41 protein-coding genes (1 of these 41 only partly in view) are annotated in these 43,244 nt (G+C 66.8%); 19 read left to right on the top strand and 22 right to left on the bottom strand.

Annotated elements, in window-relative coordinates; all coding sequences use genetic code 11:
- Positions 1–126 precede the first annotated feature (126 nt).
- From ACYVHH_RS04540 to ACYVHH_RS04530, 3 genes are all read right to left on the bottom strand, one after another.
- The gene (locus ACYVHH_RS04540) at positions 127–1,407 is read right to left on the bottom strand and encodes a TRAP transporter large permease subunit (protein WP_460563894.1); all 1,281 of its coding nucleotides are present in this window, start codon (positions 1,405–1,407) and stop codon (positions 127–129) included.
- A 19-nt stretch (positions 1,408–1,426) separates the two neighbouring features.
- Entirely contained in the window at positions 1,427–1,972 is a 546-nt protein-coding gene (locus ACYVHH_RS04535; protein ID WP_460563893.1) for a TRAP transporter small permease, read from the bottom strand.
- Positions 1,973–2,080: 108 nt separating this feature from the next.
- The gene (locus ACYVHH_RS04530; RefSeq protein ID WP_460563892.1) at positions 2,081–2,764 is read right to left on the bottom strand and encodes a TetR/AcrR family transcriptional regulator; all 684 of its coding nucleotides are present in this window, start codon (positions 2,762–2,764) and stop codon (positions 2,081–2,083) included.
- A 106-nt stretch (positions 2,765–2,870) separates the two neighbouring features.
- Here ACYVHH_RS04530 and ACYVHH_RS04525 point away from each other — a divergent pair, with 106 nt between their 5' ends.
- Complete coding sequence (locus tag ACYVHH_RS04525; protein ID WP_460563891.1) at positions 2,871–3,575, top strand: hypothetical protein; 705 nt, start codon at positions 2,871–2,873, stop codon at positions 3,573–3,575.
- A gap of 22 nt (positions 3,576–3,597) precedes the next feature.
- Here the strand turns inward: ACYVHH_RS04525 and ACYVHH_RS04520 are convergent, their stop codons facing one another.
- From ACYVHH_RS04520 to ACYVHH_RS04490, 7 genes are all read right to left on the bottom strand, one after another.
- The gene (locus ACYVHH_RS04520) at positions 3,598–5,205 is read right to left on the bottom strand and encodes an acyl CoA:acetate/3-ketoacid CoA transferase (RefSeq protein ID WP_460563890.1); all 1,608 of its coding nucleotides are present in this window, start codon (positions 5,203–5,205) and stop codon (positions 3,598–3,600) included.
- 12 nt (positions 5,206–5,217) lie between these two features.
- Positions 5,218–6,378, bottom strand: coding sequence for an acyl-CoA dehydrogenase family protein (locus ACYVHH_RS04515; RefSeq protein WP_460563889.1), 1,161 nt, complete (start codon positions 6,376–6,378; stop codon positions 5,218–5,220).
- Between the two features lie 197 nt (positions 6,379–6,575).
- The gene (locus ACYVHH_RS04510) at positions 6,576–7,400 is read right to left on the bottom strand and encodes a sugar phosphate isomerase/epimerase family protein (RefSeq protein ID WP_460563888.1); all 825 of its coding nucleotides are present in this window, start codon (positions 7,398–7,400) and stop codon (positions 6,576–6,578) included.
- Between the two features lie 412 nt (positions 7,401–7,812).
- Entirely contained in the window at positions 7,813–8,439 is a 627-nt protein-coding gene (locus tag ACYVHH_RS04505; RefSeq protein ID WP_460563887.1) for an NIPSNAP family protein, read from the bottom strand.
- A gap of 4 nt (positions 8,440–8,443) precedes the next feature.
- Complete coding sequence (locus ACYVHH_RS04500) at positions 8,444–10,234, bottom strand: FAD-dependent oxidoreductase (RefSeq protein WP_460563886.1); 1,791 nt, start codon at positions 10,232–10,234, stop codon at positions 8,444–8,446.
- A gap of 18 nt (positions 10,235–10,252) precedes the next feature.
- A complete protein-coding gene (locus tag ACYVHH_RS04495; protein ID WP_460563884.1) occupies positions 10,253–11,086 on the bottom strand; it encodes an IclR family transcriptional regulator in 834 nt (277 codons plus the stop codon).
- Between the two features lie 98 nt (positions 11,087–11,184).
- A complete protein-coding gene (locus ACYVHH_RS04490; protein WP_460563883.1) occupies positions 11,185–12,228 on the bottom strand; it encodes a Gfo/Idh/MocA family protein in 1,044 nt (347 codons plus the stop codon).
- Positions 12,229–12,358: 130 nt separating this feature from the next.
- Here ACYVHH_RS04490 and ACYVHH_RS04485 point away from each other — a divergent pair, with 130 nt between their 5' ends.
- The 6 genes from ACYVHH_RS04485 (at position 12,359) to ACYVHH_RS04460 (ending at position 22,052) form a co-directional block, all read left to right on the top strand.
- A complete protein-coding gene (locus tag ACYVHH_RS04485; protein WP_460563882.1) occupies positions 12,359–13,159 on the top strand; it encodes a shikimate dehydrogenase family protein in 801 nt (266 codons plus the stop codon).
- Complete coding sequence (locus tag ACYVHH_RS04480; RefSeq protein WP_460563881.1) at positions 13,156–14,886, top strand: FAD-dependent oxidoreductase; 1,731 nt, start codon at positions 13,156–13,158, stop codon at positions 14,884–14,886. Before ACYVHH_RS04485 ends, ACYVHH_RS04480 begins: the two co-directional genes overlap by 4 nt.
- Before the next feature lie 339 nt (positions 14,887–15,225).
- Positions 15,226–16,236: a Bug family tripartite tricarboxylate transporter substrate binding protein gene (locus tag ACYVHH_RS04475; protein ID WP_460563880.1), complete on the top strand. Its 1,011-nt coding sequence runs from the start codon at positions 15,226–15,228 to the stop codon at positions 16,234–16,236.
- 93 nt (positions 16,237–16,329) lie between these two features.
- The gene (locus ACYVHH_RS04470) at positions 16,330–16,839 is read left to right on the top strand and encodes a tripartite tricarboxylate transporter TctB family protein (protein ID WP_460563879.1); all 510 of its coding nucleotides are present in this window, start codon (positions 16,330–16,332) and stop codon (positions 16,837–16,839) included.
- A 23-nt stretch (positions 16,840–16,862) separates the two neighbouring features.
- Positions 16,863–18,329, top strand: coding sequence for a tripartite tricarboxylate transporter permease (locus ACYVHH_RS04465; protein ID WP_460563878.1), 1,467 nt, complete (start codon positions 16,863–16,865; stop codon positions 18,327–18,329).
- Positions 18,330–18,440: 111 nt separating this feature from the next.
- Positions 18,441–22,052, top strand: a complete 3,612-nt coding sequence (locus tag ACYVHH_RS04460; protein ID WP_460563877.1) for an LAGLIDADG family homing endonuclease — start codon at positions 18,441–18,443, stop codon at positions 22,050–22,052.
- A gap of 12 nt (positions 22,053–22,064) precedes the next feature.
- Here ACYVHH_RS04460 and ACYVHH_RS04455 read toward each other — a convergent pair whose 3' ends face one another.
- Positions 22,065–22,517, bottom strand: coding sequence for an RrF2 family transcriptional regulator (locus tag ACYVHH_RS04455; protein ID WP_460563876.1), 453 nt, complete (start codon positions 22,515–22,517; stop codon positions 22,065–22,067).
- Between the two features lie 92 nt (positions 22,518–22,609).
- On the opposite strand from ACYVHH_RS04455, the gene ytfE reads away from it, so the two are divergent.
- On the top strand, positions 22,610–23,299 hold the full coding sequence (ytfE, locus tag ACYVHH_RS04450) for an iron-sulfur cluster repair protein YtfE (protein WP_460563875.1): 690 nt from the start codon (positions 22,610–22,612) through the stop codon (positions 23,297–23,299).
- Positions 23,300–23,339: 40 nt separating this feature from the next.
- Here ytfE and ACYVHH_RS04445 read toward each other — a convergent pair whose 3' ends face one another.
- From ACYVHH_RS04445 to ACYVHH_RS04415, 7 genes are all read right to left on the bottom strand, one after another.
- The gene (locus ACYVHH_RS04445; RefSeq protein WP_460563874.1) at positions 23,340–23,765 is read right to left on the bottom strand and encodes a hypothetical protein; all 426 of its coding nucleotides are present in this window, start codon (positions 23,763–23,765) and stop codon (positions 23,340–23,342) included.
- A 118-nt stretch (positions 23,766–23,883) separates the two neighbouring features.
- On the bottom strand, positions 23,884–24,033 hold the full coding sequence (locus ACYVHH_RS04440) for a SlyX family protein (protein ID WP_460563897.1): 150 nt from the start codon (positions 24,031–24,033) through the stop codon (positions 23,884–23,886).
- A complete protein-coding gene (locus ACYVHH_RS04435) occupies positions 23,987–24,736 on the bottom strand; it encodes a glutathione S-transferase (RefSeq protein ID WP_460563873.1) in 750 nt (249 codons plus the stop codon). The genes ACYVHH_RS04440 and ACYVHH_RS04435 overlap by 47 nt, the downstream gene beginning before the upstream one ends.
- Before the next feature lie 97 nt (positions 24,737–24,833).
- The gene (locus tag ACYVHH_RS04430) at positions 24,834–26,012 is read right to left on the bottom strand and encodes a CaiB/BaiF CoA transferase family protein (protein ID WP_460563872.1); all 1,179 of its coding nucleotides are present in this window, start codon (positions 26,010–26,012) and stop codon (positions 24,834–24,836) included.
- Between the two features lie 16 nt (positions 26,013–26,028).
- Positions 26,029–27,276 (bottom strand): pyridoxal-phosphate-dependent aminotransferase family protein, encoded by a 1,248-nt coding sequence (locus ACYVHH_RS04425; protein ID WP_460563871.1) that lies wholly within the window; start codon positions 27,274–27,276, stop codon positions 26,029–26,031.
- Between the two features lie 108 nt (positions 27,277–27,384).
- Positions 27,385–28,230, bottom strand: coding sequence for a GntR family transcriptional regulator (locus ACYVHH_RS04420; protein WP_460563870.1), 846 nt, complete (start codon positions 28,228–28,230; stop codon positions 27,385–27,387).
- Positions 28,217–28,942: a maleate cis-trans isomerase family protein gene (locus tag ACYVHH_RS04415; RefSeq protein ID WP_460563869.1), complete on the bottom strand. Its 726-nt coding sequence runs from the start codon at positions 28,940–28,942 to the stop codon at positions 28,217–28,219. Before ACYVHH_RS04415 ends, ACYVHH_RS04420 begins: the two co-directional genes overlap by 14 nt.
- A 279-nt stretch (positions 28,943–29,221) precedes the next feature.
- Between ACYVHH_RS04415 and hydA the strand changes: the two genes are divergently transcribed.
- The 9 genes from hydA (at position 29,222) to ACYVHH_RS04370 (ending at position 38,784) form a co-directional block, all read left to right on the top strand.
- Positions 29,222–30,652: a dihydropyrimidinase gene (gene hydA / locus ACYVHH_RS04410; protein ID WP_460563868.1), complete on the top strand. Its 1,431-nt coding sequence runs from the start codon at positions 29,222–29,224 to the stop codon at positions 30,650–30,652.
- On the top strand, positions 30,649–31,401 hold the full coding sequence (locus ACYVHH_RS04405; protein ID WP_460563866.1) for an aspartate/glutamate racemase family protein: 753 nt from the start codon (positions 30,649–30,651) through the stop codon (positions 31,399–31,401). The genes hydA and ACYVHH_RS04405 overlap by 4 nt, the downstream gene beginning before the upstream one ends.
- A 29-nt stretch (positions 31,402–31,430) precedes the next feature.
- On the top strand, positions 31,431–32,435 hold the full coding sequence (locus tag ACYVHH_RS04400) for a TRAP transporter substrate-binding protein (RefSeq protein ID WP_460563865.1): 1,005 nt from the start codon (positions 31,431–31,433) through the stop codon (positions 32,433–32,435).
- 25 nt (positions 32,436–32,460) lie between these two features.
- The gene (locus tag ACYVHH_RS04395; RefSeq protein ID WP_460563863.1) at positions 32,461–32,988 is read left to right on the top strand and encodes a TRAP transporter small permease; all 528 of its coding nucleotides are present in this window, start codon (positions 32,461–32,463) and stop codon (positions 32,986–32,988) included.
- On the top strand, positions 32,985–34,265 hold the full coding sequence (locus tag ACYVHH_RS04390) for a TRAP transporter large permease (protein ID WP_460563862.1): 1,281 nt from the start codon (positions 32,985–32,987) through the stop codon (positions 34,263–34,265). Before ACYVHH_RS04395 ends, ACYVHH_RS04390 begins: the two co-directional genes overlap by 4 nt.
- An 80-nt stretch (positions 34,266–34,345) precedes the next feature.
- Entirely contained in the window at positions 34,346–35,410 is a 1,065-nt protein-coding gene (locus ACYVHH_RS04385; RefSeq protein WP_460563861.1) for a TRAP transporter substrate-binding protein, read from the top strand.
- Positions 35,411–35,496: 86 nt separating this feature from the next.
- A complete protein-coding gene (locus tag ACYVHH_RS04380) occupies positions 35,497–36,081 on the top strand; it encodes a TRAP transporter small permease subunit (protein WP_460563860.1) in 585 nt (194 codons plus the stop codon).
- The gene (locus ACYVHH_RS04375; protein WP_460563859.1) at positions 36,078–37,370 is read left to right on the top strand and encodes a TRAP transporter large permease; all 1,293 of its coding nucleotides are present in this window, start codon (positions 36,078–36,080) and stop codon (positions 37,368–37,370) included. The genes ACYVHH_RS04380 and ACYVHH_RS04375 overlap by 4 nt, the downstream gene beginning before the upstream one ends.
- Positions 37,371–37,380: 10 nt before the next feature.
- Positions 37,381–38,784, top strand: a complete 1,404-nt coding sequence (locus tag ACYVHH_RS04370; RefSeq protein ID WP_460563858.1) for an amidase — start codon at positions 37,381–37,383, stop codon at positions 38,782–38,784.
- A 4-nt stretch (positions 38,785–38,788) separates the two neighbouring features.
- On the opposite strand, the gene ACYVHH_RS04365 is transcribed toward ACYVHH_RS04370, so the two are convergent.
- Together ACYVHH_RS04365 and ACYVHH_RS04360 are read right to left on the bottom strand one after the other, a co-directional pair.
- Positions 38,789–39,559 (bottom strand): fumarylacetoacetate hydrolase family protein, encoded by a 771-nt coding sequence (locus tag ACYVHH_RS04365; protein ID WP_460563857.1) that lies wholly within the window; start codon positions 39,557–39,559, stop codon positions 38,789–38,791.
- Between the two features lie 111 nt (positions 39,560–39,670).
- Positions 39,671–40,165: a low molecular weight protein-tyrosine-phosphatase gene (locus ACYVHH_RS04360; protein WP_460563856.1), complete on the bottom strand. Its 495-nt coding sequence runs from the start codon at positions 40,163–40,165 to the stop codon at positions 39,671–39,673.
- 45 nt (positions 40,166–40,210) lie between these two features.
- Here ACYVHH_RS04360 and ACYVHH_RS04355 point away from each other — a divergent pair, with 45 nt between their 5' ends.
- Entirely contained in the window at positions 40,211–40,540 is a 330-nt protein-coding gene (locus ACYVHH_RS04355; protein ID WP_460563855.1) for a hypothetical protein, read from the top strand.
- Positions 40,541–40,542: 2 nt separating this feature from the next.
- Here the strand turns inward: ACYVHH_RS04355 and ACYVHH_RS04350 are convergent, their stop codons facing one another.
- Complete coding sequence (locus ACYVHH_RS04350) at positions 40,543–42,171, bottom strand: MFS transporter (RefSeq protein ID WP_460563854.1); 1,629 nt, start codon at positions 42,169–42,171, stop codon at positions 40,543–40,545.
- Positions 42,172–42,316: 145 nt separating this feature from the next.
- Between ACYVHH_RS04350 and ACYVHH_RS04345 the strand changes: the two genes are divergently transcribed.
- Positions 42,317–42,775, top strand: coding sequence for a universal stress protein (locus ACYVHH_RS04345; protein ID WP_460563853.1), 459 nt, complete (start codon positions 42,317–42,319; stop codon positions 42,773–42,775).
- A gap of 21 nt (positions 42,776–42,796) precedes the next feature.
- Here ACYVHH_RS04345 and ACYVHH_RS04340 read toward each other — a convergent pair whose 3' ends face one another.
- Positions 42,797–43,244 carry the 3' portion of a MarC family protein gene (locus ACYVHH_RS04340; protein ID WP_460563852.1) on the bottom strand. Its footprint extends 173 nt past the window's final position, so the window shows 448 of its 621 coding nt (coding positions 174–621); its start codon lies off the right edge, out of view; its stop codon occupies positions 42,797–42,799.

The following is a 43,244-nucleotide window of genomic DNA, read 5'->3' as shown; positions in this document are numbered from 1 at the left end:
ACGGTGGCCAGCAGGGTCTTGATGAAGATGCGTTTCATGGGTTTGTCTCCGAGCAGGGGTGGGACGCCTGGAATCGATGTCCGTTGCGAGGGCGTGCCCATCACACCGCAACGGACGGGTAAGCCATCAGGAATAGAACCAGCGCAGCGGGGTCAGCACGATCTGCGGGAACAGCACCAGCAGGAACAGCACGATGATCTGGGCGAACATGAAGGGCAGCACGCCCTTGGCCACGTGGTCGATCTTCATGCGGCCCACGCCTGCCACCACGTTGAGCACCGTGCCCACCGGGGGGGTGACCAGACCGATCGCGCCGTTCATCACGAACAGCACGCCGAAGTACACCGGGTCGATGCCAGCGGCCTTGATCACGGGCATCAGCACCGGGGCCAGGATCAGGATGGTCGGCGTCAGGTCCATGGCCATGCCGATGACCAGGATCAGCAGCATGATGATCACCAGCAGCAGCGTGGGCCTGTCAAGGAAGGGCTGCAGCAGTTCGATGAGCTGTTGCGGCAGTTGCGCCACGGTGATAAGCCAGGCGCTGACTGCGGCAGCGGCCACCAGGAACATGATGATCGCGGTGGTCTTGCTCGCGCCCACGAACACGTCGTAGAGTTGGTGCAGCTTGAGTTCGCGGTAGATGACCGTGGCGACGAAAAGGGCGTACACGGCGGCGACGACGGCCGCTTCGGTGGGGGTGAACACGCCCATCTTCAGGCCGACGAGCACGATCACCGGCAGGAACAGCGCCCAGGTGGAGTCCCGCAGTGCCTTGAGCTGCTCCGCGCGGGTGGCCTTGGGCGGCGTCGTGGCGCCTTCGCGGCGCGCCACCAGCCACCAGGTGATGGCGATGGACAAGCCCATCAGAATGCCGGGCACGATGCCCGCCATGAACAGCTTGCCGATGGAGACGTTGGCGGCCACGCCGAAGATCACGAAGGGAATGGACGGCGGGATGATGGGTGCGATGATCCCGGAGGTGGCGATCAGGCCGCCGGAGCGCCCCTTGTCGTGACCGGCCTTGACCATCATCGGCAGCAGCAGGGCAGCCAGCGCGGCGGTGTCTGCCACGGCGGAGCCGGACAGCGAGGCCATCAGCACGGCTGCCAGGATGGTGACGAAGCCCAGGCCACCCTGCACGTGACCCACCAGCGACAGCGCCAGGTTGACGATGCGCTTGGACAGGCCGCCCACGTTCATGATCTCGCCTGCGAGCATGAAGAAGGGCACGGCCAGCAAGGGGAAGCTGTTGGCGCCTTCGAGCACGTTCTGCGCCAGGATCTGGGCGTCGAACATGTCCAGGTGCCACATCAGGGCCATGCCCGACAGCAGCAGCGAATAGGCGATGGGGATACCCAGTGCGATGGCACCGATCAGGGCGCCCAGGAAGATGGCGATGGTCATGGGGAGTCTCGGTCGGGGCTCAGTTCTTGTTGGGGTGAGCGGCCAGGTCCGCTTTCGTGGGCTCCAGCCCGGCGGGCAGGTGGGTTTGCGCCAGGGTCAGCCGGCCGGTGGCCACTTTCCACAGGTCCAGCAGCAGCAGCAGGCCGCTCGACACCGAGAACAAGACCCCTGAGGAGTACAGCCAGGCCTGGGACAGGCCGGTGACCGGCGCTTCGGAGTCCCAGTTGAGCTGGGTCTGGACCAGGCTGCCTTTGAACATCAGCCAGGTGGCGAACAGCATGAGCACGTAGCCAATGAACAGGCTGGCCTGTTGCAACGGCTTGGGCAGCTTGGCCACCAGCATGTCGGTGCCCATGTGGGCGCGTTCCCGCACTGCGACGGTGGCCCCCATGAAGATCACCCAGACGAAGAGCCAGCGGGACAGCTCCTCGGATTCGGTGATGCCGGAGTTGAAGCCATAGCGGAGCACGACGTTGCCAAACACCATGATCACCATCAGCGCCAGGCAGATGATCATGAGGATGGACAACAGCTTGCAGTAACGGTCGATGAGGCGGTCGAGCATGGAGGTCTCCTGTCGCCGCAATTTTGTACGAACTGGTTAGTTTTTTTACTAGGGTAAACCACTAGACAGGCAAAACCGGTGTTGCCGTCTCAGGAAGACAGGGGGAAATCAGGCGCGCAGGTAGCCTGCGACCATGTCGACGATGGCCGCACGGCGGTGCGTGGCCACGGCCGGGTCGGCGAAGTCGCGCTTGAAGATCAGGCCGAAGGTGTGCCTGTTGGAGACGTTGAAGAACGTCAGCGCCGAGATGGAGGCGTGGATGTCTATGGGGTCCAGCCCCGCCCGGAACACGCCGCTGGCCACGCCGCGCTCGTAGAGCTTCTGGATGGACGAGATGGCCGGCACGTTGAGCTGCTGGATGCTCTTGCTTTGTGCCAGGTACTGGCCCCTGTTCATGTTTTCGGCCATGACCAGCCGGATGTAAGGCTCGTTGCCGGAGTGGTGGTCGAAGGTGAATTCCACCAGGCGGCGCAGCGCGGCCTCGGGTTCCAGGTCGTCCAGCTGCAGCCGGCCTTCAATGTCGCGCATGCGCCGGTACGACTCTTCCAGCACTGCGAGGTACAAGCCCTCCTTGCTTCCGAAGTAGTAGTAGATCATGCGCTTGCTGGTGTGCGTGGCTTCGGCGATCTCGTCGATGCGCGCGCCCGCCAGGCCCTTCTCGCCGAACTCCGCCGTGGCCACTTCCAGGATGTTGGCCATGGTGCGCTCCGGGTCGTTGGTGCGCGAGGTCTCCTTCGCGGCCCGGGCTTTGCGGGCTGCCGGGGCGGGCCTGGAATGTACGGTTTCGTTCATTCCAGAAGTATAGGCGCCATCCCCGGATGTCAAAGGGTATGCACTTGATGCTAATGTGAAGCAGTCAGGACAAAACCAATGGGCGAACGCCCGAGGAGATAAAGGTATGGCGTTACAAGGCAAGGCCGCACTGGCCATGTGGTGGGACATGGCGCTGGAGCAGCGTGAGGAGTTTGAACACTGGCACAGCCACGAGCATTTCCCCGAGCGCTTGGGCGTGGAAGGGTTCATGCGCGCGTCGCGCTGGCTGGTGGAGGACGGCGGTGAACGTGTGTTCGTGCTGTACGAGCTGCGCGACCATGCGGTGCTGTCTTCACCGGCCTACCAGGCGCGGCTGAATGCGCCCACGCCCTGGTCGACGAAGATGATGCCGCACCACCGCAACATGAACCGCGCACAGTGCCGCGTGCTGGCGTCTGCAGGCGGGGTGGTGACGGGCCATGTGTTGACGCTGCGCTTCAGCCCTGGCGATGTGCCCGAGGCAGCGCTGGCGCAGGCCTGGGCTGAGCTGGCCAAAGAGGTGGCGGGCTCGCCAGGCATGGCGGGCCTGCACCTGTTGCGTCACGATGCGCCGCAGATGGCGCAGACCACGGAGCAGCGCATTCGCGGCGGCGACCAGGCACCGGACTGCATCGCCGTGGTCAGCGCCTTTGCATCAAGCGGGCTGGACCGCTTCGAGGCGCGCGTGAAGGACCCGGCGCAGGCCGCTGCGCTGGGCCTGGGCGGTGTGGTGACAGGCGTAGCCGGGGAGCGCTACCGCCTGTCGTACTCGGCCATTGCCAAGGACATGGCGGGCGTCACCCCGGTTTGAGGCCCCCTCGCGTGAGGGCGCCTCAGGCGCTGGCTGGCGCCGTGATCGTGGCGGTGGCCATGAAGTGCTCCGCCGCCATCACCCGCAGGTCGGCCGCCACCAGCGGGCGGAAGTCCATCTGGTCAAGCACGTCGCGCTGCAGGTCAATGCCGGGGGCGATCTCGAACAGTTCCACCCCCTGCGGCGTCAGCCGGAAGCTGGCGCGCTCGGTCAGGTAGAGCACCTGCTGCCCGCGCACCAGGCCCTGCGGGCCGCTGAAGGTGATCTGGTCCACCTTCTTCACGAGCTTGCGAACGCCGCCTTGCTGCAGCACGCGCATCTGGCCGTCGCCGGTTTGCAGCTTCACGCCCTTGGCGGCCAGCGTGCCGCAGAACACCACTTTGCGAGCGTTCTGCGCGATGTCGATGAAGCCGCCGGGGCCCACGGTCACACCGCCCAGGCGTGAAACGTTGACGCTGCCTTCTTCGTCGAACTCGCCGAAGCCGAGGAAGGCGATGTCCAGCCCGCCACCGCCGTAGAAGTCGAACTGCGTGGCGGCGTCCAGCATGGCCGTGGCGTTGCGCGCATAGCCGAAGAGCACGCCGTCCATCAGCGTGCCGCCGTAGGTGCCGTGTTCAATGGTCTGGTAAATGCGGTGCTGCTCGTTGCGCGCGGCAATCAGCTTGGCGACGGCGTCGGGCACGCCCACGCCGTAGTTGATGACCGGGCGCGCCTTGCCGGTGTTGAACAGCTCCACGGCGGCGCGGCGGGCCACGGCCTGGCGTTCGCTGAAGGCTTCCTGCGACGCTGCCAGTTCACGCGCGTGGTCTTCGGCCTCGCTGGCGTGTCGAGCTTCGCCGGTGAGTTCGCCGCTGAAGGCCGGGTCGAACGGGATGGCGTAGCTGGTCTGCTGGTACGGGTCCACCACGATGGCATCTACCCAGGCCGAGGGAATGCGTACCTCGCGCGCCTTAAGTGCGCCCTTGGGCAGGCGTTCCTTGACCTGCACGATCACCTTGCCGCCGCTGTTGCGTGCGGCCAGCGCGAGCGATTGGGCGTCCAGGTTGGCGGCCTCGTGCTCGAAGCTGATGTTGCCGTCTTCATCGGCGGCGCTGGCACGCACGATGGCCACGTGGATGGGGAAGGGTTTGTAGCGCAGGTATTCGTGCCCGTCGATGTGGATGACCTCGGCCAGGTCGTCCTTGGCGGCGTCGTTCATGCGGCCGCCGCCAAAGCGCGGGTCGCACACGGTGCCCAGGCCAACGTGGCTGATGAGGCCGGGCCGGCCCGCGCCGATCTCGCGCATCAACTGGCTGCTCACCCCGCCGGGAAGGATGTAGGCCTCGATCTTGTTGTCCAGCGCCAGCTGCTGCATGGCGGGTGACCACACCCAGTGCCCGCCGATGACGCGTTTGACCAGCCCTTCATGGGCGAAGCAGTTCATGCCCTTGGTCATCTTGTCGCCAATGCCCAGTGCGTGCATGACCGTGAGGTTGCGCGGCTGTTGCGTGGCCAGGTAGCGGGCCTGCACGGCCTCGAACAGGCAGGTGGCTTCCATCAGGCCGCCACCGCCGCCCATCAGGCCCACGGTGTCACCGTCCTGAATGAGTTGCGCCGCCTCGGCGGCGGTCATGAATTTGCTGTCGCTCATGGCAGGCTCCGTTCAGCGGTGCACGTCGAAGAGGGCTGCGCCCTTCTTCATTGCGCTCTTGGCGATCACGCCACGGTGGATCTCGCTGGTGCCGTCGAAGATGCGGTAGATGCGCGAGTCGCGGTAGTAGCGCTCGATGGGCAGTTCCTTGCAGAAGCCCATGCCGCCGAACACCTGCACGGCGCGGTCCACCACGCGGCCCAGCGTCTCGGCTGCGTGCACCTTGACCATGGCGATCTGCTCGCGCGCATCCAGCCCCTGGTCCAGCATCCACGCGGCGTGATAGACCATCCAGCGTGCGGCGTTGATCTCGATCACGCTGTCGGCCAGCATCTGCTGCACCATCTGGAAGTCGCCAATGCGCTGGCCGAACTGCTTGCGGTCGTTGGCGTAGGCCACCATCATTTCGCACACGTGGCTGGCCTTGCCCACGGCGCGTGCGCCCACCTGCGCCAGGCGCACCACGTTGAGCGCGCCCATGGCCAGCTTGAAGCCCTGGCCCTGTTCGCCCAGCAGGGCGGCGTCTTCCAGTTCCACGTTGTCGAAGAACAGTTCCAGGTGGGGCGTGCCGCGCAGGCCCATCATCTTCTGGTCCTTGCCCACGGTGAAGCCGGGCAGGCCCTTGTCCACCATGAACATGCTGATTTCCTTCTCGCCCGTGCGTGCCGAGACAAGGAAGAAATCGCTCCACTCGCCGTCGCTGATGAAGTGCTTGCTGCCGTTGAGCACCCAACCGTTGGCGGTCTTGCGCGCGGTGGTCTTGATGCCCGCGGCGTCGGAGCCCGCGCCGGATTCGGTGATGGTGATGGCGCAGGTGCGCTTGCCTTCCACGGCGGGCAGAAGCCAGCGTTCGACCTGCTCGCCCTTGCAGTGCAGCAGGGGCTCGTAGACGTTGCCGAAGGCGCGGCGGATGAGGATGTCGGTGGTGTGGCCGAACTGTTCTTCACACAGGATGCGGTCGAGGTTGGACAGGCCGCCGCCGCCCAGCTCGGCGGGCATGTTCATGGCGTACAGGCCGAGCGACTTGGCCTTGTCGTGGATGGCCTGGGCCTTGGCGGGGTCGAGGAAGCCTTTGTCCTCGATCTCGTCTTCCAGTGGCTTGAGTTCTTCGGCAATGAAACGGCGCACCGTCTCGATCATCATCTTCTGTTCGTCGTTCAGGGAAAAGTCCATGGTGTTCTCGCTAGGCAAATGGGGTTGAATGGGCGCGCGGCCGCATGCCGCCCGCGCTGCTGCAGGGTGCTTGTGTTGTGGAGGCGGCGCCGCCCGGGCAAGGGTGGCGCGCGTTGGGCGCTAGGCGCTGCTGAACCAGCGCGCGCCGAAGAAGAAGGGCAGGCGCGAAAGGGTGTCGAAGCGCACGAGCATGTTGGTCACCCTTGCAGGTACGGGCGGCTAGCGGCCAGGCAGGTGGCGGCCCACTCGTCCACGCTCTGGGTTTTTTCGCGTTCCAGGTGCACCACCTCCACGCTGATGGGCAGGTCGGCGGGCAGGGCCTGAAACAGGCCGTGCAGGTCGACGTTGCCTTCGCCCGGCAGCAGCCGTTCGCAGCGCGCGGTGTGGATCATCTGCTCGGTGGTGAAGTGTGTGCCCGCCTCGGCATCGCAGATCTGGGCGTAGTGCAGCAGTTCGCGCGGGATGGCGCGGATGTCGTCGAGCGTGGTGTGCGAGCGGCCGAAGTGCAGCGCATCCACCAGGATGCCTGCGTTGGCGGGGGTGCCTGCATTGCGCACGATGCGCAGGGCGGACTGGGCGTTGGGCACGGCGGTCCAGGGCATGAATTCCAGGTCGGCTGTCATGCCGTAGGGCGCCATCACTTCGCACAGGCGGGCGTAGTTGGCGGTGAGGCGGGCTTCGTCGGTGTCGTCACCGGCCACGAGGATGGCTTTGGCCTTGAGCGCGGCGCCTGCGTCGTAGAGTGCGTCCCAGGTGTGGGGGTTGAAGTCCGCGCCAATCCGGATGATTTCCAGGTCGAACACGCCCACGCCGGTGTCGCGTTGCACTGCCAGGGTTTCGCGCAGCACGTCGGGCTGGCCCAGCAGGTGTTGCTGCGGTGCGCCGGGCGCGTTGGGCCACAGGCGCAGTCCCACAAAGCCGTAGCCTTGGCGTGCGGCCACGGCGATGGCTTCTGCTGGGGTGCAGCGATGGGAGGTCAGGTAGGCCAGGGACAGGGCTCGGGTGTTGTTCTGCTTTGTCATGGTTGTCCTTCTTGTCCTTGTTTTATGCTGATTGGCAGAAGCACTGTTGGCACACCAGCGTTTGCACTCCAACATTCTTGGTGGCTGCGGCAGGCCTGGCCCTGTGGGGGTGATTTCTGTGGCGGCTGTGGCCGCCTGTCTGGGGCTGGGCGCGCGTTAGCGCGCTTCGTAAACTGACTTGCGGCGGCTGTCTGAGCGGAGCGCTGCAAGCGCGCAGCGAGTTCCGCCGCACCGGCCCCAGACAGGCGGACGCAGCGGAGTCGGCGCCCTGGCGCCGACCGCCACAGCATGAGCCCCTGCAGGGCCAGGCCTGCCGCAGCAAGCGAGGTCCACGCAACCGGCGCACGACCAGTAGCTCCTGCGAGGTTCAACTCACGGGCAGGCAAACGCCAGTCAACGAGTCGGTCGTGTTTCACTTCAGCAGCGAAATGGCGGTGGGCAGAGCGATGGTGGAGACCATGTTTGTGGTCAGGTGCGCCGGGCCACCCTTCGGCGGCCAGATGCCCTGTGCCACCGCGTCTGCGCGAATCTGGCTGCGGGCATTCAGGCTCTCGTATGCCCAGATGTTGGTGAAGCGCAGCGGTCCGTCCAGCGCCACCATCGCCACCACACAGGGCGAAAGCTTTTCGCGTGGCGGCACGTACTGTTCCCACAAGTCGATGGTGGGCTGCACGCCGCCCGGCTTGATGCCGTAGGTGCGGATCTCGTACACCGGGCCGCTGATGCCCGATTCGGCGCTGGGGCGCACCGGCTTCATCCACGGGAAGCCCTGGTAGCTGTGCTGCTCCAGGCTCTGGAAAATCTCACCGCAGCCAAACGGGCTGGCACTTTGCTGCGTGCGTTCGCGTTCGGCGCGCAGCGCGTCCAGCGTGTCAAAGCCGCGCAGCACGATCATCTGGTTGAGCACACCAATGTCGGTGAACCAGCAGCCCAGCAGTTCGCCGCGTGCGTCGGGGGCGGTGCAGAAAGCCTGGACGTTCTGCGACGCCTGGGCGGCGGTGCCGAAAGGCAGGGTCATGGTGGCGAGTTCGTAATACATGGGTTCAGGCTCCGTGGGGTGCCGCGCTGGCCGGAATGGCAGCTGTGGCGGCAGGGGAAAAGTTGGTCAAGGGGGTGCGGGCCGGGTCCACGCCAGCGGCGTGGTGCGCGGCCAGGTAGCCGAAGGTCATGGCCGGCCCCAGCGTGATGCCGCCGCTGGGGTAGTTGCCACCCATCATGCTGCTCATGTCGTTGCCGCCCGCGTACAGGCCTGCAATGGCCGCACCCTGCGAATCCAGAGCCTGTGCGTGGTCGTTCACGCGCAGCCCGGCGAAGGTGCCCAGGCTGCCCATCACCACCTTCACGGCATAGAAGGGGCCCTGTTCCAGCGGTGCCATGCAGGCGTTGGCATGGCCCGCCGCCGCGTCGCCCTGGATACGGTTGTATGGGGTTTCGCCTTTGGCAAAGTCGTCGTCGCGGCCAACGCGGGCCATGGTGTTGTAACGCTGCACCGTGGCTTGCAGCGCGTTGGCGTCTATGCCGCAGGCCTGCGCCAGTCCGGCCAGGGTGCTGCCACGCTGCAGGTAGCCATTGCGCAGCCATGGGCCCAACGGCATGGGCGCGGGCTTGACGGCGCCCAGCCCATACCGGCGGATGAAGCGGTGGTCGCACACCAGCCAGGCTTCGGGCGTGTCGTTGGAGGGGGTGGCGCGCAGCAGCGCCTGCATCACGTCGTGGTAGGAATCGGCCTCGTTGCCAAAGCGCTGGCCTTGCCGGGTTACCGCGATCAGGCCGGGCTTGGCCCGTTCGATCAGGTGCGGGAAGTGGGCGAAGCTGCCGTCGCTGCGCGGCACCAGCGACACGGGTGCCAGCGCCGCCGCCTGCACCAGGTCGCGGGCCACCACGCCACCGGCAGACTCGCCCAGGCGCAGGCCGTCGCCAGTGTTGCCCCACGAGGCGGCAGACCAGTGCTCACGGCCCGTGGGCGCGTGCGGCAACAGGGCGCGCTTGCGCTCCACGTCGTGCGGGAAGCCGCCGCAGGCCAGCACCACCCCCCGGCGTGCACGGATGGTCACCTCGCCCTCGGGCGTGGCAGCCACCGCGCCACAAACGCGTTCATCGTCGCGCAGCAGCCGTTTGACCGGGCTTTTCACGCGAATGTCCACACCCCGCTCCAGGGCAGACTTGGCCAGCGCCGCCACCAGGGCGTTGCCGTTGACCAGCCGCATGCCGCGCCCATGCAGCAGCAGGTCTTTCCAGTGGCGCAACACCAGCCGCGTCACGTACAGGAAGGACGGCCAGGCCCGCAACGCATTGAGGAAGTGGCGCAGCTCTGCGCCCGATGCAATGCCCATGCCCCACAACGTGGTCTCGGGCAGGGGCGGTTTCAGCTCGCGTATGCGTGGGCCCAGCGAGCGGCCGTCGAAGGCGGCGGCGCACAGCGAGCGGCCGCCCTTGGATGCGTGCGGCGAACGTCCGTGGAAATCCGGGATGACGTTGCCATCCATGAAGTGCAGCGCAGTTTTCGTGGCGAAAAAGTCCGCCATGCGGGGCGCGTGTTCCAGGAAGGTGCGCGCGCGGGTTTCGTCAAAGCGTTCACCCAGTTCGTGGCGCAGGTAGCCCAGCGGCTCGTCGATGTTCTCGACAATGCCTGCGGCCTGTGCCAGCGGGTTGCGGGGCACCCACATCCAGCCGCCCGACCAGGCCGTGGTGCCGCCAAACTGCGGCTCCTTTTCCAGAATGATGACCTTGAGCCCCAGGTGTGCAGCGGTCACTGCCGCCGACAGGCCGCCCGCGCCAGAACCGATGACCAGCAGGTCGCAATCAAGGGAGGACGCGGTATCGGCAGCGGGCATGGCGGGGTTGAACGCGGGTCAGACCGCGTAGATGGGCTTGCGGCCGTCAGCGGCGGGGGTGCCGCCGGTTTCGGCCGTGAGGTTGAAGAAGGGCGAGGCGCCGCTGGCCGCTGCCAGTTGGGAGGCCGTGGACAGCAGCTCGGGCGCCAGAGCGAGCATGCGCTCTTGCGTGAAACGCACGGTGGGGCCTGCGATGGTGATGACACCGATGGCAGGCTGACCTTGAAAGCGCACCGGTGCCGACATGGCCGACAGGCCGAGGCTGTAGGTGTCGGTGGTCATGCTGTAGCCGCGTTCGCGCGTAGCGTGCACGGCCTCCAGCACGGCCTGCAGGGTGGTGGGGGCGGCGGGGCCGAACTGCTCGGGCATGCCAATGCCTTGTTTGGCCACCAGCGCCAGGGCAGCGTCGTCGCTCATGGTGGACATCCACGCCCAGCCGGACGATGAGCACGACAGGCGCGCGTCGCTGCCCATGTCGGGGTCGTAGCGCAGGCCTTGGCGCGCGCCTTGGGCGCGGGCCACCCAGGTGAGGCGTTCGCCGTCCACCACCGACAGGCGCACCAGCTCGCCCGACACTTCGGCCAAACGGTTCAGCAGCGGCTGCGCAATGTCCACGATACCGCTGTTGCTCAGGTAGCTCAGCCCCATGGACACGAGCTTGGTGGTCAGCAGGTAGTCGCCATGGCCGCGTGCCTGGCGCACATAGCCCAGGCGTACCAAGTCGGCCAGCAGGCGGTGCACCGCGCTGCGCGGTATGTTGAGCTGGTCGGCAATGGCGGCCAGTTCCATGCCCTCGCCATGTTGCGAGAGCAGCTCCAGGATGCCGAGGGTGCGTTCGAGTACGCCGTTCATAACTGGCCTCCGCAGAGCCGCCTCAAGGAGGCCAGGGCCCCCTTGGGGGGCAGCGAATGGAATGAGCGTGGGGGCATGGTTGCTTCTCCGGTTCCGAATTACCCGGGCAGGGTACAGGAAACGGCCTGTCCGCTGACGGCTGCCTCGTGCACGGCCAGCGTGGCCTGGAGGGTGCGCAAGCCGTCCAGTGCGCTGCACAGCGGCGCTTCGCGGCCGTCGATCACGGCGGCAAAGTGCTGCAGCTGGCGTTCGTACGGGTCGGCGGCGTGCACCATGGTCTGCTCGCGCGTCATCTCGGCATGCCACTGGCGTTCGCCCCGGTAGCCCCACAGGGCCAGGTCGGGCAACGACAGCGAGCCATGTGTGCCCGCGATGAAATGCGACTGCACCTCCTGGCGCGGGTACTGACCTTGTTCGCCCGCGCAGAAGTCCCAGCACCAGGGCGATGCCACCGTGTCGGACACCACCACCGTGCCCAGCGCGCCGTTGTCAAAGCGCAGCACGGCGGCTGCAGTGTCTTCCACCTCGAAGCCGCGCACGGCATGGCTGTCCACGGCCTGCACCGAGGTGATCTCGCCCACCAGGAAGCGCAGCATGTCGATGTCGTGGATCAGGTTGATCAGCACTGGGCCGCCACCGGCCTGGCGGCGCCAGGCCATGTCGAAGTAGCTGTCGGGCTTGAGGAACATGGCAAACACCATGGCCGACACGAGGCGGCCCAGCCGCCCTTGCTCGATCAGCTCGCGGGCGCGCCGGTTGATGGGGTTGTGGCGCCGGTGGTGCCCCACCAGCACGGGGGTCTTGTGGGCGGCCACGGCATCCACCAGGCGCTGCGCGTCGGCCACGGTATCGGCAATGGGCTTTTCCACCAGCGCGGGAATGCCGCGCGCCAGGCAGTCGCTGGCCACGGCCACGTGGGTGGCGTTGGGCGTGGCCACGATGGCGCCTTGCGGGCGTGCCTGGTCCAGCAGGCTCAGATGGTCGGCAAACCAGGGGGCGCCCACGCTGCGTGCCAGGGCCTCGCCAGCGGGTGTCGGGTCGGCAATGCCCGCCAGTTCCAGGTTGGGCGCGCGCAGGATGCGGTCGACGTGCGTGCGGCCGATGGCGCCGGCGCCGATCACTGCAAGGCGGGTGGTGTTCATGGGGCTTGTCTCGTTTTGTGGGTCTGCTTGGGTGCGAGTGTATTAAAAAACAGAACGAGATTCAATAGTTGAACTGTATTCCACTTTTATGTATGATCCGCTCCACACCCTGACAACAAGGCTGAGAGACATGACCGACACACTCAACGGCGCCACGCGGGTCCACTTCATCGTGGGTGACCCCATCGCCCAGGTGAAATCGCCCGCTGGCGTGACCCAGGCGTTCGCCGACCACGGCCGCAATGCCATCTGCATTCCCGCTCACGTTTCTCCGGCCGATCTGGCAGGGTGGACGGCAGGCATCTCCAAGGCCCAGAACGTGGACGGCATCATCGTCACGGTGCCGCACAAGTTCGCCTGCCGCGAGCTGTGTGCCACGGTGTCGGAGCGGGCGGCCTTTCTGGGTGGCGTGAACACCATGCGCCGCAACGCCGACGGCACCTGGCATGGCGACATGTTCGACGGCCTGGGCTATGTGGAAGCCATGCGCGCCAAGGGCTGCGAGCCCAAGGGCCAGCGGGCGCTGCTCGTGGGTGCTGGTGGCGCGGGTTCTGCCATTGCCCATGCCTTGGTGGTGGCGGGCGTGTCTGAACTGGCTATTCACGACGCAGACGTTGCCCGCCGCGATTCGCTGGTGCAACGCCTGGCCGGTCTGGGCCTGGGGCAGGTGCGTGCCGGGTCGTCAGACCCCTCGGGTTTCAACATTGCCATCAATGCCACGCCCATCGGCATGAAGGAAGGCGACCCCCATCCCATCGACTCCAGCAAGTTCACCCCTGCGCAGTTCGTGGGTTGCGTGATCACCGCCCCGGCGGTGCCGCCCATGATTCAAGCGGCGCGAGACGCAGGCTGCCACACCATGACCGGTGCAGACATGTTCGCCCGCGTGCGTGACCTGATGGTGACCTTCCTGCTGGAGGCCGCAGCATGAAAGTCGTGCGCCAAGGGTTGCAAGGCATCGCCGATGGCGAAAGCTTTGATGTGGTCGTGGTGGGGGCGGGTGGTGCAGGCCTGTCGGCCGCGCTGTTCGCAGCCATCGACGGCGCCAAGGTGCTGATCGTCGAGCGCACGGAATACGTGGGTGGTACCACGGCCTGGTCGGCGGGCACCACCTGGGTGCCGGGCACGGCGCACGGCAAACGCGTCAACCCGCACGACACGCTGGACGCCGCAGCCACCTACCTGGACAACGCCGTGGGCGAGCGCACCCCCGCCTCTGTGCGCCAGGCCTTTCTGGCGCATGGCGCCCAGGCCGTGGCGCATGTTGAGGCCAACAGCGAAGTCAAATACCGCCCCTACCCCAAGCACCCGGACTACATTTCTGACCTGGGTGGATCGACCCTGAACGGCCGCGCGCTGGAACCGCTGCCCTTTGACGGCCGCCTGCTGGGCGAGCTGTTCAGCTTGCTGCGCCCGCCCATTCCCGAGTTCACCGTGCTCGGCGGCATGATGGTGGACCGCACCGACATCAACCACCTGCTGGCCATGACGAAATCGTGGCCGTCGCTAAAGCATTCGGTACGCATCGTGTTGCGTCACCTGGCCGACCGCCTGCGCTACCCGCGCGGCACCCGGTTGGTGATGGGCAATGCGCTGGTGGCGCGGTTGCTGTATTCACTGAAGCAGCGCGGCAACGTGACCCTGGCCATGGAAACCGAGGTGAGCGAATTCGCCACCGGTGCGAACGGTGTGGAAGGCCTGGCGCTGCGCAGCGGCGGCGAAACCCGGCGCGTGCACGCCAAGGGCGGCGTGGTGCTGGCCAGCGGCGGCTTCAACCGCCACCCGGGCCTGCGTGCGCAAATGCTGCCCGGCATTCCTGCCGAATGGTGCCCAGCAGCGCCCGGCCATACCGGCCAGATGCACGACCTGGCCCAGGGCCTGGGCGCAGCCTATGCCACTGGCGGCATGAGCCCAGCCTTCTGGGCGCCTGTTTCGCTGCGAAAGCGCGCCGACGGCAGTACCGCCGTGTTCCCGCACTTCGTGATGGACCGCGCCAAGCCCGGCATGATCACCGTCAACCAGGCGGGCGAGCGCTTCGTGAACGAAAGCACCTCGTACCACCTGTTCGGCCTGACCATGCAGGCGGCGAACAAGACGTCGCCCGCCATTCCCGCCTACCTGGTGTGCGACGCCGAAGCCCTGCGCAAGTACGGCATTGGCATGGTGCGCCCGGGCGGCAAGGGGCTGGCCCCCTTCCTGGCCGACGGCTACCTGACCCAGGGCAGCACGCTGGACGAACTGGCCAGCAAGCTGGGCATGGACGCAGCCAAGCTGCGCCAGAGCGTGGAGCAGATCAACGCGTACGCCGACACCGGTGTGGACCCCGACTTTGGCCGTGGCACCACCGCCTACGAGCAGAACCTGGGCGACCCGAACTGGCCGGGCAAGAACCCCAACATCGGGCCGCTGCGCCAGGGGCCGTATTACGCCGTGCGTCTGTACCCGGGCGACATTGGCGCGTCCACCGGCTTTGCCACCGACGAGAACGCCCGCGTGCTTCGCGGCGGTGATGCAGCCATTGGCGGCCTGTACGCCGTGGGCAACGACATGAACTCCATCATGGGAGGCACCTACCCGGCCCCGGGCATAACCATTGGGCCCGGGCTGGTCTTTGCCTTCCTGGCGGCGCGTCACGCCGTGCGCCGGGTGCAGGCCTGAGGGATGCACGAAATGTCCAAGCAGATGCCCATTTCCTCCCGTTGCGGGGCGTCTTCTCTGGGCAGAATTCGCCGACTTTGGACGAACGGAATCCCCGCGTTTACCCCTATTTTGAACGATAGTCGAACGATGCTGTGCGCTCATCACCCGGCTTGTTCGTGGCCAGATGGCCCCGTTTCGCGCGCGGCTCTAGAGTCATGCACTGCAGGAAATGCAGTTGCGGGGCTGGGCCGCCGCTCGGATGCGAGGTTTGTTTCCCGACTTCCGTTCGCTCAGCTTTCCAGCCCCTGAGTCCGGGTCCCAGGACTTGTTTCACCAACCCTCGAAGGAGACATTCACATGCAAACCAACAAGCGTCGATTCCTGAGCGTGGCCCTGGCCGCGCTGGCAGCCACGGCCATGGGCCAGGCACAGGCGCAAAGCTACCCGGCCCGCGACGTGACCGCAGTGATCCAGTGGGGCGCCGGCGGCGGCACCGACGTGGCCATGCGCGGCTACGCTCCCTACGCCGAAGAGGCGCTGGGCCGCAAGATCGTCCTGCAGAACAAGCCCGGCGCTGCCGGTGCCATCGGCGCCAACTTCGTGTTGCAGCAGCCGTCCGACGGCTACACCCTGCTGATGGGTGCCGAGCCCCAGGCGCTGTACCGCGTGATGGGCGTGGCCGAGTTCGACTACGACCAGTTCTACCCCATCAACATTGCCGCCGTGGCCAACACCATTCTGCTGGTGGCACGCCCGAACGCGCCCTGGAACACCATGCAGGACCTGCTGAGCCACGTGCAGGCCAACCCCAACAAGGTCAAGCAGTACCTGGCAGGCCAGGGCACCGTGCCCTTCACCGTGAACGCCATGATGAGCACGCTCACCAAGTTCGACACCATCAAGGTGCCCTTCGACGGTGACGGTCCCGCCATTGCTGCCCTGCAGGGCGGTCACGTGGACATCGGCTTCATTGCGTCTGGTGCCGCTATCGAGCACGTCAAGGCCGGCCGCCTCAAGGCGCTGGGCGTGCTGAGCGACAAGCCCTACCAGGGCATCGCCCCCATGACCGACGCGCCTTCCCTCAAAGGCATCACCAAGTACCTGCCCTGGGGCTCCTGGTACGGCGTGTTCGTCAAGAAGGACACCCCCGACGACGTGAAGGCCAAGCTGGTGGCCGCCTTCAAGAAGGCCGGTGACAACCCGCAGTACCGCCAGATGATGGAAGGCCGTGGTACCACCATGCTGAACCTCAGCGGCGCTGAGGCCGAAAAGTTCATCAAGAAGTTCCAATCCACGACCGCGTGGCTGTACCATGGTGCCGGCGCTGCCAAGGTCGACCCCGCCACCCTGGGCATTCCCAAGCCCTGATGTGGAATCGTCACCCGGCAGTGACGGGTGACGGATTGCCTTCCTGTCCGGCGGCCGTGTGCCGCCGGACGTTCCTCAACGTGGAGTCATCGCATGCACACGAGTCATCCACGGCTGCCCGGTGAATTGAGCTTCATGGCGCTGATCGTCGCGTTCAGCACCTTCATGCTCTGGGCGTCGTACAACATTTCCAAGTTCGAATCGATTTCCTCTGCGGGCGCCTTTCCGATGGTGTGTGCGGCGGCCATGCTTGTCACCGGTCTGATGAGCCTGGTGAAGACAGCGCGCGCCAAGCTGAGCCTTGAAGGCGGCGAGACCTGGCTGCAACAGTTCGTGCACAAGCTCGCGCCCCCGCAACTCGTGTTGTTTGCGGTGGTCATCGGCCTGTACATGTTCCTGCTCGAGCGCCTGGGCTTCCTGGTGTCGTCCTACCTGTTCCTGGTGTGTGCCATGCAGCTGCTGGGCAGCCGTCGAACGGTCCTGAACATGCTCATCAGCGCCTTGATGCTGGCGGCCATCTACATCGTGTTCCAGACGGCTTTCTCCGTCGTGTTGCCTGCGGGCACCTGGCTTGCGCCCTATCTGCCGGAGTACCTGAAGTGATGGAAGCCCTAGGTTATTTCTTCATGTCCTGGCTGGACATCAAGATGCTGCTGCTGACCGCGCTGGGTACCTGCGCGGGCATCTACATCGGCGCCATTCCCGGCCTGTCGGTGACGATGGCGGTGTCCATCCTGATCTCGTTCACCTTCAAGTGGGACGTCAACGAGGCGCTGGCGCTGATCTCCGGTATCTACCTGGGCGGCGTGTATGGCGGCTCGCGCAGCGCCATCCTGCTCAACATTCCCGGCGCGCCTTCAGCCATTGCCACGGGCATGGACGGCTACCCGCTGGCCAAGCGTGGCGAGGCGGGCCAGGCCATCGGCCTGACAACCGTGATCTCGGTCTACGGGGGCTTCATCGGCATCCTCACGCTGGCCATCGCCGCGCCGCTGGTCTCCGACCTGGCGTTGATGTTCGGTCCGCGTGAATACCTGCTGCTGGCCCTGTGGGGCATCCTGCTGGTGGGCAGCCTGTCGGGCGAGTCGCTTTCCAAGGGCATCTTCTCGGGCGCGCTGGGGGCACTGATCGCCTGCGTCGGCCTGGACCCGATGACCGGCGAGCAGCGTCTGACCTTCGGCAGCCTGCAGATGTCGGCGGGCATCTCCTACATCGCCGCGATGATCGGCTTCTTCGGCGTCGCAGAGGTGATCGCCCAGGTACACCAGCTCAAGCTGCAGGCCGTCAAGCAGAACGTCAGCAAGATCATCCCGTCGTGGGGATTGGTGCGCAAGCACCTGGGCCTGGCCACACGCACGTCCGGCATCGGCGTGGTGGTGGGGGCGTTGCCTGGCGCGGGTGGCGACATCGCGGCGCTGATGGCGTATGACCATGCCAAGCGCACGGTCAAGAACCCCTCCCGCCCCTTTGGCGAGGGCGCCTACGAAGGCCTGGTGGCCCCCGAATCGGCCAACAACGCCGCAGTGGGCGGGGCCTACGTGCCCATGCTCACCCTGGGCATTCCCGGCGACGCGGTGACCGCCGTGATCATCGGTGCGCTCTACATCCACGGCCTCAAGCCGGGCCCGATGCTGATGATCGAAACCCCGCACCTGTTCTGGTTCGTGGTGGGGACGCTGGCGCTGGCCAACCTCTTCCTGCTGGTCTTCGGCCTCACAGGCATCAAGATCTTCGCGAAGATCGTGGAAACACCCAAACCCGTGCTGTTGCCGCTGATCCTGGTGCTGTCTGCCGTGGGTGCCTACGCCATCAACAACAACCCGGTGGACGTGTACTGGATGCTGGGCTTCGGTGTGCTGGGGTACTTCCTGAAGATGTACGGCTTCCAGGTGGGGCCGGTCATCCTGGGCATGATCCTGGGGCCGCTGATGGACCGCAGCTACCGCCAGGCGATGATGTCCACGGGCAACGACGTGGGGCTGTTCGTCACGGAGTTCTTCACCACGCCCCTGTCGGCCATCCTCCTGTCGGCCCTGGTGCTGACCGTGGTGACGCAGACCGAATGGTGGAAGCGCTGGCGCAGGAAGGCCTGACGGCTTCTTGATCCAACGCAAGGCCCCGCCCATGGCGGGGCCTTAGTCTTTGGGACGGCCTTGACCGGTTTGCCCGGCCGGGGCATTCTTGCGTTCAAACCACCCAGAACCATGACTTCCCTGCTACTCTTCCCCGACGGGGCGCCCCGTCTCGACCCCCAGCCCATCAGCCAGGACGTTCTGCGCGAAAAGTACCTGAAAGGCCAGGAAACCGGCGCTGATGACCTGTACCGCCGCGTGGCCCGCGCGCTGGCCTCGGTGGAGGCGCCCGAACTGCGCGAGCGCTATGAGGCGCTGTTCCTGGACAACCTGCGCGGCGGTGCCATTGGCGCGGGGCGCATCATGAGCGCCGCAGGCACCGACATCCAGGCCACCCTCATCAATTGCTTTGTGCAGCCGGTGGGCGACTGCATCCAGGGGCAGGACGACGAGGGCTTCCCCGGCATCTACGAAGCCCTGCGCGAAGCCGCCGAGACCATGCGCCGTGGCGGCGGTGTGGGTTACGACTTCTCGCGCATCCGCCCGCGCGGCGCGCGCGTGCGCGGCACCGCTTCGCTGGCGTCCGGCCCGTGCAGCTACATCAACGTGTTCGACCAGTCGTGCTCCACGGTGGAGAGCGCTGGTTCGCGCCGGGGCGCGCAGATGGGCGTGCTGCGCATCGACCACCCAGACGTGCGCGAATTCATCACCGCCAAGCGCACACCGGGGCGCTGGAACAACTTCAACGTGTCGGTGGGCGTGAGCGACGCCTTCATGCAGGCCGTGGTTGACGACCAGGACTGGCAGCTGGTGCATCGCGCGATGCCCGGTGAGGCCCTGATCGCTGCCGGTGCCCGCCAGCGCGAGGATGGTCTGTGGGTGTACCAGACCATCAAGGCGCGCGAGCTGTGGGACACGGTGATGCGCTCGGCCTACGACTTCGCCGAGCCGGGCATCCTGTTCCTGGACAACATCAACCGCGACAACAACCTGCGCTACTGCGAGCGCATTGACGCGACCAACCCGTGCGTGACGGCGGACACCTGGGTCATGACCGAAGAGGGCCCTAGGCAAGTGGCGCAACTGGTCGGCCAACCCTTCGTGGCCGTGGTGGATGGACACAGCTACCGGGTGCGCAGCGACGGGTTCTTCGAAACGGGTCGAAAGCCTGTGCTCCGCTTGCAGACGCGAGAAGGGTATTCGTTGCGCCTGACGGCCAACCACCTGGTGCGCCGCGTCGCTCGCAAGACGCGCTACAGCCTGATGTACGAGTGGGTCGAGGCTGGCGACTTGCGCCAGGGCGACGAGATTGCACTGAACGATCACCGTCCCTTGCAAGGCTGGGATGGCATGGGTACCCGCGAGCAGGGCTATCTGCTGGGGCTGCTGATTGGCGACGGAACGCTCAAACCAGACAAGGCAGTGATCTCTGTCTGGGCGCCTGAACTCAAGGCCGTATCGGGCGCGCCAACGGTATGGGCCAGAACCGGTGCATCGGGTATCGTGGAAGCGGCTGAAGCAGCCGCACATACCCTTGGTCATCGGGCCGATTTCAAGGGCTTTCAGCGGCCCATCGCCGGGCGAGGCGAAGCGCGCATGGCCAGTGCTGCGTTGCGTGATCTGGCGCATGCCATGGGCATGGCACCGGGACGCAAGACCATCACGCCTGCCATGGAGTCATGTTCCTCAGACTTTGCAGAGGGGCTGCTTGGCGGATTGTTCGACGCAGACGGCAGTGTGCAAGGCTCGCAGGAGAAGGGCGTGAGCGTGCGTCTTTCGCAAAGCGATGATGCTTTGTTGCAAGCGGCGCAACGCATGCTGCTGCGCCTGGGGGTGGCCAGCACGCTGCACCGGGAGCGGCGTCCCGTCGCCGTGCGTCAACTGCCTGATGGGCGAGGCGGGCTTGCCGAGTACGAAACGCGTGCGCAGCACGAACTCATCATCAGCGGAGACAACCTGCGTGTCTTTGCGGAGCGTGTTGGGTTCCACGATACCGACAAGGCCGAGCGCCTGCGTGAGGCTTTGGCCAGGTACAGGCGCAGCTTGAACAGAGAGCGTTTTCTGGCAACGGTGGAAGCGCTGCTTCCCCAGGCCGAAGAGACCGTTTATGACGTGACGGTCGATGACGTGCATGCCTTTGATGCGAATGGCCTGTACGTGCACAACTGCGGTGAGCAACCCTTGCCGTCCTACGGCTGTTGCGACCTCGGCCCCATCGTGCTGACGCGCTTCGTGCGCCATCCCTTCGATAAAGGCGGCAGCGCGCGCTTCGACTTCGAGGCTTTCGAGCGTGCCGTGGCCCTGCAGGTGCGCGCGCTGGACAACGTGCTGGACGTGACCTGGTGGCCGCTGCCGCAGCAGCGTGACGAAGCCCAGGCCAAGCGGCGCATCGGCGTGGGCTTCACTGGGCTGGGCAACACGCTCACGCTGCTGGGCCTGCGTTACGACCGCGAGGAAGGCCGCCGCATGGCCGCGCGCATTGCCGAAACCATGCGCGACGCCGCCTACCGCGCCTCGGTGGCGCTGGCGCAGGAAAAGGGCGCCTTTGCTGCCTTCGACGCCGACGGCTACCTGGCCGAAGGCACCTTCGCCAGCCGCTTGCCTGCCGAGCTGCAGGCGCTCATCCGCCAGCACGGCATCCGCAACAGCCACCTGCTGTCCATCGCGCCCACGGGCACGGTCAGCCTGGCCTTTGCCGACAACGCCTCCAACGGCATCGAGCCCGCCTTCTCGTGGACCTACACGCGCAAGAAGCGCGAGGCCGACGGCAGCCGCAGCGAATACACCGTGGAAGACCACGCCTGGCGCCTGTGGCGCCTGCTGGGGGGCGACACCACCAAGCTGCCGCCGTCCTTCGTGTCGGCGCTGGAGATGTCGGCCAGCGAGCACATCGCCATGATGGAGGCGGTGCAGCCCTTCGTTGACACGTCCATTTCCAAGACGGTGAACGTGCCCGCGGACTACCCCTACGAACACTTCAAGGACCTGTACCTGCAGGCCTGGACCGCGCGCCTGAAGGGGCTGGCCACCTACCGGCCCAACGACATCCTGGGTGCGGTGCTGGAGGTTCAACCGGCGGCGCCAACTGCTACCCCTGTTGCCGCAGCTGCTGTGCCCACAGCCGCTGCGCCTGCGGTGGACCCCATGCGCACGGTGATCGAAAGCCGCCCCAAGGGCGCGCTGTCGGCCGTGGCCGAGAAGGTGGAGTACTGGACCCAGGAAGGCCACAAGACGCTGTACCTGATCGTGTCCTTCCTGCCTGTGCCCACGGGCCATGGCAAGGAAACGGTGGACCGCGCCGTGGAGTTCTTCATGCCCGTGGGGCAGAGTGGCGAGTCGCAGCAGTGGATCACCTCCAGTATGCGGCTGCTTTCGCTGGCGGCGCGCGGCGGTTTCCTGGAACGGGCGCTGAGCGACATGCGCAAGGTCATCTGGGACCGGGGCCCCGTGCGCCTGGGCACCCACCGCAAGGACGACGGCACCGTGGTGCCCATGTGGCACGACTCCGAGGTGGCGGCCATTGCCTACGCGGTGCAGAACATCCTGGCACAGCGGGCGCGCCAGAACGAGCTGCGCGACCAGCTCAGTCTGCCCTTGCCTGAGCCGGAGGACGAACCCGCCATGCCGCCCCCGCCGCCAGTGATGGCGGGCAAGAAGTGCAGCGAATGCGGCGCACACGCGGTCATCCGCAAGGACGGCTGCGACTACTGCACGCAGTGCGGGCAGTTGGGGTCCTGCGGGTGAGGCTGGCGCCGTTCAGCGCGCCGCAGGCGCTGGCCACGGCAGTGGCATCGCCGCCCCTGGGGCGGGCACCAGATCCGCCAGCGTCACGCCGTCCAGCGTGGCCAGGTAGCTGTCGGTGGCGCGCCTGAGCACACCTTTCAGTCCGCACAGGCCGTCGATGCGGCAGGTGTTGCGCGCGCTGTCGAAGCACTCGACCATGTCGAAGTCGCTCTCGGTCTGGCGCACTACCTCGCCCAGCACGATGTGTTCGGCAGGCCGCGCCAGGCGCAGGCCGCCGCCGCGCCCGCGCAGCGTCACGATCCAGCCCTGAGCGGCCAGGGCCATCACCACCTTCGTCAGGTGGTGGCGCGAAATGCCATGCGCCTCGGCAATCTCGGCCACCGTGGCAGCCTGGGCACGCTCCTGCGTGGCCGCGCAGTACATCAGCACACGCAGGCTGTAATCGGTCCACTGGGTCAGGCGCATAAAACCCCACTGCCAAAGTTGAATAAGTATCTTGTTTGCATCTTATCCTTTTAAAATACGCACATCAAATGCATATTTAAAGGAAGCAAGCCATGGATACCGTCCTCACCCCCGCCGCTGTTGACCTTGCCGGGCAGAGCCTGGGCCGCATTGCCGTGGACTTGCCCGGCGCCACCGCCGTGCTGCGCCGCTTGAAACTGGACTTCTGCTGTGGCGGACACGTGACGCTGCAAGAGGCTTGCGCCACCAAGGGGCTGGACCTGGACGCCGTGCGCCAGGAGCTGGAAGAACTGGCGCAGGAAGCGCCCGAGCCGCAACTGAGCGCGCCCAGCAGTGAGTTGATCGACCACATCCTGACCCGCTACCACGAGGTGCACCGCGTGCAGTTGCCAGAACTCATCCGCATGGCGCGCCGCGTGGAGGCCGTGCACCGCGATCACCCGCAGGTGCCTGCCGGGCTGGCGGACTTTCTGGAAGGGGTGGAGGCCGAGCTGCTGGACCACATGGCCAAGGAGGAGAACATCCTGTTCCCCATGCTCAAGCGTGGCGGCCACCCGATGGCAGCGCAGCCCATTGGCGTGATGCGGCACGAACACACCAGCCACGGCGAACAACTGGAGCGGCTCAGCCAGCTGACGAACGACCACACGCCGCCTGAAGGTGCCTGCAACACCTGGCGTGCGCTCTTCGCGGGCACCGCGCGGCTGACGGACGACCTGATGCAGCACATCCAACTGGAGAACAACGTGCTGTTCCCCCGGTTCGAGGGGGCTGCGGCCTGAACCCGCAGGGCCGCAACGGGCCCGGTGGCGCCGAGGGGCGTCAGGTGTTGGCGGCGGTGCTGCCGTCGTCGGCAGGCTCGTTGAGCGAATCGATCAGCTCGGCCACGTTGTCCGTGTTCTCCGGCGTGGCCGGTGCGGGTGCCTCAGCCGGTGCCTCGGCCACGGGCGGGGTGACTTCTGGGGCCGTGTCTTCGACCGGTGCCGGAGCAGGTGCAGGGGCCAGTGCCTGGTTCTCGGCGTAGCGGGCCAGGTTGCGGCTGATGCGGTCCATGGCCACGCCTTGGCCCTGCGTACGGCTTTCACCCATGGCCTCCAGGCGGGCGAGCACCTTCTCCAAGCCCGGCGGGGCCGTCTTGGCGGGTTTCTCGGTGGGGGTCTGAGCTTCGTTGCGCTCGGCCCGGTTCTGCCCCGTTGCCTTGGGCGTCTCGCGCTGGAACGCAACGGATGAAGTGGACGGAATTCTCATGGGCGGCTCCTGTGTTTGCCGGATGGAAAGACGCGAGCCTCCAATTTAAGGGCTCGTCGCGGGGCAGAACCCCGGAAAAGCCGCCCTATGGCCTTGCATTTGTGATGTTTGCCTGGCGTCAGTAGTGCGGCGGCAACTCATCCCGCAGGCTGCGAAAGGCGGGTGTGGCGGCGTTGTCCTGCAGCTGCAGGCGCAAACGGCCCAGCTCTTCGGTGAGCTGGTCAATCTTCAATTGCTGCTCGTAGACCAGTTGGTTGAGCTGTTCCAGCCAGTCCTCCTGGAAGCTGGTCTTGATCTCCAGTTCGGTGAGGCGGCGGGATGTTGGATCTTCCATGGGGCTCGGCGGGGCGGTAGGTGCCGTCGCCATGCGGCGCGGCAAGAAAGGCGGGCAGCCTTTCGGCTTGTGCCGAGTATTCCACAAGGCAGGGGTAGCGGGAGGCCGGCACCATGTCGGCAACGACCTGTTGGGCGAAATGCCAGGTGGTGGCTATGGCGACGCCCGCGCGCTGCATGGCGTTCCCGGGCAGGGGCAGCGGGGCGCGGACCAGCTCGCTTTCCAGGGTGTCGCAGGCGGCCAGCAGCTGGGCCGAAACGCGGTTCAGCCAAGGCTCGTGCCGTTTGTCGGCGGGGCGCAGGCCGCGCTCGTAGACGATCTGCACGCTCTTTTCACAAGCAGCCAGAGCCAGGCCGGTGAGGCGCAGGTCGCGCTGCAGGCCGGGCAGGCCATGAGGCACCAGTGTGTGCGGCCAGGCCAGTGCCTCGGCGTACTCCAGGATCAGCGTCGAATCCATGAGCGTGGAGCCGTCGTCGCACACCAGCGTGGGGGCCTTCACCACGGGGTTGACCTGCTGGAACTCCTTGACGGTGCGAAACACCGAGAGCGGTTCGTGCTCGAAGCGCAGGCCCAGCAGTTGCAGGGACACCGCAACGCGGCGCACGTAGGGCGAATCGAGCATCCCGACAAGGCGCATGGTGTGGAACCTCTCCCAGACTTTGTTGTTGATGAACGGCGAGTCTGACAGAGGGCTTGCGCTTTGCCCATCCCCTGTTTAGGGGAGGGGTGGTGATTTATTTTGTGCCGTCCGGCGGGCCTTCACGCGCTGGCCAGCCGGCCTGACCCAGCACGCCTTCGGTGTGCTCGCCCAAGTGCGGAGCCGGGTGGCGGATGGCGCCAGGGGTGGCGCTGAGCTTGGGCACGATGCCCGGCACCTTCAGGGGCTGGCCGTGGCTGTCCTGCACCTGCAGCACCATGTCGCGCGCCAGGTACTGAGGGTCGTTGGCAATGTCGGCGGCGGTGTAGATCTTGCCCACCGGCACTTCGGCCGCGTCCAGCGCGGCAATCACTTCGTCAATGCTGCGCTGGCTGGTCCAGGCTTCGATGGCAGCGTCCAGTTCCGCGCTGCGGCGTGCGCGGCCATCGTTCTGGGCCAGGTCGGGGTCTTGGCCCAGGTCGTCGCGGCCAATGGCGTGCATCAGCCGTTTGTAGATGCTGTCGCCATTGCCGCCGATGAGCACGTAGCCGCCGTCCGCGCAGCGGTAGGCGTTGGACGGTGCGATGCCGGGCAGGGCGCTGCCTGCGCGTTCGCGCACCACGCCGAAGGCGTCGTACTCGGGCAGCAGGCTTTCCATCAGGTTGAACACGCTCTCGTACAGGGCCACGTCGATCATCTGGCCCTGGCCGCCGCGCGCGTCGCGGTGGTACAGCGCGAACATCACGCCCAGCACCCCGTGCAGCGCGGCGATGGAGTCGCCAATCGACACGCCTGTGCGCACCGGCACGCGCCCCGGCTCGCCGGTGAGGTGGCGCAGCCCGCCCATGGCTTCACCCAGGATGCCGAAGCCGGGCTTGTGTGCGTAGGGCCCGGTCTGGCCGTAGCCCGACAGGCGCAGCATGACCAGCCGGGGGTTGAGCGCGTGCAGGTCTTCCCAGCCCAGGCCCCAGCCTTCCAGGGTGCCGGGCTTGAAGTTCTCGATCAGCACGTCGGCCTCGGCGGCCAGGCGGCGCACCACGTCCTGCCCTTCGGGGGTGCGCAGGTCCAGGCAGACCGAACGCTTGTTGCGCGACTGCACCTCCCACCAGACCGAGGTGCCCTCGCGCAGCAGGCGCCACTTGCGCAGCGGGTCGCCGCCGTTGGGCGGCTCGACCTTGATGACGTCGGCGCCGAAGTCGGCGAGCGTCTTGGCCGCAAAGGGGCCGGCGATCAGCTGGCCCAGTTCCAGTACCTTGAGTCCTTGGAGTGCATGCATGGCCCCGATGGTAGCGTCAGGCTACGGCCTGCGGGTAGCGCGCCTGGGTCTGCGAGGTGTCGCGCAGGTGGTCCTGCGCGGCCAGCACGCCGCTGCCTTGCAGGGGCACACCAGCGAGGCGCAGGCCCATCTCACAGCCGTTGAGCGCAGCCAGCAGCGCAAGGTCGTTGCACTCGCCCAGGTGCCCAATGCGGAACATGCGCCCCTTGAGTTTGCCCAGCCCGGTGCCCAGCGACATGTTGAAGCGTTCGTAGATGAGGCGCCGCACGGCATCGGCGTCGTGGCCTTGGGGGGTGACCACCCCGGTGAGCACGGGCGAGCTGACGCGCGGGTCGGCACACTGCACGTCCAGCCCCCAGGCCTGCACCGCCAGGCGGCAGGCTTGCCCCAGCCGCTGGTGGCGCGCAAAAAGCTGGGGCAGCCCTTCGTCCAGGATCATGTCGATCGCCTCGCTCAGGGCGTAGAGCAGGTTGGTGTTGGGGGTGTAGGGCCAGTAGCCTGTCTTGTTCATCTCGACGATCTCATCCCACGCCCAGAAGGCGCGGGGCAGCCGGGCGTGACGCGACGCTTCCAGGGCCTTGGGCGACAAGGCGTTGAAGCTGATGCCCGGGGGCAGCATCAGGCCCTTTTGGGAGCCGCTCACAGTCACGTCAACGCCCCATTCGTCGTGCCGGTAGTCGGCGGCGGCCAGGCCCGATATGGTGTCCACCATCAGCAGCGCGGGGTGCCCGGCGGCGTCCATGGCGCGCCGCACGGCGGCGATGTCGCTGGTCACGCCGGTGGAGGTTTCGTTGTGCACCACGCACACCGCCTTGATCTGGTGGTTGTCGTCCTGGCGCAGGCGTTGTTCGATCAGGTCGGCCTGCACGCCATGGCGCCAGCTGTTGGGCAGGCCGGTGCTGGGGCAGTTGCCCGGCATGGCCAGAAACTCGGGCGCCAGGCCGAGCCGCAGCGCCATCTTCTGCCACAGGGTGGCGAAATGGCCTGTCTCGTACATCAGCACGGTGTCGCCGGGGCTCAGCGTGTTGGTGAGCGCCGCTTCCCAGGCGCCGGTGCCCGAAGCCGGGTACACCACCACGGGGTGGCGCGTCTGGAAGATCTTCTGCAGGCCCGCAAGCACTTGCAGCCCCAACACGCCGAACTCCGGGCCCCGGTGGTCGATGGTGGGGTAGCTCATGGCGCGCAGCAGGCGGTCGGGCACAGGACTTGGGCCGGGAATCTGCAGGAAGTGGCGGCCTGCGGGGTGGAAGTTGAGGTTGGGCATGGTTTGTCTCCTTGTCTGGCTGGCGAAAAGGCGCAGGCGAACGCACGCCCGCGCTCGGGCGCGATCGGCCCCGGCGGGGCCAAGCAACGGTTTGGGGTGGCGGGAGGTTCAGTCCCGGAAGACAGCCTCGAGGTCCACCTCGGCCGCAGAGCTGTCCAGGGCCAGGCTGCTTTCGATGTGGTCGAGGTGGTCGAGCATGAGCTTTTCGGCGCGGTTGACGTCGCGCTTGGCGATGGCGTCGATGATCTCGGAGTGCTCGTCGGCGCGGCAGCTGATGGCCGTCGGCGCGTCGTAGAGGAAGATGATCAGGCAGGTGAGCGTGGACAGCTCGCGCAGCGTGCGCGACAGGGCCGTGTTGCCCGCCAGTTCCGCCAGAAGCTGGTGGAACTCGCCGGACAGCCGGACCACGGCACGCCGGTCGTCGCGGCGGCGGGCATCCAACTCCAGTTCCTGGTGCTGGCGCAGCCGCGCGATCTTGTCGGGCGTGAGCGTGTTGACCAGGCGGCGCATCACGGCGGGCTCGATCAGGCGCCGGGCCTCGAACACGTCCATGGCCTGCTCGGGGGTGGGCTTGGCCACGAAGGCGCCGCGCTGCGGGTAGAGGTCGACGATCTGCTCGTGCGCCAGTCGGGCCAGCACCTCACGGATACGGGCACGGCTCACGTTGAAGATGTTGGCCAGCCGGTCCTCGCCGAGCTTGGTGCCGGGGTGCAGGCGGTGCTCCAGGATGGCGACATAGATCTTTTCGTAGATTTCGTCGTTGGCCTTCTCGCGTTCAAGGCGGGCGGCGGGGAGCAGGGTTCTGGCGCTGCGCGGCATGGTGCTCAGGTTGAGGTGTGACAGGGGATGACCCGGGTCTGCGGCGGCCCCATCCTCGGTGTGTGGACTGCCGCAGTGGCAGCCCATTCTATCGGCGCGCGCAGCGCGGCCGCGGCGAGGTTCAACGCCAGGCATAGAGCTCTCCCCATCCTTGCACCACTGAAGGGTCGGCGCCCGCTGCCCGCAGCATGCCCCACACCGTGGTGCTGACGGTGTCGAGCAGCGGAATGCCGTGCGCCTGCTCCACCTTGGCAGCCAGTGCCGCCGCACGCAGGTTGGTGCAGAAAGTGGTGATGGCGCCCGGCCTTGCGCTGGCCACCTCATCCATCAGCCCGCGCAGCCGGTCTGGCTCTACCAGCGCGAAGTCGTGATTGACGCAGATGCCCAGGTGTTTTTCGGCGACCACTTCAACGCCGATGTTGCGGTAGTTGTCGACAATTTTTTGCTGAACGTCTGCCGTGTAGGGCGTGACGAGCGCCAGGGTGCTGATGCCCTTGAGCGTCAGCAGTTCGTTGAGTGCCAGCACCGCCGTGGTGGCCCGGATGCCCGTGCGCTCGCGGATGCGCTCGACCAGCCGCTGGTCGGCGTCAAAACCCATCCACCCCGCGGCGGTGCCGCTCCAGCCGATCACGTCTACCTTGGCGTCGGCCAGCAGTTCCGCCGCCGCCAGGATCTTGCTGTCGTCGAACTGCCCCAGCGCCTGCGGCTGCAGGGAAATCTCAGTGACGCGAAAGCGCGAAAAGTGCGCCGACGCGCCGGGGACCTGGCCAACGATGGCACTGGTCAGCGGCTCCAGTGCCGTGTTGGAAGACGGGGTGAGGACACCCAGGCGGATAGGCGAGGCCATCAGAACTCCTGTTGAGAGATGTGCCGGTCTTGACCGGTGTGTGGAAATCATGCCCAAACAAAATTTAGTCGGCATTAGTGTAAACACCAGTGTCAACAAAAGTCAAAAGTAAGACCATTGCGCTACTTGTCGCTATGTCGACAGTGTTGTTGAAAGTGGCATGGGAATTGCGAAGCAAGACACAAAGGAAGAGTTTCATGGATCTGATCGCAGTATTTGTTGACGAAATTGTTGACACTTGCTTGGTGCAAAGTGGGCAACATGGTGCGGGAGTGCACCATGGCTGAGCTTTTCGACCTGGTCGTCCGCCAGGCGCGTGTGGCCACCGCCAGTGACTGCTACGAAGCGGACATAGGCGTGCGCGGCGGGCGCATCGTGCAGATCGGCTCAGGCCTGCCAGCGGGTGTCCGCGAGATCGACGCGGCAGGCCGGGTGGTGACCCCGGGCGGTGTGGATGCCCACTGCCACCTGGACCAGCCGATGGCGCCGCCGGTGCGCATGGCCGACGACTTTGAGAGCGGCACCCGCGCTGCCGCGTGCGGCGGCACCACCACGGTCATTCCGTTTGCCGCGCAGGAAAAGGGGCAGTCCTTGCGGGCCGCGGTGGAGGACTACCACCGGCGGGCCAATGGCCGCGCGCATGTGGACTACGCCTTCCACCTGATCGTGAGTGACCCCACGCCGCAGGTGCTGGGCGAGGAGTTGCCCGGCCTCATCGGCGAGGGCTACACCTCCTTCAAGATCTACATGACCTACGACGACCTGAAGCTCGACGACGGCCAGATCCTGGACGTGCTTCAGGTGGCGCGGGAGCGCGGTGCCATGGCGATGGTCCACGCCGAAAACGCGGACTGCATCGAGTGGCTCACGCGCCGCCTGGAAGCCGCTGGCCGCACGGCGCCGCGTTTCCATGTGCATTCCCGCCCCATGCTGGTGGAGCGCGAGGCCACGCACCGCGCCATTGCCCTGTCCGAGCTGGTGGAGGTGCCCATCCTGATCGTGCACGTGTCTGGGCGCGAGGCGGTGGAGCAGATCCGCTGGGCACGCGGTCACGGCCTGAAGGTGTTTGCCGAAACCTGCCCGCAGTACCTCTTCCTCACCGCTGCCGACCTGGGTGTGGATGACAGCTACCACGGCGCCCGCTGCGTTTGCAGCCCGCCGCCGCGCGACAAGGCCAACCAGGAAGTGATCTGGGACGGCCTGGCCGACGGACTGTTCACCGTGTTCTCGTCCGACCACGCCCCCTTCCGCTTCGACGCGCCCGAGGGCAAGAAGCCCGGCGGCGAAGAGGTGGCGTTCCGTCACATTCCCAACGGCATTCCCGGCATCGAGACGCGCATGGCGCTGCTCTATTCCGAAGGCGTGCTGGGCGGGCGCATCACGCTGGAGCAGTTCGTGGCACTGACTTCCACCAACCCCGCCAAGGCCTACGGACTGCATCCACGCAAGGGCGCCATCGCCATCGGTTCCGACGCCGATTTGGTGATCTGGGACGAGCGCGAATTCATCTTGCGCAACTCGCAACTGCACCACAACGTGGACTACACGCCCTACGAGGGCATGACGCTGCGCGCCTGGCCGGGCATGACGATCGTGGGCGGCGAAGTGGTGTGGGACGGCAAGACCTTCCTGCCACGCCTGGGCCGAGGCCGCTTCCTGCCCTGCGCCCAGCCTTCGCTGTTGCCCAACCGTGAAAGGAGAACGGCATGAAACTGCTGCTCATCAACCCCAACATCTCGGACAGCGTGTCTGACCTGATACGCGCGGAGGCACAGCGCAGCGCCGCGCCCGGCACCGAGGTGGATGTGCTGACCGCGCCGTTCGGCGTGGCCTACATCGAAACGCGCTTCGAGGCGCTGATCGGCGCCTACGCCGCTGCCCAACTGGCCGCCGAGCACCATGCGCGCTACGACGCCGTGGTGGTGGCCGCCTTTGGCGACCCGGGTCTTGCGGGCCTGCGCGAGGCTTTGCCTTGCCCAGTGACCGGACTGACGGAAGCGGCGCTGGCCAGCGCCTGCCTGCTGGGACAGCGCTTTTCCATCGTGGCCATTTCACAGCGCATCCGTGCCTGGTACCGCGAGACGGTGCAGGCCTACGGCCTGGAAGGGCGGCTGGCCAGCATACGCGGGCTGGACGAACCGCTGGCCGACATCGGCAACGTCCAGGGCAACCAGGGTGAACGCCTGGTGGCGCTGGCCGAGCGTTGCGTGGACGAGGACGGCGCCGATGTGATCGTGCTGGCAGGGGCTCCGCTGGCCGGGCTGGCACGCAGTCTGCGCGGGCGCCTGCCCGTGCCCATGGTGGACGGCGTGTCCAGCGCCGTGCGCCATGCCGAATCGCTGGTGGCGTTGCAGCCCGGCCGTGCCACGCGCGGCAGCTTCGCGCCGCCTCCCACCAAACCTAACAAGGGCCTTGGCCCTGCTATCGCCACGCTGCTGGAACGCGGCGCGGCCCGTTAACACCCCCCTCCTCACCGAAAGGAATCCCCATGAAAACCGCACGCCTGACCCGTGTCATCGCCCCCCTCACTTTGCTGGCCGCAGCGTTGCTGCCCCTGCAGGCCGCGCACGCGCAGCAAAAGCTGCAGATCGCCGGCAACTTCGCCACCGAACACCCCAGCAGCGTGGCGGTGGAGCAGGTCTTCAAGAAAGAGGTGGCGCGCCTGACCAACAACCAGTTGCAGGTGGACGTGTTCCCGGCCATGCAGCTGGGCGGCGCCAAGGAAAACATCGACGCTGTGCGCTCCGGCACGCTGGCGCTGACCTGGGTCGGTGCGGCCTTCCTGTCGCGCATTGCACCGGAACTGGAGGCCGTGAGCCTGCCCTTCGTGTTCAGCAGCCGCGAAACGGCCTTCCGTGTCATTGACGGCGCGGTGGGCGACGCCATCGACAAGAAGCTGCAGGACAAGGGCTTCATCAGCCTGGGCTGGATGGAGCTGGGCATGCGCCACATCACCAACAGCAAGGGGCCGATCCGCTCGATGGCCGACCTCAAGGGCCTGAAGGTGCGCCTGCAACCCAACGAGACGCACCTGGCAACCTTCCGCGCGCTGGGCGCCAACCCGGTGGCCATGGACGTGAAGGAGCTGTATTCCGCGCTGGAGCAGCACGTGGTCGACGGCCAGGAGAACCCGTATACGGTGATCTCGGCGTCGCGCTACGGCGAGGTGCAGAAGCACCTGAGCAACTCGGGCCACTTCTTCGACTTCATCGCCGTGGTGGCCAGCAAGCGCGCGTTCGAGCAGCTCAAGCCCGAGCACCAGAGCGCCGTGCGCGAAGCCATGGCCGCGACGATTGCCCACCAGCGCAAGCTGGCCGCCGAGACGGAGGCCAAGGCGCTGGCGGACCTCAAGGGCAAGATGACCTACACCGAGATCGCTCCCGCCGCGCTGGAGGAAATGCGCAAGGCGTCCACGGTTGTCATCGATTCGGTGAAGAAGCGCGCTGGCGCCGAGCTGGTGGACCGCGTGCTGGCCGAAGCCGCCAAGCGCTGAGGAGAGCGTCATGCAGGAGGCTGTCATGAAACTTCCCATACTGCCCGCGGTGTACGACACCGCGCGTCTGCCGGGCCGGGTGCTGCTGGCGCTGGACCGGGCCGTGATGCTGGCGCTGCTGGTGGCCGTGGCGGTGATGGTGGGGGTGGTCTCGGCCCAGGTGGCCTTGCGTTACGGCTTCAACCAGTCGATCGACTGGGCGGATGAGGTCTCGCGCCTGGCATTCGTGTGGAGCATGTTCCTGGCCATCCCGCTGGGCGTACGTCAGGGCGCGCACATTGGCATCGACATCGTCGTCAACCGCATGCCGCCGCTGGTGCAGAAGGGCCTGCGACGGGCCGCTGCGCTGCTGAGCGCGGCGATGATGTCCGCCGTGGCCTGGGCTGCCGTTGGCGTGGCGCGCGAACAGTGGGACGAGCTGATGTCCACGCTCGACTGGAGCGTGGGCTGGTTCATCGTGCCGGTGGGGGTGGGGGCGTTGCTGTCGGCACTGCACCTGCTGCGCATCGCCATAGAAGGCCCGCCCCACATGGCGGCAGGAGGTGCGGAATGAGCGCCGCCATCGTCATCGGGTTCATGCTGCTGGCCACGCTGGGCCTGCCCATCGCCTTTTCCATGGGCGTGGCCGCCCTGGGCGGGCTGTGGGTGGCGGGGGTGGACTTTTCCATGGTGCCGCAACGCATGATGCACGCGGTCAACTCTTTCCCGCTCATGTCGATCCCCTTCTTCATGCTGGCCGGGGAGTTGATGATCAAGGCGGGCATCGTCGAGCGGCTCATCAGCCTGGCCAACGCCATGGTGGGGCGCGTGCGGGGCGGCATGGCGCACGTGACCATGCTGTCGGGCGCGGGTCTGGCCACGGTGTCCGGTGCGGCTGTGTCCGACGCCAGCGCGCTGTCGTCGATCCTGGTGCCGTCGCTTTCCAAGATCTACGACCGGGGCTTTGCCGCCGCCATCGTGGCTGCCGCTGCCAACCTGGGGCCCATCATCCCGCCCAGCGGGGCGATGATCGTCTACGCCTTCATGGCGGGGTCGTCGGTGTCGGTGGGCGGCCTGTTCATGGCAGGGGTGGTGCCGGGCATCATCATCTGCGTGGGCTTCATGCTGCTGTGTTCCTGGATCGCGACGCGCCGGGGCTGGGCGGTCACGGGCGAGCCGTTCCGCCTGTCGTTCGTGCTGTCGGAGCTGCGCCGTTCGCTGCTGGTGCTGGCCATGCCGGTGTTGGTGATCGGCGGCATCGTGGGGGGCGCGTTCACACCCACCGAGGGCGCTGCCATCGCGGTGGTGTACGCCCTGGCCATCGGCTTCTTCATCACGCGCCGTCTGCAGATCAGCGATCTGCCGGGGGTCGTGGTGCGTGCAGCCATCACCTCTGCCGTTGTGGGGGCGCTCATCGCCTTCGCGTCCATCATCACCTACCTGATGACGGTGGATCTGCTGCCGCAGAAGCTGTCGGCGCTGCTGTTGTCCGTCACTTCCGAGCCGCTGGTGTTCCTGCTGCTGGTGTCCCTGCTGCTGTTCGTGGTGGGGATGTTCCTGGAGTCGAACGCGGCCTACATCATGCTGGTGCCGTTGCTGCACCCGATCGCGCTGCAGTACGGCATCGACCCGCTGCACTTCGGCTTCCTGTTCGTGCTCAACCTGGTGATCGGCATGCTGACCCCGCCCGTGGGCGTGGTGCTGTTCGTGGTGTGCGGGGTGACCCGGGTGCCCATGCGGGAGATGGTGCGCAGCGCGTGGCCCTTCATCACGCTGATGTACGCCGTGCTGGTGCTTTGCATGCTGTTTCCACAAGTCGTTACGACCCTGCCGCGCGCGCTGGGCTACTGAAGCCCTGCAGCAAGGCGCTGTTCGCTGCCGAGCGTTGTACGGACGTTCTCTTCATTTTCAACCACCGAAGGAGTACCGCGATGAATGCCATCCGAAGTGTCACCCATTCGTTCGTTTCCATGGCCAGTGCTGCGGCGCTGGTGTTGGGGGCCGCAGCCGCGCAGGCACAGGACCGCCTGAGCTTCAAGGTCATTGGCCAGCCGCTGGCCACGGGGAACATCCAGAAGAACAAGGAACAGCCGTTCTTCGAGCAGTTCGCGGCCAAGACGGGCCTGCCCATCGACATGGACTACAAGCCCATCGACACGCTGGGCATCAAGGACACGGAGCAGCTGCGCGTGATGAAGTCGGGGCTGTTCGACATCGTGTCGCTGCGCGTGTCGCAGAACTCGCGCGACGAACCCACGCTGCTGGGGCTTGACCTGGTGGGCGCCAGCCCCGATTACGCCACGGCGGGCAAGGTCACCAAGGCCTGGTTCTCGTCGGTGGACCAGCGGCTGCAGCAGCAGTTCCAGGTGAAGCTGCTGGGGGTGTGGCCTTTCGGCCCGCAGATACTGTTCTGCAAGAAGCCCATTGCCAAGCTGGCCGACATCAAGGGCATGAAGGTGCGCGTGTACGACCAGAACCTGGCCAAGTTCATTGAACTGGTGGGCGGCACACCGGTGCCGGTGTCGTTCGCCGACACGCACCAGTCGCTGTCCCTGGGTGTGGTGGATTGCGCCATCACCGGCCCCAGTTCGGCCAACTCTGCTGGCTGGCCCGAGGTGACGACGCACCAGCTGCCGCTGGGCTTCCAGATGGCGCTCAACGGCTATGCGATCACGCTCAAGGCCTGGAACCGCCTGAACGCTGACCAGCAGGCCCGCCTGCAGGCGGCGTTCGATGGCCTTACCTCGGAGATCTGGACCTATTCCGAAGAGCTGTTCCAGGACGCCCTGAACTGCAACGTTGGCAAGGACCCCTGCACCACGGGCAAGAAGTTCAAGCTGACCAACGTACCGGTTTCCCCTTCGGACATTGAGCTGGTGCGCAGCGCGGTGAGCAAGGTTTCCCTGCCCGCGTGGGCCGAAGTGTGCGACAAGGCCAACGCCGGGTGTTCCCAGCGCTGGGGTTCTGCGGTATCACCTGTCCTGGGGCTGAAATGAGCAGCGCGCCCGCGACCGCCGTTTCCGCGTCGCGGGCCGCCCCAACGAAAGGCGGGGCGGCCCATTCAACACAGGGGAATCAGGGCATGAAGGAACACATCGAAAACTGGCTGGGCACCGTCTTCGGGGGCATCTTTCTCCTGCTCGCGGTGATCGTCACGGTCGAGACGCTGGCGCGCAAGCTGTTCAACGTGTCGCTGCAGGGCGCCGACGAGCTGGGCGGGTATGCGCTGGCGGTGGGTTCCACCATCGCCTTCAGCCTGGCGCTGTTCGGGCGCAACCACATCCGCGTCGACGTGTTCCATGGGCACTTCCCGCCCAGACTGCAGGCCTGGCTGAACTGGTTCTCCATTACGGCGCTGGCCGTGTTCGCGGGGTTCATCGCCTGGGTGGCCTACAAGGTCATCGTCGACACGCTGGCCTACCAGAGCACGGCCCAGACCCCCTGGGCCACGCCCCTGATCTACCCGCAGGGTGCCTGGTACGCGGGGCTGGTGGTGTTTGCGCTGGTGGCGCTGGTGCTGGCGGGGCGCGCCACGGTGCTGATGGTGCGCGGTGACACGCAGGTGCTCAACCGCGACTTCCACCCCAAGAGCGTGAAGGAAGAGCTCAAGGAAGAACTCGACGACCTGGCCCAGCGCACAGGCATGGAACAAGGAGCACGGACATGAGTGTGGGCCTGATTGGACTGGCCTTTGCGGCCATGATCGGCATGATGCTGGTGGGCGTGCCCATTGCGGTGTCTATGGCGGCGGTGGGCATCGTGGGCGGGATCGCCGCCTATGGCGTGCCTTTCATGGACTCCATCGCGCCGGTGGTCTGGGGGGTGCAGAACGAGAACCTGCTTACCTCCATTCCGCTGTTCGTGCTGCTGGGCGAACTGCTGCTGCGCTCGGGCATTGCCGACCGCATGTACCTGGCACTGTCGGCCTGGCTGGGGCGCATGCCGGGCGGGCTGCTGCACACCAACATCGGCAGCTGCGCCCTGTTCTCTGCCACCTCGGGCTCGTCCGTGGCAACGGCCGCCACCGTGGGCACCGTGGCCCTGCCATCGCTGGTCAAGCGCGGCTACCCCATGCGCGCCTCGCTGGGTACGCTGGCCGCAGGCGGCACGCTGGGCATCCTCATTCCGCCCAGCGTGAACATGATCGTCTATGGCTCGCTCACCAACAACTCCATTGGCAAGCTGTTCATCGCAGGCATCATCCCCGGGCTGCTGCTGACTTCGTGCTTCATGCTCTACATCTGGATGAGCAGCCTGGCCAGCGGAACAGCCATCCGCGAAGACAAAGTGCCGCTGGACGTGCGCATCCGCAGCCTGGTGCACCTGGTGCCGCCGCTGGTGGTGTTCGGCATCGTCATGGGCAGCCTGTACTTCGGTATTGCCACCGCTACCGAAAGCGCGGCGCTGGGTGTGATGGCGGCGCTCTTCTTCGTCTGGCGCTCCGGCCGGCTGCAGTGGGAGGTGCTGCGTACCTGCTTCATTTCCACCGCGCGGGTCAGCGGCATGATCCTGCTCATCATCACGGCAGCGTTCATCCTCAACCTCACCATCAGCCTGACGGGCGTGGCCGACTCCATGACCAAGTGGGTGGCGGGACTGGGCCTGTCCGCCACGGGCCTTCTGCTGGCGCTGATCGTGTTCTACCTGGTGCTGGGCATGTTCATGGACGTGCTGTCGATGCAGGTGGCCACCATTCCCATCACCTATCCCATCGCCACCGCGCTGGGGGTGGACCCGATCTGGTTCGGCATCTTCGTGGTGCTTATGTGCGAGCTGGGCATGATCACTCCGCCCGTGGGCATGAACCTTTTCGTGGTGCACGGCATACGGCCCGACAAGGGCGGCATACAGGATGCCATGTGGGGGGCCTTGCCTTACGCGGTGATCATGATCGCGTTCACGCTGCTGATCATTGCCCTGCCTGAACTGGTGACCTGGCTGCCCGGCCGCATGTGAGGAGTGAGCGATGACCGAGACCTTGTGGCAATTGCCCGCGGTGGAACTGGCCAGGCGCTACCGTGAGCGCAGCTTGAGCCCGGTGGATGTGGCCCAGGCCTGCCTGGCCCGGCTGGAGGCGGTGAACCCGCGCCTGAACGCCGTGGTGGCGCGCCGTGACGAGGCCTTCCTGGCCGAGGCCCGGGCCAGTGCCCGGCGCTTCGAGCAGGGGCAACCGCTGTCGGTGCTGGACGGCGTGCCCCTGACCGTGAAGGACAGCCTGTACACGGTTGACCAGCCCACCACCTGGGGCACCCGTGCGCTGAAAGACCACTGCACCGGGCAGGACGAACTGGCAGTGGCCCGCGCGCGGGCGGCAGGTGCACCCATGCTGGGCAAGACCAACGTGCCCGAGTTTGCGCTGGAGGGCTATACCGACAACCCCCTGTTCGGTCCCACGGGCAACCCCTGGAACGCAGCTCTCACGCCGGGCGGCTCCAGCGGCGGCGCGGTGGCTGCGGTGGCCAGTGGCGTTGGGCCGCTGGCCATTGCGCAGGACGGTGGCGGCTCCATCCGCCGGCCCGCCTCGCACGCCGGGGTGGTGGGCCTCAAGCCTTCGCTGAGCGCGGTGCCCCGCCAGCACGTGCTGCCCAGTCTGTTGCTGGATTTCGAGATCATCGGCCCCCTGGCGCGCACGGTGGCCGACGCGCGGCTGCTGTTCAGCGTGATGCGCGGGCCTGCGGCGGTGGACCGCCTGTCGCTGGCGGCAGCACATGCCTGCGCGCAGCCGCGCGAGCGCCGCCCCTTGCGCGTGCTCTACGTGGAACGTTTGGGCGACGCACCGCTGGACCCGCAGATCGCGGCCAGCGTAGGGCAGGCGGTGGACCGGCTCGCGCAGCTCGGCCACCATGTGCGCCGTGGCGCGCTGCCGCTGGACTTGAGCTTCTTTGCGGGCGCCTGGCCGCAGATCGGGCAGATCGGCCTGGCCAGCATGTTTGACCAGCACCCCGAATGGGAGGCTCTGGCTTCGCCCAAGTACCGCGACATGGCCGCCCAGGGCCGCAAGCTGCCCGCCACCGTGCTGTGGCAGGTGTGGGAGCGGGTGACGCAACTGCGCCGTGACAGTGCAGCCCTGTTCGAGCAGACCGACGTGGTGGTCATGCCCTCGGCGGCGGCGCTGCCCTGGCCTGCACGCGAGGCTTACCCCCCCAGAATCGACGGGCAGGACGTGGGGCCGCGCGGCCACGCCATCTACACCGGCTGGGTCAACGCGGCCGGGCTGCCCGCGCTGGCCGTGCCCACGGCCCCCGCTGCAGACGGCCTGCCGATTGGCATGCAGATGGTGGGGCCCTACGGCAGCGACGACATGCTGCTGGACCTGGGCGAGGCCTACGAGGCCGCGGCCCCGTGGGCCCACCGCTGGCCCGAACTCTGAGCGGTCAGAGCAGCACGCTCGCTTCGCCGACGCCGTCGAAGCGGGCGGTCACCGCGTCACCTGCCTGGGCGTGCAGGATGCCGCACCAGGTGCCGGTGGTCACCACCGTGCCCGCGGGCAGCACGGCGCCATCGCGCGTGGCATGACGAAGCCAGGCGGGCAGCAGGTAGGCAGGGTCGTTGAGGGAATGCGTGCCCGTGAAGGTTCGCACAGGCTGCTGGCCCATCTGCACCTCGCAGGTCTGCGCGGCCCAGTCGCGCGGCTGGTAGGGCACCCATTCGCCCAGCACCAGCGCGCCATGCGACTGCAGGTCGGCCAGCTTGCAAAGTGCGGGGGCGTCCAGCCCCTGTTGCCAGCGCGTGTCCACGATTTCGATGGACACGGTCATCGCCTCCACCAGCGCATGGGCGGTTTCGGGTGTGAGCGTCGAGGCCAGCGCCAGGTCAACAGGGCTGCCCAAGCGCAGGGCGATCTCGGCTTCGATGCCGCGGATGTGAAAGGGCCAGTCGCCCGCCACGGCAGGGCTGTCCCACACGCCTTCGGGAGGCAGGGGGGCGTGGGTGAGCACGGCGTCGCGGCCCGGGCCGCCAGACTTCCAGAAGAGCGGGGGCGCATCGCCGAACCAGCCGAGCTGTGCGCCCACGGCAGCCTGCGCGGCATAGGCCGCTTCAGGGGTCTGCAGAAAGGCCTGAACCGTTTGTGCGTCAACGGGCTGGTGCGTCCGGCGGGCCTGAACGAGGGCTTCGGCAGCGGGGTGGCGGGTGGTGGATGTCATGGGTCTTGCAGCAGGTGAAAAAGGCCATTCTGCGGCGCAGGCCGCGCGGGGACAAGCCCGCACGCGGTCATTTCAGTTGTGACTTTCGCTGGGCCAATCGGGAAGCGTGTCTCAGCGGCCGATCTGCAGCCGGATGTGCTGCAACAGGCCCTCGCAGGCGTCTTCCACCAGGTCGAGCACCTGCTCGAAGCCATCGGCACCGCCGTAGTAGGGGTCGGGCACTATGGTGGCATCGTGCTGCAGGCAGAACTCGGTGAAGCGGCGCAGCTTGTGGTGGTGTTCGGGCGGGCACATGGACCGCGCCAGCGCCAGGTTGTCGTGGTCCATGGCCAGCAGCAGGTGGGCCTGTTCGAAGTCGGCGCGGGTCAGCTGGCGTGCGCGCAGATCACCCAGCTCGTAGCCACGCGAACGGGCGTGGCGCTGGCTGCGCGGATCGGGTGGCTCGCCCGGGTGGTAGTTGTGCGTGCCTGCGGAGCCGATACGCACATGGGCGGCCAGCCCCGCCTGGTGCACGAGGTCGCGGAACACCCCATGCGCGGTGGGGCTGCGGCAGATGTTGCCCATGCAGAAGAAAATGACGTGGAAGTCTTGCGGTGTGTTCGCCATGCCGTGATTGTGCGGTGTTCGGGGTGATGGGTTGAGGAGCTGCCGATGAAGAGTTTCAGGCGCTGGACGGCGGGGCTGTGGCTGACACTGGGTGCGGCCGGGGCGCAGGCCGCCACCGAAGTGCACTGGCGTTGCGAGGTGGTCTACCAGCCGGCGCGCGAGGTCTGGGTGCGCGAGCTGACGCTGACCCACGACAACCGGCGCCTCACCCGGGTGGCCATCGACGGTGTGCCGGTGTACACCTTCTCGGTGTACGGGCAGTGGATATTGACTTCGCAAGACAACGAGCGCGTGCAGATCGACGTGGGCTCGCGCACCTGGCAGAGCGACTTTCGCGGGCTGGCCAGCGGGCAGGGGCGCTGCGAGCCGATGTAGCCTCAGCTCTTCACTGTGCTCTCCATCACGTAACGCGTGATGGCAGGCGGCTCCGTGCCGATGTGAAAGGCCAGACGGCGCTCGCGCAGCGCCACGTCGGCGGTGCTGATGCGGTTGAAGCGGCGCAGGTGTTCGGTCCACGATTCGTCCACCACCTGTTCCACGAAGCGCCCCGGGTCGCTCAGGTCGTGCAGCAGTTCCCAGTGCAGGGCCCCCTGGCGCAGCCGGCTGCGGCGGCTTTCCTGCATCAGGCGGCGGAAGTCGTCGGCCCGTGCCGGGTCTATGCGGTACTCGATGCTGATCATCACGTGCCCGCTGGGCGGCGGGGTTTCGGCGCTCGGCGTTTTCCAGCGCACGGGGGTCAGGTCTTCCAGCGGCCCGCGCTCGCGTACAAAGCGCTGTGCCAGCCAGGTTGCCGTCAAGCCCGAAAGCGCTGCCAAGCCCACGCTGGTGTGCACGTCCGTCCAGCCCGCCACCTTGCCCCAGAAGGCCGCGCCCAGGGCACTGCCTCCCATGATCGCCATCTGGTACATCGACATGCCGCGCGCGCGCACCCAGTCCGGCAGGGTCAGCTGTGCCGACACACTCAGCGAATTCGCCGTGGCGATCCAGGCCATGCCCGCCATGAACATGGCCGGCAGGGCCCAGCCCACGCTGGGGGCGAAAGCCATGCCCGCCATGGCCAGCGACTGCACCGTCACCCCGCCCATCACGACCGTGTCGCGCGGCAGGTTCTGGCGCAGGCGCGGCAGGAACAGCGCCGACACGATGGCCCCGCTGCCCATGGTGGCCAGCAGCACGGTGAAGGTGCCCGCGTTGCCGCCAGCCATGCCCAGGGCCAGCAGCGGCAGCAGCGCCATCAGCGCCGTGGAGTGGAAGAAGAACAGTGAGATGTGCAGGTACACCACCCGCAGCCGTGACGACTGGTGCACGAACTGCCAGCCCACCCGCATGGCGCTCCAGAACGGTTCGCGCCCCAGCGGGTTGGGCGGCTGCTCGCGCCGCCAGCGCCAGATGATCACTGCCGACGCCAGGGCCAGCAGCGCGTTGAGCACGAACACGTAGGCGCTGCCCAGCCCCGCGATGATGGCCCCCGCCAGCAGCGGGCCGATGATGCGCGACGCGTTCATCGACACACCATTGAGCGCCAGGGCCTGCGGCAGCTGCTGGCGTGGCACCAGTTCCGGCACGATGGCGGCGAACACCGGCCAGCGCATGGCCAGCCCAACGCCATTGGCAAACACCAGCGCCAGCAGTACCGGGGGCGACATGCCGCCCAGCAGGATCACGGCGCACAGCGTCAACGCCACCATGGCAATCCACAGCTGTGTGCCCAGGAAGTAGCGGCGCCGGTCCAGCGTGTCGGCCAGTGCCCCGCTGGGCAACCCCAGCAGGAACACCGGCAAGGTGGCCGCCGTCTGCACCAGCGCCACCCATACCGGCGAGCTGGTCAGCGATGTCATGAGCCACGCCGCCGCCACGTCGTTCATCCACATGCTCACGTTGGCCATCAGCCAGGTGAGCCACAGCGTGCGGAACACCACGTGCTGGAAGGGGGCCAGCGCGGCCAGTCCCAGGGGCGGCCTGGGGGCGGAGGGGGGCGGTTCGTCGGTCGCCGGGTTCTGGGACATGCACCGATTGTGCCGCTGGATTCGAGACAGTGCTGCGGCCAGGGTGACCTGTCTGCAGCAGGGGTGTCAGCCGGGCGGGTCTATGATGTCAGTCAGGGCCCGCGTTGCAAGGCGGCGGGCGCCAGTCAACCTGTCGGAGGACCTTATGAAACTGCTCATTCCCGTGGATGGTTCGGATCTGTCCCTCCAGGCCGTTCAATACGCCCTGAAGCTGGTGGCATTGGGCCTGCGTGCCGAGCTGGTGCTGGCCAACGTGCAGGAGCCCGCCACCGTCTATGAAATGGTGACGCTGCACGACCGCGAGGCGCTGGAGCGTGTGGCCGACGCCGCCGGGCGCGACATGCTGGCCCCAGCCGCAGACGCTGCGCGCGCCGCTGGCGTGCCTTTCGTGGAAGAAGTGGTCACGGGCGATCCGGTGCCCATGCTGCTGGAGGTGCTGGAGGCGCACGCCTGTCACGGCGTCATCATGGGCAGTCACGGCAAGGGGCTGGTCCGGGCCTGGCTGGGCTCGGTGTCTCAGGGCATGCTGGAGCAGGCCCCCGTGCCAGTGACGGTCGTCAAACCTGCCGAACCCGAGGAGCCGGTGGACGACAGCGACGCCTGAGTCGCTCAGCCCTGCTACAGCTCACCCCGCCAGCGCGGGGAACAGCTTCACCAGCCCGTTGGCCATCACCTCCACCGACAGGGCGGCCAGGATCAGGCCCATCAGCCGTGTCATCACGTTGATGCCCGTCTTGCCCAGCACCCGCTCGATCGGTTCGGCCAGCGTGAAGCACACCACGGTGGCCAGCGCGATGACCAGGCCATAGCCCACCAGAGCCGCGTGCTGCCAGAAGGTCTGTGCGCGGTCCGCGTAGATCACCACCGTGGACATGGTGGCCGGGCCGGTGAGCAGCGGAATGGTCAGCGGCACCACCGCGATGGAGGCGCGTGAGGACGCATCGTCCACCTCGTCCTGCGTCGTCTTGGCTTCGGCAGGCTGGGCGTTGAGCATGGCCAGTGCCGACGTCAGCAGCAGCATGCCGCCGCCCACCTGGAAGCTCGCCAGCGAGATGCTGAAGAACTCCAGAATC

The sequence above is a fragment of the Hydrogenophaga aquatica genome, from assembly GCF_054780915.1.
Note: the sequence above shows the minus strand (reverse complement) of the source record. Positions and strands in the feature narration are given on the sequence as shown.

Coding starts and splice junctions, on each gene's coding strand:
- ACYVHH_RS04540 (WP_460563894.1), bottom strand. CDS start 1,407: ATGACCATCGCCATCTTCCTGGGCGCCCTGATCGGTGCCATCGCACTG.
- ACYVHH_RS04535 (WP_460563893.1), bottom strand. CDS start 1,972: ATGCTCGACCGCCTCATCGACCGTTACTGCAAGCTGTTGTCCATCCTC.
- ACYVHH_RS04530 (WP_460563892.1), bottom strand. CDS start 2,764: ATGAACGAAACCGTACATTCCAGGCCCGCCCCGGCAGCCCGCAAAGCC.
- ACYVHH_RS04525 (WP_460563891.1), top strand. CDS start 2,871: ATGGCGTTACAAGGCAAGGCCGCACTGGCCATGTGGTGGGACATGGCG.
- ACYVHH_RS04520 (WP_460563890.1), bottom strand. CDS start 5,205: ATGAGCGACAGCAAATTCATGACCGCCGCCGAGGCGGCGCAACTCATT.
- ACYVHH_RS04515 (WP_460563889.1), bottom strand. CDS start 6,378: ATGGACTTTTCCCTGAACGACGAACAGAAGATGATGATCGAGACGGTG.
- ACYVHH_RS04510 (WP_460563888.1), bottom strand. CDS start 7,400: ATGACAAAGCAGAACAACACCCGAGCCCTGTCCCTGGCCTACCTGACC.
- ACYVHH_RS04505 (WP_460563887.1), bottom strand. CDS start 8,439: ATGTATTACGAACTCGCCACCATGACCCTGCCTTTCGGCACCGCCGCC.
- ACYVHH_RS04500 (WP_460563886.1), bottom strand. CDS start 10,234: ATGCCCGCTGCCGATACCGCGTCCTCCCTTGATTGCGACCTGCTGGTC.
- ACYVHH_RS04495 (WP_460563884.1), bottom strand. CDS start 11,086: ATGAACGGCGTACTCGAACGCACCCTCGGCATCCTGGAGCTGCTCTCG.
- ACYVHH_RS04490 (WP_460563883.1), bottom strand. CDS start 12,228: ATGAACACCACCCGCCTTGCAGTGATCGGCGCCGGCGCCATCGGCCGC.
- ACYVHH_RS04485 (WP_460563882.1), top strand. CDS start 12,359: ATGACCGACACACTCAACGGCGCCACGCGGGTCCACTTCATCGTGGGT.
- ACYVHH_RS04480 (WP_460563881.1), top strand. CDS start 13,156: ATGAAAGTCGTGCGCCAAGGGTTGCAAGGCATCGCCGATGGCGAAAGC.
- ACYVHH_RS04475 (WP_460563880.1), top strand. CDS start 15,226: ATGCAAACCAACAAGCGTCGATTCCTGAGCGTGGCCCTGGCCGCGCTG.
- ACYVHH_RS04470 (WP_460563879.1), top strand. CDS start 16,330: ATGCACACGAGTCATCCACGGCTGCCCGGTGAATTGAGCTTCATGGCG.
- ACYVHH_RS04465 (WP_460563878.1), top strand. CDS start 16,863: ATGTCCTGGCTGGACATCAAGATGCTGCTGCTGACCGCGCTGGGTACC.
- ACYVHH_RS04460 (WP_460563877.1), top strand. CDS start 18,441: ATGACTTCCCTGCTACTCTTCCCCGACGGGGCGCCCCGTCTCGACCCC.
- ACYVHH_RS04455 (WP_460563876.1), bottom strand. CDS start 22,517: ATGCGCCTGACCCAGTGGACCGATTACAGCCTGCGTGTGCTGATGTAC.
- ytfE (WP_460563875.1), top strand. CDS start 22,610: ATGGATACCGTCCTCACCCCCGCCGCTGTTGACCTTGCCGGGCAGAGC.
- ACYVHH_RS04445 (WP_460563874.1), bottom strand. CDS start 23,765: ATGAGAATTCCGTCCACTTCATCCGTTGCGTTCCAGCGCGAGACGCCC.
- ACYVHH_RS04435 (WP_460563873.1), bottom strand. CDS start 24,736: ATGCGCCTTGTCGGGATGCTCGATTCGCCCTACGTGCGCCGCGTTGCG.
- ACYVHH_RS04430 (WP_460563872.1), bottom strand. CDS start 26,012: ATGCATGCACTCCAAGGACTCAAGGTACTGGAACTGGGCCAGCTGATC.
- ACYVHH_RS04425 (WP_460563871.1), bottom strand. CDS start 27,276: ATGCCCAACCTCAACTTCCACCCCGCAGGCCGCCACTTCCTGCAGATT.
- ACYVHH_RS04420 (WP_460563870.1), bottom strand. CDS start 28,230: ATGCCTGGCGTTGAACCTCGCCGCGGCCGCGCTGCGCGCGCCGATAGA.
- ACYVHH_RS04415 (WP_460563869.1), bottom strand. CDS start 28,942: ATGGCCTCGCCTATCCGCCTGGGTGTCCTCACCCCGTCTTCCAACACG.
- hydA (WP_460563868.1), top strand. CDS start 29,222: ATGGCTGAGCTTTTCGACCTGGTCGTCCGCCAGGCGCGTGTGGCCACC.
- ACYVHH_RS04405 (WP_460563866.1), top strand. CDS start 30,649: ATGAAACTGCTGCTCATCAACCCCAACATCTCGGACAGCGTGTCTGAC.
- ACYVHH_RS04400 (WP_460563865.1), top strand. CDS start 31,431: ATGAAAACCGCACGCCTGACCCGTGTCATCGCCCCCCTCACTTTGCTG.
- ACYVHH_RS04395 (WP_460563863.1), top strand. CDS start 32,461: ATGAAACTTCCCATACTGCCCGCGGTGTACGACACCGCGCGTCTGCCG.
- ACYVHH_RS04390 (WP_460563862.1), top strand. CDS start 32,985: ATGAGCGCCGCCATCGTCATCGGGTTCATGCTGCTGGCCACGCTGGGC.
- ACYVHH_RS04385 (WP_460563861.1), top strand. CDS start 34,346: ATGAATGCCATCCGAAGTGTCACCCATTCGTTCGTTTCCATGGCCAGT.
- ACYVHH_RS04380 (WP_460563860.1), top strand. CDS start 35,497: ATGAAGGAACACATCGAAAACTGGCTGGGCACCGTCTTCGGGGGCATC.
- ACYVHH_RS04375 (WP_460563859.1), top strand. CDS start 36,078: ATGAGTGTGGGCCTGATTGGACTGGCCTTTGCGGCCATGATCGGCATG.
- ACYVHH_RS04370 (WP_460563858.1), top strand. CDS start 37,381: ATGACCGAGACCTTGTGGCAATTGCCCGCGGTGGAACTGGCCAGGCGC.
- ACYVHH_RS04365 (WP_460563857.1), bottom strand. CDS start 39,559: ATGACATCCACCACCCGCCACCCCGCTGCCGAAGCCCTCGTTCAGGCC.
- ACYVHH_RS04360 (WP_460563856.1), bottom strand. CDS start 40,165: ATGGCGAACACACCGCAAGACTTCCACGTCATTTTCTTCTGCATGGGC.
- ACYVHH_RS04355 (WP_460563855.1), top strand. CDS start 40,211: ATGAAGAGTTTCAGGCGCTGGACGGCGGGGCTGTGGCTGACACTGGGT.
- ACYVHH_RS04350 (WP_460563854.1), bottom strand. CDS start 42,171: ATGTCCCAGAACCCGGCGACCGACGAACCGCCCCCCTCCGCCCCCAGG.
- ACYVHH_RS04345 (WP_460563853.1), top strand. CDS start 42,317: ATGAAACTGCTCATTCCCGTGGATGGTTCGGATCTGTCCCTCCAGGCC.